Source organism: Streptomyces sp. NPDC088246, from assembly GCF_044741025.1.
Lineage (GTDB): Bacteria > Actinomycetota > Actinomycetes > Streptomycetales > Streptomycetaceae > Streptomyces.
Map to the genome: position 1 here is coordinate 49,994 of NZ_JBIURV010000022.1, position 56,920 is coordinate 106,913.

At 70.1% G+C, this 56,920-nt stretch carries 50 protein-coding genes, 3 tRNA genes and 1 pseudogene (1 of these 54 only partly in view); 29 read left to right on the forward strand and 25 right to left on the reverse strand.

Annotation, left to right across the window (positions count from 1 at the left end; genetic code table 11):
* Positions 1–231: 231 nt before the first annotated feature.
* Positions 232–1,716: an MFS transporter gene (locus ACIPEK_RS27665; RefSeq protein WP_402001234.1), complete on the reverse strand. Its 1,485-nt coding sequence runs from the start codon at positions 1,714–1,716 to the stop codon at positions 232–234.
* A 70-nt stretch (positions 1,717–1,786) separates the two neighbouring features.
* Between ACIPEK_RS27665 and dusB the strand changes: the two genes are divergently transcribed.
* The 4 genes from dusB to ACIPEK_RS27685 all read left to right on the forward strand — a co-directional run bounded on the left by dusB (position 1,787) and on the right by ACIPEK_RS27685 (position 8,319).
* Positions 1,787–2,935 carry a tRNA dihydrouridine synthase DusB gene (gene dusB / locus ACIPEK_RS27670; RefSeq protein ID WP_402001237.1) on the forward strand — a complete coding sequence of 383 codons (1,149 nt, stop codon included), beginning with the start codon at positions 1,787–1,789 and terminating at the stop codon, positions 2,933–2,935.
* 642 nt (positions 2,936–3,577) lie between these two features.
* Positions 3,578–6,325, forward strand: coding sequence for a pyruvate, phosphate dikinase (ppdK, locus tag ACIPEK_RS27675; protein WP_402001240.1), 2,748 nt, complete (start codon positions 3,578–3,580; stop codon positions 6,323–6,325).
* Positions 6,326–6,828: 503 nt separating this feature from the next.
* Positions 6,829–7,803 carry an ArsR/SmtB family transcription factor gene (locus tag ACIPEK_RS27680; RefSeq protein ID WP_402001243.1) on the forward strand — a complete coding sequence of 325 codons (975 nt, stop codon included), beginning with the start codon at positions 6,829–6,831 and terminating at the stop codon, positions 7,801–7,803.
* Between the two features lie 102 nt (positions 7,804–7,905).
* Positions 7,906–8,319 (forward strand): VOC family protein, encoded by a 414-nt coding sequence (locus tag ACIPEK_RS27685; protein WP_402001246.1) that lies wholly within the window; start codon positions 7,906–7,908, stop codon positions 8,317–8,319.
* Between the two features lie 31 nt (positions 8,320–8,350).
* On the opposite strand, the gene ACIPEK_RS27690 is transcribed toward ACIPEK_RS27685, so the two are convergent.
* The gene (locus ACIPEK_RS27690; RefSeq protein WP_402001249.1) at positions 8,351–9,280 is read right to left on the reverse strand and encodes an oxidoreductase; all 930 of its coding nucleotides are present in this window, start codon (positions 9,278–9,280) and stop codon (positions 8,351–8,353) included.
* A gap of 179 nt (positions 9,281–9,459) precedes the next feature.
* On the opposite strand from ACIPEK_RS27690, the gene ACIPEK_RS27695 reads away from it, so the two are divergent.
* Positions 9,460–10,248 carry a sulfite exporter TauE/SafE family protein gene (locus ACIPEK_RS27695; RefSeq protein ID WP_402001252.1) on the forward strand — a complete coding sequence of 263 codons (789 nt, stop codon included), beginning with the start codon at positions 9,460–9,462 and terminating at the stop codon, positions 10,246–10,248.
* Positions 10,249–10,269: 21 nt separating this feature from the next.
* Here the strand turns inward: ACIPEK_RS27695 and ACIPEK_RS27700 are convergent, their stop codons facing one another.
* From ACIPEK_RS27700 to ACIPEK_RS27715, 4 genes are all read right to left on the reverse strand, one after another.
* A complete protein-coding gene (locus ACIPEK_RS27700) occupies positions 10,270–10,893 on the reverse strand; it encodes a class F sortase (protein WP_402001255.1) in 624 nt (207 codons plus the stop codon).
* A gap of 110 nt (positions 10,894–11,003) precedes the next feature.
* Positions 11,004–11,735 carry a hypothetical protein gene (locus tag ACIPEK_RS27705; RefSeq protein ID WP_402001512.1) on the reverse strand — a complete coding sequence of 244 codons (732 nt, stop codon included), beginning with the start codon at positions 11,733–11,735 and terminating at the stop codon, positions 11,004–11,006.
* Positions 11,736–12,120: 385 nt separating this feature from the next.
* Positions 12,121–12,582 carry a DUF5990 family protein gene (locus ACIPEK_RS27710; protein ID WP_402001258.1) on the reverse strand — a complete coding sequence of 154 codons (462 nt, stop codon included), beginning with the start codon at positions 12,580–12,582 and terminating at the stop codon, positions 12,121–12,123.
* 94 nt (positions 12,583–12,676) lie between these two features.
* Positions 12,677–13,477 (reverse strand): aminotransferase class IV family protein, encoded by an 801-nt coding sequence (locus tag ACIPEK_RS27715; protein ID WP_402001261.1) that lies wholly within the window; start codon positions 13,475–13,477, stop codon positions 12,677–12,679.
* An 88-nt stretch (positions 13,478–13,565) separates the two neighbouring features.
* On the opposite strand from ACIPEK_RS27715, the gene ACIPEK_RS27720 reads away from it, so the two are divergent.
* The gene (locus tag ACIPEK_RS27720) at positions 13,566–14,192 is read left to right on the forward strand and encodes an NADPH-dependent FMN reductase (RefSeq protein ID WP_398628656.1); all 627 of its coding nucleotides are present in this window, start codon (positions 13,566–13,568) and stop codon (positions 14,190–14,192) included.
* 87 nt (positions 14,193–14,279) lie between these two features.
* On the opposite strand, the pseudogene ACIPEK_RS27725 reads toward ACIPEK_RS27720, so the two are convergent.
* Positions 14,280–14,687 (reverse strand): annotated as a pseudogene (locus ACIPEK_RS27725) (IS200/IS605 family accessory protein TnpB-related protein); the annotation flags it as partial.
* 166 nt (positions 14,688–14,853) lie between these two features.
* Between ACIPEK_RS27725 and cutA the strand changes: the two are divergent.
* The gene (gene cutA / locus ACIPEK_RS27730; RefSeq protein WP_232837642.1) at positions 14,854–15,192 is read left to right on the forward strand and encodes a divalent-cation tolerance protein CutA; all 339 of its coding nucleotides are present in this window, start codon (positions 14,854–14,856) and stop codon (positions 15,190–15,192) included.
* 29 nt (positions 15,193–15,221) lie between these two features.
* Here cutA and ACIPEK_RS27735 read toward each other — a convergent pair whose 3' ends face one another.
* Entirely contained in the window at positions 15,222–15,935 is a 714-nt protein-coding gene (locus ACIPEK_RS27735) for a vancomycin high temperature exclusion protein (RefSeq protein ID WP_383070242.1), read from the reverse strand.
* Between the two features lie 273 nt (positions 15,936–16,208).
* On the opposite strand from ACIPEK_RS27735, the gene ACIPEK_RS27740 reads away from it, so the two are divergent.
* The 8 genes from ACIPEK_RS27740 to ACIPEK_RS27775 all read left to right on the forward strand — a co-directional run bounded on the left by ACIPEK_RS27740 (position 16,209) and on the right by ACIPEK_RS27775 (position 24,225).
* Positions 16,209–16,421, forward strand: coding sequence for a hypothetical protein (locus ACIPEK_RS27740; RefSeq protein ID WP_322109061.1), 213 nt, complete (start codon positions 16,209–16,211; stop codon positions 16,419–16,421).
* Positions 16,422–16,439: 18 nt separating this feature from the next.
* The gene (locus ACIPEK_RS27745) at positions 16,440–16,562 is read left to right on the forward strand and encodes a DUF6210 family protein (protein ID WP_402001266.1); all 123 of its coding nucleotides are present in this window, start codon (positions 16,440–16,442) and stop codon (positions 16,560–16,562) included.
* A 40-nt stretch (positions 16,563–16,602) separates the two neighbouring features.
* Positions 16,603–17,415, forward strand: a complete 813-nt coding sequence (locus ACIPEK_RS27750) for a Cof-type HAD-IIB family hydrolase (protein ID WP_402001269.1) — start codon at positions 16,603–16,605, stop codon at positions 17,413–17,415.
* Positions 17,416–17,577: 162 nt separating this feature from the next.
* Entirely contained in the window at positions 17,578–17,769 is a 192-nt protein-coding gene (locus ACIPEK_RS27755; RefSeq protein ID WP_402001272.1) for a hypothetical protein, read from the forward strand.
* Positions 17,770–17,853: 84 nt separating this feature from the next.
* The gene (locus ACIPEK_RS27760; RefSeq protein ID WP_402001502.1) at positions 17,854–19,173 is read left to right on the forward strand and encodes a deoxyguanosinetriphosphate triphosphohydrolase; all 1,320 of its coding nucleotides are present in this window, start codon (positions 17,854–17,856) and stop codon (positions 19,171–19,173) included.
* A 182-nt stretch (positions 19,174–19,355) separates the two neighbouring features.
* Positions 19,356–20,615: an NAD(P)/FAD-dependent oxidoreductase gene (locus ACIPEK_RS27765; RefSeq protein ID WP_402001275.1), complete on the forward strand. Its 1,260-nt coding sequence runs from the start codon at positions 19,356–19,358 to the stop codon at positions 20,613–20,615.
* 334 nt (positions 20,616–20,949) lie between these two features.
* Positions 20,950–22,857: a DNA primase gene (gene dnaG / locus ACIPEK_RS27770; protein WP_402001278.1), complete on the forward strand. Its 1,908-nt coding sequence runs from the start codon at positions 20,950–20,952 to the stop codon at positions 22,855–22,857.
* 273 nt (positions 22,858–23,130) lie between these two features.
* Positions 23,131–24,225, forward strand: a complete 1,095-nt coding sequence (locus ACIPEK_RS27775) for an RNA polymerase sigma factor (RefSeq protein WP_402001281.1) — start codon at positions 23,131–23,133, stop codon at positions 24,223–24,225.
* 151 nt (positions 24,226–24,376) lie between these two features.
* On the opposite strand, the gene ACIPEK_RS27780 is transcribed toward ACIPEK_RS27775, so the two are convergent.
* From ACIPEK_RS27780 to ACIPEK_RS27795, 4 genes are all read right to left on the reverse strand, one after another.
* The gene (locus ACIPEK_RS27780; protein ID WP_402001284.1) at positions 24,377–26,308 is read right to left on the reverse strand and encodes an ABC transporter ATP-binding protein; all 1,932 of its coding nucleotides are present in this window, start codon (positions 26,306–26,308) and stop codon (positions 24,377–24,379) included.
* Positions 26,308–28,041: an ABC transporter ATP-binding protein gene (locus ACIPEK_RS27785; RefSeq protein ID WP_402001287.1), complete on the reverse strand. Its 1,734-nt coding sequence runs from the start codon at positions 28,039–28,041 to the stop codon at positions 26,308–26,310. Before ACIPEK_RS27785 ends, ACIPEK_RS27780 begins: the two co-directional genes overlap by 1 nt.
* A gap of 169 nt (positions 28,042–28,210) precedes the next feature.
* Positions 28,211–29,656: an FGGY family carbohydrate kinase gene (locus ACIPEK_RS27790; RefSeq protein ID WP_383070223.1), complete on the reverse strand. Its 1,446-nt coding sequence runs from the start codon at positions 29,654–29,656 to the stop codon at positions 28,211–28,213.
* A 70-nt stretch (positions 29,657–29,726) separates the two neighbouring features.
* Positions 29,727–30,026, reverse strand: coding sequence for a YtxH domain-containing protein (locus ACIPEK_RS27795; RefSeq protein ID WP_402001290.1), 300 nt, complete (start codon positions 30,024–30,026; stop codon positions 29,727–29,729).
* Between the two features lie 181 nt (positions 30,027–30,207).
* On the opposite strand from ACIPEK_RS27795, the gene ACIPEK_RS27800 reads away from it, so the two are divergent.
* The 6 genes from ACIPEK_RS27800 to ACIPEK_RS27825 all read left to right on the forward strand — a co-directional run bounded on the left by ACIPEK_RS27800 (position 30,208) and on the right by ACIPEK_RS27825 (position 34,765).
* A tRNA-Asn gene (locus ACIPEK_RS27800) sits at positions 30,208–30,280 on the forward strand.
* Between the two features lie 5 nt (positions 30,281–30,285).
* Positions 30,286–30,358, forward strand: a tRNA-Asn gene (locus tag ACIPEK_RS27805).
* 234 nt (positions 30,359–30,592) lie between these two features.
* A tRNA-Ile gene (locus ACIPEK_RS27810) sits at positions 30,593–30,666 on the forward strand.
* 499 nt (positions 30,667–31,165) lie between these two features.
* On the forward strand, positions 31,166–31,357 hold the full coding sequence (locus tag ACIPEK_RS27815) for a hypothetical protein (RefSeq protein ID WP_402001293.1): 192 nt from the start codon (positions 31,166–31,168) through the stop codon (positions 31,355–31,357).
* Between the two features lie 130 nt (positions 31,358–31,487).
* Entirely contained in the window at positions 31,488–33,374 is a 1,887-nt protein-coding gene (locus ACIPEK_RS27820) for an ABC transporter ATP-binding protein (RefSeq protein ID WP_402001295.1), read from the forward strand.
* Positions 33,375–33,499: 125 nt separating this feature from the next.
* Positions 33,500–34,765, forward strand: a complete 1,266-nt coding sequence (locus ACIPEK_RS27825) for an MFS transporter (RefSeq protein ID WP_383079772.1) — start codon at positions 33,500–33,502, stop codon at positions 34,763–34,765.
* A 4-nt stretch (positions 34,766–34,769) separates the two neighbouring features.
* Here ACIPEK_RS27825 and ACIPEK_RS27830 read toward each other — a convergent pair whose 3' ends face one another.
* Both ACIPEK_RS27830 and ACIPEK_RS27835 read right to left on the reverse strand, forming a co-directional pair.
* Entirely contained in the window at positions 34,770–36,224 is a 1,455-nt protein-coding gene (locus ACIPEK_RS27830; RefSeq protein WP_402001300.1) for a carboxyl transferase domain-containing protein, read from the reverse strand.
* Entirely contained in the window at positions 36,217–37,680 is a 1,464-nt protein-coding gene (locus ACIPEK_RS27835) for an acyl-CoA synthetase (protein WP_402001303.1), read from the reverse strand. The genes ACIPEK_RS27830 and ACIPEK_RS27835 overlap by 8 nt, the downstream gene beginning before the upstream one ends.
* A gap of 284 nt (positions 37,681–37,964) precedes the next feature.
* On the opposite strand from ACIPEK_RS27835, the gene ACIPEK_RS27840 reads away from it, so the two are divergent.
* Positions 37,965–38,396 carry an Lrp/AsnC family transcriptional regulator gene (locus ACIPEK_RS27840; RefSeq protein WP_093897145.1) on the forward strand — a complete coding sequence of 144 codons (432 nt, stop codon included), beginning with the start codon at positions 37,965–37,967 and terminating at the stop codon, positions 38,394–38,396.
* On the opposite strand, the gene ACIPEK_RS27845 is transcribed toward ACIPEK_RS27840, so the two are convergent.
* The 3 genes from ACIPEK_RS27845 to ACIPEK_RS27855 all read right to left on the reverse strand — a co-directional run bounded on the left by ACIPEK_RS27845 (position 38,374) and on the right by ACIPEK_RS27855 (position 41,775).
* Positions 38,374–40,002, reverse strand: a complete 1,629-nt coding sequence (locus ACIPEK_RS27845) for a GAF domain-containing protein (protein ID WP_402001306.1) — start codon at positions 40,000–40,002, stop codon at positions 38,374–38,376. The two genes, ACIPEK_RS27840 and ACIPEK_RS27845, sit on opposite strands and share 23 nt — an antisense overlap.
* Before the next feature lie 21 nt (positions 40,003–40,023).
* Positions 40,024–41,061 carry a rod shape-determining protein gene (locus tag ACIPEK_RS27850; protein ID WP_402001309.1) on the reverse strand — a complete coding sequence of 346 codons (1,038 nt, stop codon included), beginning with the start codon at positions 41,059–41,061 and terminating at the stop codon, positions 40,024–40,026.
* A 147-nt stretch (positions 41,062–41,208) separates the two neighbouring features.
* On the reverse strand, positions 41,209–41,775 hold the full coding sequence (locus ACIPEK_RS27855) for a hypothetical protein (RefSeq protein WP_402001312.1): 567 nt from the start codon (positions 41,773–41,775) through the stop codon (positions 41,209–41,211).
* Positions 41,776–41,853: 78 nt separating this feature from the next.
* Between ACIPEK_RS27855 and ACIPEK_RS27860 the strand changes: the two genes are divergently transcribed.
* Positions 41,854–42,621 carry a hypothetical protein gene (locus ACIPEK_RS27860; protein ID WP_402001315.1) on the forward strand — a complete coding sequence of 256 codons (768 nt, stop codon included), beginning with the start codon at positions 41,854–41,856 and terminating at the stop codon, positions 42,619–42,621.
* 236 nt (positions 42,622–42,857) lie between these two features.
* On the opposite strand, the gene ACIPEK_RS27865 is transcribed toward ACIPEK_RS27860, so the two are convergent.
* Positions 42,858–43,301 (reverse strand): MarR family winged helix-turn-helix transcriptional regulator, encoded by a 444-nt coding sequence (locus ACIPEK_RS27865; protein ID WP_402001318.1) that lies wholly within the window; start codon positions 43,299–43,301, stop codon positions 42,858–42,860.
* Between the two features lie 154 nt (positions 43,302–43,455).
* Between ACIPEK_RS27865 and ACIPEK_RS27870 the strand changes: the two genes are divergently transcribed.
* The 4 genes from ACIPEK_RS27870 (at position 43,456) to ACIPEK_RS27885 (ending at position 46,521) form a co-directional block, all read left to right on the forward strand.
* A complete protein-coding gene (locus ACIPEK_RS27870; RefSeq protein ID WP_402001321.1) occupies positions 43,456–44,475 on the forward strand; it encodes an NADP-dependent oxidoreductase in 1,020 nt (339 codons plus the stop codon).
* Between the two features lie 89 nt (positions 44,476–44,564).
* Entirely contained in the window at positions 44,565–44,993 is a 429-nt protein-coding gene (locus tag ACIPEK_RS27875; protein ID WP_402001324.1) for an organic hydroperoxide resistance protein, read from the forward strand.
* A 109-nt stretch (positions 44,994–45,102) separates the two neighbouring features.
* Positions 45,103–45,894 carry an EI24 domain-containing protein gene (locus ACIPEK_RS27880; RefSeq protein ID WP_402001327.1) on the forward strand — a complete coding sequence of 264 codons (792 nt, stop codon included), beginning with the start codon at positions 45,103–45,105 and terminating at the stop codon, positions 45,892–45,894.
* Between the two features lie 15 nt (positions 45,895–45,909).
* Positions 45,910–46,521 (forward strand): LysE family transporter, encoded by a 612-nt coding sequence (locus tag ACIPEK_RS27885; protein ID WP_383080570.1) that lies wholly within the window; start codon positions 45,910–45,912, stop codon positions 46,519–46,521.
* Between the two features lie 38 nt (positions 46,522–46,559).
* On the opposite strand, the gene ACIPEK_RS27890 is transcribed toward ACIPEK_RS27885, so the two are convergent.
* Both ACIPEK_RS27890 and ACIPEK_RS27895 read right to left on the reverse strand, forming a co-directional pair.
* Positions 46,560–48,518 carry a flavin monoamine oxidase family protein gene (locus ACIPEK_RS27890; protein ID WP_402001330.1) on the reverse strand — a complete coding sequence of 653 codons (1,959 nt, stop codon included), beginning with the start codon at positions 48,516–48,518 and terminating at the stop codon, positions 46,560–46,562.
* Positions 48,519–48,637: 119 nt separating this feature from the next.
* Complete coding sequence (locus ACIPEK_RS27895) at positions 48,638–49,234, reverse strand: TetR/AcrR family transcriptional regulator (protein ID WP_402001333.1); 597 nt, start codon at positions 49,232–49,234, stop codon at positions 48,638–48,640.
* Between the two features lie 151 nt (positions 49,235–49,385).
* On the opposite strand from ACIPEK_RS27895, the gene ACIPEK_RS27900 reads away from it, so the two are divergent.
* Positions 49,386–51,857 (forward strand): glycoside hydrolase family 3 protein, encoded by a 2,472-nt coding sequence (locus tag ACIPEK_RS27900; RefSeq protein ID WP_402001336.1) that lies wholly within the window; start codon positions 49,386–49,388, stop codon positions 51,855–51,857.
* A 95-nt stretch (positions 51,858–51,952) separates the two neighbouring features.
* Here ACIPEK_RS27900 and ACIPEK_RS27905 read toward each other — a convergent pair whose 3' ends face one another.
* Entirely contained in the window at positions 51,953–52,951 is a 999-nt protein-coding gene (locus ACIPEK_RS27905; RefSeq protein ID WP_402001339.1) for an aldose epimerase family protein, read from the reverse strand.
* An 11-nt stretch (positions 52,952–52,962) separates the two neighbouring features.
* The gene (locus ACIPEK_RS27910) at positions 52,963–53,880 is read right to left on the reverse strand and encodes an SGNH/GDSL hydrolase family protein (RefSeq protein WP_402001342.1); all 918 of its coding nucleotides are present in this window, start codon (positions 53,878–53,880) and stop codon (positions 52,963–52,965) included.
* Between the two features lie 351 nt (positions 53,881–54,231).
* On the opposite strand from ACIPEK_RS27910, the gene ACIPEK_RS27915 reads away from it, so the two are divergent.
* The gene (locus ACIPEK_RS27915) at positions 54,232–54,726 is read left to right on the forward strand and encodes a DUF3145 domain-containing protein (protein ID WP_114244370.1); all 495 of its coding nucleotides are present in this window, start codon (positions 54,232–54,234) and stop codon (positions 54,724–54,726) included.
* 250 nt (positions 54,727–54,976) lie between these two features.
* On the opposite strand, the gene fabF is transcribed toward ACIPEK_RS27915, so the two are convergent.
* The 3 genes from fabF to ACIPEK_RS27930 all read right to left on the reverse strand — a co-directional run.
* A complete protein-coding gene (gene fabF / locus ACIPEK_RS27920) occupies positions 54,977–56,239 on the reverse strand; it encodes a beta-ketoacyl-ACP synthase II (protein ID WP_402001345.1) in 1,263 nt (420 codons plus the stop codon).
* A 77-nt stretch (positions 56,240–56,316) separates the two neighbouring features.
* Positions 56,317–56,565, reverse strand: a complete 249-nt coding sequence (locus ACIPEK_RS27925; RefSeq protein WP_030925892.1) for an acyl carrier protein — start codon at positions 56,563–56,565, stop codon at positions 56,317–56,319.
* Positions 56,566–56,628: 63 nt separating this feature from the next.
* Positions 56,629–56,920, reverse strand: the 3' end of a protein-coding gene (locus ACIPEK_RS27930) for a ketoacyl-ACP synthase III (protein WP_383080548.1). 710 nt of this gene lie beyond the right edge of the window; the window shows 292 of its 1,002 coding nt (coding positions 711–1,002); its start codon lies beyond the right edge, outside the window; it ends in the stop codon at positions 56,629–56,631.

The window sequence follows — 56,920 nt, forward strand, 5'->3', positions numbered from 1 at the left end:
CGCCCCCGGGGGGGGGGGGGGGGGGGTCCTCCCCCCCCCCCCCGGGGGGGGGGGGGGGGGGGGGGGGGCCGCCGGGGGGGGGGGGGGGGGGGGGGGGGGGGGCGGCCCCCCCCCCCCCCCCCCGCGCCGGGCGCATCCCGAACGGTGATGGATGCGCTGGGTTGCCGCCTTCTCATCCCGCTCGGCGGCACGTCCCGTGGGGCGTGGTCCGTGGCGGGTGGGCGGGTTCCCTCAGGCCCTGGAGCTCGCCGACGCCTGATCCCCGGCGGGGACACCCGTCGGCGCCTGCAGCCGCTGCGCGGTACGGCGCGCCGTCTCCAGCGCCCAGTGCCCACTGGTCAGCGCCCCCACCAGCAGGACGCACAGCCCGCACCCGGCGAGGATCCACCAGGCGGGCTTGCTCGCGTCCACGAACGCGACCCCGTACTCGGCGCTGCGCGGCGACCCGGTACCGGCCACGCCCGCGGCCAGCACCGCGCCGATCACGGCGACCCCGAGCGTTCCGCCGATCTGCCGGCTGGTCGAGGCGACCGCCGCCGCCACACCGGCCTGTGAGCGCGGCATCCCGGAGACGGCCGTGTTGGTGATCGGCGCGTTCACCATGCCGAAGCCGAGACCGAACAGCACATAGCCGGTGAACAGCAGGACGTCGTCCGTCTCCGCGTCGAACGCGGCGAACAACAGCCCGCACGCCGTCATGGCCACGCCCGCCACCAGCAGCGACAACCGCGGCCCCCGGCTGCCGACGAGCCGGCCCGACAGGGGTGCGCAGACAAAGGTCAGGGCCGCCATCGGCAGCATGTACAGACCGGCGTGCAGTGCGCTCAGCCCGCGTACGTTCTGCAGATAGAGGGTGTTGAGGAAGAGGAATCCGCTCAGCGCGGCGAAGGCGCAGACCGCTATGACGGTGGCCCCGCTGAACGGGGCGCTGCGGAAGAAGCGCAGATCGATCAGGGGCTCGGCACGCCGCCGCTCGTACAGCAGCAGCCCGATCAGGGAGCACCCGGCGAGCGCGGCGAACAGCAGGATCCGCGGCGAGCCCCAGCCCTCCGAGGGCGCCTCGATGATCGCGTACGTCAGCGAACCGAGCAGCCCGATCACCAGCAGCTGCCCCACCGGGTCGGGGCGGCGCGGCTTCGGGGCGCGGGACTCGGGGACGTACCGCCAGGTGAGCAGCAGCGCGGCGAGACCGACCGGCAGATTGATCCAGAAGATCGACCGCCAGCCGACCGAGTCCACCAGAAGGCCGCCGATCACCGGGCCCGCCGCCATGGAGATGCCGACGACACCGCCCCACACCCCGATGGCGCGGGCCCGCTCGCGCGGGTCGGTGAAGGTGTTGGTGATGATCGACATCGCGACAGGGTTGAGCATCGAGCCGCCCACCGCCTGCACCATCCGGAAGGCCACCAGCGACTCCAGGTTCGGCGCCAGGGAGCAGAGCACCGAACCGAGGGTGAAGAGGACCAGCCCGATCTTGAAGATCTTCCGGCGCCCTATCCGGTCGGCGGTGGAGCCCGAGAGCATCAGCAGCGAGGCGAGGACGAGGGTGTAGGCGTCGATCGTCCACTGCATGCCCGCGACGGTGGCGTGCAGTTCCTTCTGCATGGAGGGCAGGGCGACATTGAGGACGGTGTTGTCGAGACTGACGATCAGCAGACTCATGCAGCAGATCGCCAGCACCAGCTGCCGTCGACGGGGGCTCAGCTCGGGCATACATGGATAGTACGGTTAACTAACGAACTCTGCCGACGTGCCGCTCCGTGCCGTACGCGACAATGGAGCAATGACCACGCTCGCCCCTTCGCTCCCGCTGCTCCGGATCGGCCCCCACGCGGTGCAGCCGCCGGTGGTGCTCGCCCCCATGGCCGGCATCACCAACGCCCCGTTCCGCACCCTGTGCCGGGAGTTCTCCGGCGGCAAGGGGCTGTTCGTCAGCGAGATGATCACCACGCGGGCGCTGGTCGAGCGCAATGAGAAGACCATGCAGCTCATCCACTTCGACGCGAGCGAGACCCCGCGCTCGATCCAGCTGTACGGAGTGGACCCGGTCACGGTCGGCAAGGCCGTCCGCATGATCGTCGACGAGAACCTCGCCGACCACATCGACCTGAACTTCGGCTGCCCGGTCCCCAAGGTGACCCGCAAGGGCGGCGGCTCGGCGCTCCCGTACAAGCGGCCGCTGCTGCGTGCGATCCTCAACCAGGCGGTCTCCAACGCGGGCGATCTGCCGGTCACCATCAAGATGCGCAAGGGCATCGACGACGACCACATCACCTACCTCGACGCGGGCCGGATCGCGGTCGAGGAGGGCGTCACGGCCGTCGCCCTGCACGGCAGGACGGCCGCCCAGCACTACGGCGGCACCGCGGACTGGGAAGCCATCGCCCGCCTCAAGGAGCACGTCCCGGAGATCCCCGTCCTCGGCAACGGCGACATCTGGTGCGCGGACGACGCCCGCCGGATGATGCGCGAGACCGGCTGCGACGGCGTGGTCGTGGGCCGGGGCTGCCTGGGCCGCCCCTGGCTCTTCGGCGACCTGGTGAGCGCGTTCGAGGGTACGGAGACGAGGCGGGCGCCGGCGCTCCGGGAGGTCGCCACCGTCATGCTGAGGCACGCGACGCTGCTGGGGGAGTGGATCGGTGACGAGACGCGTGGCGTGATCGACTTCCGCAAGCATGTCGCCTGGTACCTCAAGGGCTTCTCGGTCGGCTCCGAGATGCGCAAGAAGCTGGCGGTCACCTCGTCGCTGGAGGAGCTGGGCGGTCAGCTGCAGGAGCTGGACCTGGATCAGCCGTGGCCGGACGGCGCGGACGGGCCGCGCGGGCGCACCTCGGGCAACAACCGGGTGGTCCTGCCGGACGGCTGGCTGAAAGACCCGTACGACTGCGCGGGTGTGAGCGCCGACGCGGAGCTGGACACCTCGGGCGGCTGATTGCGCTCCCGGGGCCTGGCGGGGTCCGACGGGGGCTCTCCAGAGCTTCCCCGCCCCCCCGGGGCCCTTCAAGAGGCACGCGGCATCACAGGCACCGCGTGCCTCTTGATTCGTCTCGCTCATCTGAGCGCTATAGCGGGCCGGATTCGGTGATTTTCGGCCAAGGGTGAGCCTTAATGCGCCCGCACGGGGCGCCGTGCGCAGAATCTGCTCACCGTCGGCTGCATCTTGATGATCAAAGGGTGACCATCAGCCGTCTCCCACTCGTCCGGATGGTGACATCTGAGCGCCGATCGTAGAGTGATTCTCGCCACTCTGAGAACCGTATCGCTCAAATGAGCGACAATTTGGGAGCTGCATTTCTCAAATGGTGGCACTGGGTGCCAATAGGCTTCACTTTGATCGATCGACGCTTCCATTGCGCCGTGTGGTCGATTTATGGGATTCCAGTCGCACTGCGTGCTTATTCATTCAAGAAGTGAAGGCGTCCTTCGATCGGGGGATAGGCCATGTCACTTTCGATCTGCTGGCGGACGGGTGGTTGAGGCCTCATGACGCGCAAGTGGACGTACCCAGACACCTTCGATCTGGGTATGTTCCTCGCCGTCAGGGCAGCCACAGCGTCCTCGAGGAGTCGAGACCGTGTCGGAAAACAAAGATCCCCACGTATCCACCCCGGAATCCCGGGAGCCCCAGGGCGAGAAGTTCGTCTATGACTTCACCGAGGGCAACAAGGATCTGAAGGACCTGCTCGGCGGGAAGGGTGCCAACCTCGCCGAGATGACCAATCTCGGGCTCCCCGTCCCTCCGGGCTTCACCATCACCACCGAGGCGTGCAAGGTCTACCTCGACAGTGGCGAGGAGCCGACGAAGCTGCGCGACGAGGTCAGCGCGCATCTCGACGCCCTTGAGGCGCGGATGGGCAAGAAGCTCGGTCAGGCGGACGACCCGCTCCTGGTCTCGGTCCGCTCCGGCGCGAAGTTCTCGATGCCCGGCATGATGGACACGGTCCTCAACATCGGCCTCTCCGACGAGTCCGTGGCCGGTCTCACCGTCCAGGCCGGCGACGAGCGGTTCGCGTGGGACTCCTACCGCCGCCTCATCCAGATGTTCGGCAAGACCGTCCTCGGTGTCGACGGCGACCTCTTCGAGGAGGCGCTGGAGGCGGCGAAGGAGGCCAAGGGCGTCACGGTCGATGTGGATCTCGACGCGGCCGACCTGAAGAAGCTGGTCAAGAGGTTCAAGAAGATCGTCTCGCGGGACGCCGGACGTGACTTCCCGCAGGACCCGCGCGAGCAGATGGATCTGGCCATAAAGGCCGTCTTCGACTCGTGGAACACCGACCGGGCCAAGCTCTACCGCCGCCAGGAGCGCATCCCCGGCGACCTCGGTACGGCCGTCAACATCTGCTCGATGGTCTTCGGCAACCTCGGTCCCGACTCCGGTACGGGTGTCGCGTTCACCCGTGACCCGGCCAGCGGCCACCAGGGCGTCTACGGCGACTACCTGCAGAACGCGCAGGGTGAGGATGTCGTCGCCGGCATCCGCAACACCGTGCCGCTCGCCGAGCTGGAGTCGATCGACAAGAAGTCGTACGACCAGCTGATGCAGATCATGGAAACCCTCGAAACGCACTACAAGGACCTGTGCGACATCGAGTTCACCATCGAGCGCGGCCAGCTGTGGATGCTCCAGACCCGGGTCGGCAAGCGCACCGCCGGTGCCGCCTTCCGGATCGCCACGCAGCTGGTCGACCAGGGGCTCATCGACGAGGCCGAGGCGCTTCAGCGGGTCACCGGGGCGCAGCTGGCGCAGCTGATGTTCCCCCGCTTCGACGAGGACGCCCGGACGCGGCTGCTCGGCCGTGGCATCGCCGCGTCGCCGGGTGCCGCGGTCGGCAAGGCGGTCTTCGACTCGTACACCGCCGTCAAGTGGTCCCGCTCCGGCGAGAAGGTCATCCTGATCCGCCGGGAGACCAACCCCGACGACCTCGACGGCATGATCGCCGCCGAGGGCATCCTGACCTCCCGCGGCGGCAAGACCTCGCACGCCGCCGTCGTCGCCCGCGGCATGGGCAAGACGTGTGTCTGCGGCGCCGAGGAGATCGAGGTCGACACCAAACGGCGTCGGCTGACCGTCGGCGGGACCGTCGTCGAGGAGGGCGACACCGTCTCGGTGGACGGCTCCACCGGCAAGGTGTACCTCGGCGAGGTCCCCGTCGTGCCGTCCCCGGTCGTCGAGTACTTCGAGGGCCGGATGCACGCGGGCGCCGACGACGCCGACGAGCTGGTCGCCGCCGTGCACCGGATCATGGCGTACGCGGACCGGGTGCGCCGGCTGCGGGTGCGGGCCAACGCCGACAACGCCGAGGACGCGCTGCGCGCCCGCCGCTTCGGTGCCCAGGGCATCGGCCTGTGCCGTACCGAGCACATGTTCCTCGGCGAGCGCCGCGAGATGGTCGAGAAGCTGATCCTCGCGGACACCGACGCCGAGCGCGAGACCGCGCTGGACGAGCTGCTTCCGCTCCAGAAGGCCGACTTCATCGAGCTGTTCGAGGCGATGGACGGACTGCCCGTCACCGTACGGCTGCTCGACCCGCCGCTGCACGAGTTCCTGCCCGACATCACCGAGCTCTCGGTACGGGTCGCGCTCGCCGAGTCCCGCAAGGACGCCAACGAGAACGACCTGCGTCTGCTCCAGGCCGTGCACAAGCTGCACGAGCAGAACCCGATGCTCGGTCTGCGCGGGGTCCGTCTCGGTCTCGTCATCCCCGGCCTGTTCGCCATGCAGGTACGGGCGATCGCCGAGGCCGCGGCGATGCGCAAGAACGCCAAGGGCGACCCGCGCGCCGAGATCATGATTCCGCTCGTCGGTACGGTCCAGGAGCTGGAGATCGTCCGCGAGGAGGCCGACCGGGTCATCGCCGAGGTCGAGGCGGCCACCGGCACCGAGCTGAAGCTCACCATCGGCACGATGATCGAGCTGCCCCGCGCCGCGCTGACCGCCGGTCAGATCGCCGAGGCCGCACAGTTCTTCTCCTTCGGCACGAACGACCTGACCCAGACGGTGTGGGGCTTCTCCCGTGACGACGTGGAGGCCTCGTTCTTCACCGCGTACCTGGAGAAGGGCATCTTCGGGGTGTCGCCGTTCGAGACGATCGACAAGGACGGTGTCGGCTCGCTGGTCCGCAGCGCCGTCGCGGCCGGCCGGGCCACCCGCCCGGACCTGAAGCTCGGCGTCTGCGGCGAGCACGGCGGCGACCCGGAGTCGGTGCACTTCTTCCACGAGGTGGGCCTGGACTACGTGTCCTGCTCCCCGTTCCGTATCCCCGTCGCCCGCCTGGAGGCGGGCCGTGCGGCGGCGGACTCGAAGGGCAGCGACAGCCGCTGATCCGACACCACAACCCCCTGACCCCGGAGCTGCCGTCGGCTCACCCGTACCCTCACCGACTCGACGGCAACTCCGGAACTCCCGGAGGCGGCGGCACCCTGTGCGGGGATGCCGCCGTTTCGTTTTGTTCTGGGGAAAATGGTTGTTCGACGTTGTGCCTTTTCTTCGTTCAATACGCAAAGTTCGTTCAATACGCAAAGACATGGGCCGGGAACGGACCGGGGTGCGGCCCACGGATCCCCATCCGTGGGCCGCACCCGGCTTACCCCCGTCGGGTACGGAGCCGCACCGTCGCCGACCGCCGCCGAACGAGCAAAACCCCCCACGGCCTTCACTCGCTCTTCCGGTGGCTCCGGATTCGTACCCGACGTCGTACAGCTTTTCGGGAGGCGGCATGGGGAGGCGAGACGTTTCACCTCTGGCCGAAACCCCGTGGTGACGTGCTGTTACGGATCGCATACCCTTGGGTGGGGGTAATTGCAGGTGCAACAGCTGGGGGCTCGGTGCTGCGTATCCATATGTCCGGAGTGGACCTTTCCAAGGTGCGGATGGCCACTCGGCCGGATGCGCTGTGGGAAACCATTCTGAGTTTCCATCGGCTGAGGGACCGGCGCGGTTCCACGGTGTTCGGGAAATGGCGTACGGAAACCCGGCCCCGGTTGAATGGTGAAGTACGCCTGCTGGCCGCCGTGATTCCACCGCGCGGCTATTTCCCGGACTTCCTGACGCCTTCTCAGGAAAGCAGTGAGCCGTACGGCATCGACGCCGGAATTGAAGCGCTGCGCGACACCCCGCCCCGGCGGATCCGCGCCGAACTCGCCCTGCTGGCCGCCGAACGCCGCGAGGCGGGCCGCACCCCGGACGGGCACGCCGAGTTGCTCGACCGGCTCATCGGCGCCCTGCGCGGTTACCACCGCGCCGCGATCGAACCGTACTGGCCGCACATCCAGGCCAGCGTCGAGGCCGACCGCGCCGTCCGCGGCCGCGCCCTCCTGGACGGCGGGGCACAAGAGCTGCTCGCCTCGCTCCCGCCCATGATCCGCTGGCGGGCCCCCGTGCTGGAGGCGGACTACCCCGTCGACCGCGAACTCCATCTGGACGGGCGGGGGTTATTGCTCCAGCCGTCCTACTTCTGCCGCGTCACCCCGGTCGTCCACCGAGACCCGCAGCTCCCGCCGGTCCTCGTCTACCCGGTCACCCACTCCCGCGCCCCGGTCTTCGCCGAACCGGGGCCCTGGCTCGGCCGGCTCCTCGGCAATACCCGCTCGACGATCCTGAGAGCCATCGGCAACGGCTGCACGACCAGCGAACTCGCCCGCCGGGCAGGAGTCTCCCTCGCCTCGGCGAGCCAGCACGCCTGTGTGCTGCGCGAGGCCGGCCTGATCCACACCCTGCGGCACGGCAGCTCGGTCCTGCACACGCTGACCCCGCTGGGCGGATCGCTGCTCCGGGGCGGCGCGCCGCTCGCCATGTCCTGACGCCGGAGGGCCAAAGTTTTCTTCGCGGGACCGATGAGTTCTGCACAGCCCAGCCGTCTACCTGTCGTAAAGCGTTCGAACAACAGAGAGAGCGAAACGGCCATGCCTCAGATGATCTTCGTGAACCTGCCGGTCAAGGACCTCGAGACGACCAAGAGCTTCTTCGGCAAGCTCGGCTTCTCGTTCAACCCGCAGTTCAGCGACGAGAACACCGCATGCCTCGTCATCAGCGACACCATCTTCGCCATGCTCCTCACGGAGCCCCGCTTCAAGGAGTTCACCAAGAAGGAGATCGCCGACGCCTCGAAGTCCACCGAGGTGATCCTCGCCCTGAGCGCCGAGAGCCGCGAGAAGGTGGACGAGCTGGTCGACACCGCCCTCGCCTCCGGGGGATCACCCGCCAACGAGCCGATCGACTACGGCTTCATGTACGGCCGTTCCTTCCAGGACCCGGACCACCACATCTGGGAGGTCATGTGGATGGATCCCTCCGCCGTCGAGGGCCGGCAGGGCTGAGCCCGTCGATGAGAGGGCGGGGGAGCGGTCCTCAGGACGTCAGCCCCGGATACGCCACCCCCGTGAGCTGCTCGGATGCCACCCAGAGCCGTTCGCTCGCCACATCGTTCAGCGTCCAGCCCGCCCGCCACGCCGGGGCAGGCGCACCGCGCCAGCCCAGCAGCCTCGGCCCGGTGAACGAGTCGGGGCGCACGCCGGGCGCGGTGGCCGCGTACAGGGTGGGCAGCGCACCGGACGACGCGGGCTGGGCGATGATCCGGTTACCGAGCTCGACCACCCGTTCCGCCGCCCTGCGGTTCTCCATCCGGACGCCCGCCGTCTGCAGATTGGTCGCCGCGTAACCAGGGTGCGCTGCGGCGGCCACCACCTCACAACCGGCTGCCGACAGCCGCCGCGCCAGCTCGTGGATGAAGAGCAGATTGGCGGTCTTCGAGCGGCCGTAGGCGATCCAACGGCGGTAGTTCCGCTCGCTGTTGAGATCCCCGATATCGATGTTGGAAAGGGCGTGCATGCCGCTGGAGACGCTCACCACGCGCGCTCCGGGGGTGTCGAGGAGCTTCGGAAGCAGCAGTCCGGTGAGCGCGAAGTGCCCGAGGTGGTTGACGCCGAACTGCCTCTCGAAGCCGTCGGCCGTCTTCCCGTACGGAAGGGCCATCACGCCCGCGTTGTTGATCAGCAGATCGATCCGGTCGGGCGTGTGGGCCGTGGCGAACTTGCGTACGGAATCCAGATCGGCCAGATCGAGCGGTACGAACTCCACGTCCGCGCCGGTCACGGCCGTCCGGATGCGGGACTCGGCCTCCTTGCCGCGCGTCTCGTCACGGCAGGCGAGCAGCACCCGCGCGCCGCGGCGGGCCAGCTCCCGCGCCGTGATCAGTCCGATGCCGCTGTTGGCTCCGGTGACCACGGCCGTACGGCCGTTCTGATCGGGGATGTCGCTCGCGTTCCAGCCCTGGCTCATGGACCAAAGCGTACGACCGCGGCGAGCCGGCCGGACGGGCCGGGCCCGTCCGGATTCCGCCGGGCTCGCGAGGGCCAGGGCGGGCCCGGAAGCCCGGAACCTCAGAGTTGGCTCAACTTTCCCGCGATCCGGCCGAGGAAGTTGGACGGGGCACGTATCGCCTCCTTATCGTCGCGATCATGCCCGACATAGCACTCACCACTCTGGTCGTCCTCTGCCTCGCGGCAGCCGCGGCCGGCTGGATCGACGCAGTGGTCGGCGGTGGCGGACTGCTGCTGCTGCCCGCCCTGCTGCTCGGACTGCCGCACGTCCCGGCCGCGCACGTCCTCGGCACGAACAAGGCGGTCGCGATCGTCGGTACGTCGGGCGCCGCCGTGACGTACGTACGCAAGGCACCGGTGAAGGTCGGGACGGCCCTGCGGATCGGGCTCGCGGCACTGGCCGGATCGATGACCGGTGCGTTCTTCGCCGCCGGGATCAGCAGCGAGGTGCTGCGCCCGGTCATCATGGTTGTGCTGCTGGCAGTCGCGGCGTTCGTGATGCTGCGGCCCTCGTTCGGCAGGGCGACGGACGACGGTACGCGGCACGAGGTCACCCGGGCCCGCACCGTCACCGCGATCGTGCTGGTCGGCGGCGGCATCGGCCTCTACGACGGGCTGTTCGGCCCCGGCACCGGAACGTTCCTGGTGCTGGCGCTGACCGCGGTGCTCCACCTCGATCTGGTGACGGCGTCCGCCACCGCCAAGATCGTCAACGTCTGCACCAACGGCGGGGCGCTGGCGATGTTCGCCTACCAGGGCAGCGTGATGTGGCAACTGGCCGGGCTGATGGCCGTGTTCAACCTGGCGGGTGGGCTGATCGGGGCGCGGATGGCACTGAGGAAGGGCAGCGAGTTCGTCCGCGGGGTACTGCTGGTCGTGGTGCTCTCGCTGGTCGCCAAGTTGGCGTTCGATCAGTGGATGGCATGAACGACGGGTGTCCGGGCGGGTTCACCGCACCTCGGTGAGGTGTGCGTACGCCACCACATTGCCCTGGTATCCCGTCGTTTTCGAGAATCCGCCGCCGCAGGTGATCAGCCGCAGCGAGGCGTAGGGCGAGGCGCCGTACACCCGCTTGTCGGGGAAGTTCTTGCTCTCGTAGACCTCGATCGCGTCGAGTGAGAAGACGGCGGTACGCCCGTCCTGGCGGACCACCTCGACCGTGCTGCCCTTCTGCAGGGCGCCCAGGTTGTAGAAGACCGACGGCCCCTGTGCGTTGTCGACATGACCGGCGACGATCGCGCTGCCCTTGGAGCCGGGTGGAGTGCCGTCCCGGTACCAGCCGACGACGTTACGGTTCCCGGCCGGCGGCACATCGAGACTGCCGTCGGCCCGGAGCCCCAGTCGCATCATCGGCGCGTCCACCCGGATGCTCGGGATCCGGATGCGCACGGGCGCCGAGGGTTTCAGCGGTTCGGCGACCGGAGACCCCGGCTGCAGCTGCGGGCCGCCCGCGAACGCCTGGGCGGCGGTCGGCTGGGGCGGGATCAGCTCGGCACCGGCGCCGTGACGGATCAGCCAGATACCGGCCAGCGCCGCGACGACCAGCAGCCAGCTCTTGGCCTTCTGGGACACGGTCGTCCTCCGAATGACGAAATGGGGACGGTACGGGGGACGGTCCCGTCCCGGTGGCGCGCGGCCACCGGGACGGGACCGGGCGGTACGGAGACGTGAATCCGTCTCCGTCAGCCGGCTCCTTGCGTGCCGCTCGCCCGGCGACGCAGGAGCCAGGCTCCGCCGACGGCGGCCGCGGCGAGTACGCCGGCGCCCGCCGCGATCTGGGTGGTGTCGGGCCGGACGCTGCCGCCGACGCCTGTTCTGACACGCCCGCTGGGGGCATTGGGTCCGGACGAGTTGTCGCGCCCGGACGAGGAGTTGTCGCGTCCGGACGAGTTGTCGCGCCCGGACTGGTTGTCGCGTCCGGACGAGTTGTTGCCTCCGGACTGGTTGTCGCGTCCGGACGAGGAGTTCTCGCGTCCGGACGAGTTGTTGCCTCCGGACTGGTTGTCGCGTCCGGACGAGGAGTTCTCGCGTCCGGACGAGTTGTCGCGCCCCGACTGGTAGTCGCGCCCGGACGACGAGCTGTCGTGCCTTGCCGAGCCCTCGTCCCCGGAAGGGATGCGGAGCCCTGAGAGGGCGTCGAGCCCGCCGACGGAGTCGAGCAACGAGGGGACATTGAGGCCGGAAGGGTTGTTGAGGCCGAAGGGGGCGTTGTTTCCGGACCTGGAGGGGTTGTCCGACCCGCCATCGTCGGTCTGCGCCTCCGGGGCGCCATTGGTCCGCGGTGCGGCAGCCGGGCCGGCCCGCAGCGCGCCGGCATCACCTGCGTACGCGGACGGCCCGGCGGTGAAGAGGCCGAGCGTGGCTATGGTGACCGCGGAAGCGGCGGTCCGGGTCACTGGGCGAGCAGGACGCATGGGGTGTTCCTCCGGCAACTGCGCGAGTGGGTGTGTCCTGACCTCGAGCTAACGGGCGGTCCGCCACCCATGCCTGCTGACATGAAGTCAGCTTTCACCCGAATGGCTCGGCGCGGCATCCTTGCCAATCTGCATGTGTGCAGGTCACGGCGGTGATCGAAGCGAGGGTGGCCGGTCCCGTACCGCCCGGTGCCGATTGGGTGATGCCGCCCAGGAGGAGAGTGGCGCACATCACATGCATGACCTCGGGGGTGTCGGGCACACGTCTGACACCCCCCACGGGACGGTGAACCAGGCCGCCCCAGGCCGCCGCCCCGACCGGGCCCATCCCCCCTGGGCCCGGTCAGGGCGGTTCCGTGCCGTGGCACCCTGCGGTGCGGCGCTCTCAGGCCGGAGCGGCGGCGGACCATTCGACGGTCGGCGGCCGCACCCGGGCGCAGAGCGGCTGCCCCCTGGTGTCGGAGAGGGACAGTCGCGCGGTGAGATGCCCGGAGCGCACGGCGGCTTCGAGCACGGCCGGATCGATGTCGCCCAGCATCAGCTTGGCCCGCCGGAACATGGTGAAGACGCCGTTCTCGTCGACCGTGCCCCAGGACAGGTAGACGAAGCGCCCGCCCAGCCGGTTCTGCACGTAGGGCCCCTTGATCTCGACACCGTCCTCGGCCGGGTCGGCGGTGCAGTCCAAGGTCCACGAGGCCGACGGGGCGTCGCCCGGGTGCAGGTCGAGCAGCTCGCCGGGCCTGTCCTTGCGCTGCACGCCCACGTGGATGTTGTGGGCATCGGGGAAGTCACTGTCCGGCCCACAGGTGAGGCCGGGGAGACACGAGCCTTCGATATGGATCTGCATGCCCCCATGCTCCCTTCCTCCGGTGGGCCTTCGGGCCGCCGTCCTCAGCAGGGCGTGGAGTTCGCCGTGCAAGCAGGTGTGAGGCCAGGAGGCGTCAGATCGTGTCCCACGGCGCACCGTCGTACGCCTGCCCGATCCGTTTCATCAGCTCCTCGTCCACCGTGAACTCGATGTCGTCGATGCGCCGGACCGGCGCGATGCCCTGCGAGTTGGTGATGAACGCCGACCGGAACGCGGCCAGCCCGTCCAGCGCCACCGGGCGCCGTACGGAATCCAGCCCCGCGCCGGGCAGCTCCTGCTCCAGCAGCGCCATGGTGATGCCGAGCAGGGAAGGGGCTTTTGGCCAGATGACCGAAGTGCCGTCCCAGAAACCGATGTTGGTGATCGAACCCTCGGTCACCGCACCGTCCGGCATGGTCAGCAGAGCCTCGTCGAAACCGGCGCGTGCCGCGAGCCTTGCGTAGTATGTCTGGCCGAACTCGCCGGGACGTTTGATGTGCGGCACGGTCCGGGCGTACGGAACGGACATCAGGTCGTGCGGTTCGGCGGACTTCTGCGCCGGCTCGCGCACCGTGACCATCACGGTCGTCCCCGTGCCGCCCGGCGACGAAAATCCGTATACCCGGGTCGAGGCGTCCCGTACCCCGGCACTGTCCAGCGCGTGCCGGATCAGTTCGCGGACCCGCTCTCCGTCGAGACCGCGCCCGAACAGCTCCTGGTTGGCGGAGTCCAGCCGGGCCAGATGCAGGGCGAGGCCGCGCACCTTTCCGTCCCTGACCTGCATGGCCGTGAAATGGCCGTAGTTGAGGAAGGCGGGAATCCGCAGATCCGCCTCGGTGGCCGGGTGCCCGTCGAACTCGGCGTACGGGAAGGGTGCGGGAGGAGGAGTCGTCATGCGATCCACCGTATGCCGCGGCGCGCGACGGCGGCCCCTGACGGACAGGACTTGACCTCAACCATGGTTGACATATGAGCCTCTCCGTATGGACCTCACCGCAACATCCTCATCCACCACATCCACGACCGCTTCCACCGCACCTCTGAAGGTTGCGGTCATCCTCGCCAGCAATCGCGAGGGACGGTTCGCCCCCGTCGTCTCCGACTGGTTTCTCTCGCGCGCCGCCGGTCACCCCGACATCGGGACCGACCTGATCGACATCGCGGAACTCGACCTCCCGATCGCCCTCTCCTACCGGCCCGACGCCGATGCGCAGGCCCAATTGGCGGCCGTTTCGCCCAGGTTGGCGCAGGCCGATGCCTTCGTCGTCATCACCCCCGAGTACAACCACTCGTACCCGGCCCCGCTGAAGAACCTCATCGACTGGCACCACGCCGAGTGGCAGGCCAAACCCGTCGCCTTCGTCTCGTACGGCGGAGTCTCCGGAGGTCTGCGCGCCGTCGAGCATCTGAGGCAGGTCTTCGCCGAGCTGCACAGCGTCGGTATCCGGGAAACGGTGTCGTTCCACAACGCGGGCGCTCTGTTCGACGACGAGGGCAGGCACAAGGACCCGACGGGCTGCGACGCGGCGGCCAAGACGCTGCTCGACCAGCTGGTCTGGTGGGGGCGCGCGCTGCGCGACGCCAAGGCCGTTCATCCCTACGGCGTCTGACCACCAGCCGCTGCGCCGCGCCGCAACGCCCCCGACAATCGACGATGGGAGCAAGGACACTCCGTAACCGACCGTTCCTAACCAGTTGGAGCGGTAGCCGCCCGCGGCCCGCTTCGTTCCCGGCTCACCGATCGGGAGGGACAGGCGGTGCCGCAGCGTCCCGATCCCGGCTTCCAGCGTCTTCATGTGCGCGGCCTGGCAACGGCGGGCCAGCGCCCACTGATCGTGCGTGGCCTTGGTGATCGCACCCGCGATCCGCGACGACGACAGCGGCGTCAGGTCCCGCTTGCGCGACGCCCAGGTATCCTTGCTGTGCTCCAGGCCATCCGCACAGCGGGCCCTGAGATCACGCGAAGCCAGACGCCCCTGATGCTCACCGACCGCGCGCAGAACACTCTCGTCCTGGGGCGTGAGGTGCTTCAGACGGTCCCGGATCGCCACCCCGCAAGGCCCGGGCACTACGAAGGACCCGGCCAACTCCCGCAAACCACCCACCACATCACCCCCTCCCGCCAGGCCGGGCACCTGCCAACCAGTCCAACAAGCAGCAGTCGCCAAGGTCACCCATTCGGCTCCGGAACCTCTGTTCCCACCCCGCGAACCCACCGCCAGGACTCACTCCCGCTCACCACAACTCACTTCAACGCAGAGGAGCCCGAAGGTGACGACGCCGGCATTGCTGACCGTACTGACCACGACGGACAGCGAGGAGAAGGCCCATTCCCTGGCGCAGGGCGCGGTGGAGGCACGGCTTGCCGCCTGCGTACAGATCTCCGCGCCCGTCACCTCGGTCTACCGCTGGCAGAACGCCATCGAGACCACCGAGGAGTGGCAGCTGCTGTTCAAGACCACGGCCGAGCGGTACGACGAACTGGAGGCCCATCTCCTGGCGGCGCACGACTACGAAACACCGGAGATCGTCGCGATCCCGGTGGTACGGGGCAGCGCCCGCTACCTCGACTGGGTCTTTGCCGAGACCGCCCCGGTCATCTCGCTGTAGAGCCGGCACCTGCCCGGGGCCGTCCGCCCTCAGCGCCCGTCCGCCGCCAGGGCCTCTCCGACCCCGGGCTCCTTCGGCCCCAGGAAGTGCGGGTCGGGCCTGAACACGGCATCCAGTGCCGCCTTCCCGGCCGCGAACATCTCCCGCGTCCCGCCGTAGTACCAGGTCGCATCGTGTACGGCGTCGACGCCGACCCCGTACGCATCGATCCCCGCGGTCCGGCACAGCGCGATCGCCCGCCGGATGTGGAACCCCTGGCTCACCAGCACCGCGCGGTCGACGCCGAAGATCTTCTTGGCCCGAACGCACGAGTCCCAGGTGTCGAACCCGGCGAAGTCGCTCACGATCCGCTCGTCCGGCACCCCGTGCGCCCTGAGATACGTGCGCATGGCGTCCGGCTCGTCGTACTCCTTCCGGCTGTTGTCACCGGTCACGAGTACGACCTTGACCTTCCCGTCCCGGTACAGCTCAGCGGCGGCGTTCAGCCGGTTCGCGAGATACGGCGACGGCCTGCCCTCCCAGAGACCGGCCCCGAACACCACGGCGACCTGCTGCGCGGGCGCGTCCGCGGTCGTTCTGACGCGGGCGTCGCCCACGGAGTACATCCAGGTCGCGGGCGCCAGCGCCGCCACACAGGCGACCATCACCCCCTGCGCGAGCCGCCGCTGCCCGCGCCGTGTCCGCGGCCATCGCGGCCGCAACCGCCCGAGCCGCCCCAGCCGTCCCGGCTGCTTCTCCCGCATGGGTGTCCCCCTGTTCGTGCCCTGTGCTGTGCCGTGCTGTCCCACATGATCCGACGAGCGGCGGGGAGAAAGGGTTCTCCATCTCCCGATTTCATTGATTTCGTAACCGTTTCCGATCTGGCCGCAGACACTTCGGGCATGATGTCCGCCATGAACCGACCTGGAACCGGGACAGACGACTGGGTGACCGTCGCCGCGTACGAGAATCTGAAGGGCCGACCGCATCCCGCGGCAGCCGTCCGCGCTTGACTGCGGGACCGGGGCATCGACTGGATGCCGTTCGCCGTCGACGACCTGCACGTCGACCTGGCCTGCGGCCCGGGCCCGGACGGCCACTGGCACGGCTGGATCACCGTCCGAGTCCGGGCTTCGGTGCTGATTCCGCTCGGCCTCCATCCCGACCAGCCGACCTCGCGGCCAGGATTCCCGCCTGCCCCGGCGTGGTGGCACGCGGCAGCCGAACGGGCGGCCCGGAAAGCGCATTGATACCGGCTCTGTGACGGCGTGGACCACCAGCCCCACGAACTGCGCTGGGACGAGAGCCTGTTGGACGAGATGGACGAGGCATGGGTGCCGGTACTCACCCCGGACGGGCCGGGCGTGCTGCTCCGGTGCGACGCGGACTGAGACCGGCGATCGCCCCAAGGACGCCCAGTAGCATCGGGCAATGTTGCTTCCACGGCTGATCGCCTCAGATCTCGACGGCACGCTCCTGCGCAACGACGGCACCCTCTCGCTCCGCACCCTGCGCGCCCTGCGTACGGCCGAGAGCGCCGGTGCGGAGGTCGTCCTCGTCACCGCCCGGCCGCCCAGATTCGTCGACCGCCTCGCCGAGGCCGCCGGCCTCGAGGGCACAGCCGTGTGCAGCAACGGGGCGCTGGTGTACGACATCGGGACGCGCACCGTCGTCTCCTCCCGTGCCCTGCCCCTCGCCACCGCCCGGCGCGTGGCCACCGCGCTCGCCGCCACCGTGCCCGGGGTCGGCTTCGCCCTGGAGACCGGCAACCACGTCCTGTACGAACCCGCCTACCGGCTGCGGCTCTCCGAGGACATCGACGCCGAGCTGCCCGTACCGTCGCTGGCGGATCTGTGGCTGACCGACGTCCCCGTCACCAAGCTGCTCGCCTGGTCGGACCGGCTCGACGCGGACGCCCTGCTGGCCGCGGCCGAGGAAGGGGCGGGCGACGAGGTACAGCTCACCCACTCCGGCGGGCGCGGGCTGCTGGAGATCAGCGCGTCCGGCGTCACCAAGGCCGGCACCCTCTCGATTCTGTGCGCCGGGCGGGGTATCGACGCCACGGAGGTCATCGCCTTCGGCGACATGCCCAACGACCTGACCGTCCTCGGCTGGGCCGGCACCGGCTACGCGATGGGCAACGCCCACCCGAGCGTGCTGGCCGCCATACGGACGCACACGCTCTCCAACGAGGAGGACGGGGTCGCGCACGTCATCGAGGGGCTCTTCGGCGGCGCGGCCTGATACCGATGCCCCGCCCGGCACCGATGCCCCGCCCGGCACCGATGCCCCGCCCGGCACCGATACCCCGCTCTCGGCACGGCCCCGAACGCTCGATACGGCCGCGGAAAGCACCCGTCACCCTCACGCAACGGTGCGGCAACCTCGGTCCTGCACCATCGGTCCATGACGGAGTCGGCACCGGCACATCCCGATGAGTCCCTGCCCCTCGACAGCACGGCGCAACTGTTGACCCGCATTGCCGCACAGCTCGGCACCCAGCTCGGCCTCGTCTCCCCGAACGGAACCCGAAGGGCCGCGCAGGCCCCCGATTCAGGGCCTGTCCGGCGGTTCGCGGCCGGGGTCGCGACGACCTGACAGCGCCTTCCCCGAGCCGCCCGCCGCGCATCCGCCTGAGCCCTCCTGTCGGCCCGGCCGTTTACTGTCGGAACCATGGACGGCATGGACGGTACGCAGGGCACACAGGGAACGCAGGACCACGGCACGGCCCCCTACGGTGCGGCCGACGCCGAGCGCTGGGACACCGAGCCGGACAAACGGCCCGGTCGTACCGCATTCCAGCGTGACCGCGCCCGAGTCCTGCACTCCGCCGCGCTGCGCCGGCTTGCCGGGAAGACCCAGGTCGTCACGCCCGGCACCCGCGGCCACGCCTGGGACGCCAGCCCGCGGACCCGGCTCACCCACTCCCTGGAATGCGCCCAGGTCGGCCGCGAACTCGGGGCGGCGCTCGGCTGTGACCCCGATCTGGTCGAGACGGCCTGCCTCGCCCATGACCTGGGCCACCCGCCGTTCGGACACAACGGGGAGCAGGCGCTGAACGACTTCGCGTCGGACTGCGGAGGCTTCGAGGGCAACGCCCAGTCGCTGCGCCTGCTGACCAGGCTCGAACCGAAGCGGTTCGTGCCCGACACCCGGACCGGCGAGCTGGTCAGCGTCGGACTCAACCTGACCCGTGCCGCTCTGGACGCGGCCACCAAGTACCCGTGGCCGCGTGGCCGGCACCCCTTCGACCCCGGCTCACCGAAATTCGGGGTGTACGAGGACGACCTGCCGGTCTTCGAGTGGGCCCGCCAGGGCGCCCCGAAGGACCGCAAGTGCTTCGAGGCCCAGGTCATGGACTGGTCCGACGACGTCGCGTACTCGGTGCACGACTTCGAGGACGGGCTGCACGCCGGGCACATCGACCCCAACTGTCTCTACGCCGAGGCCGAGCGGAACGAGATCTGGGCGGTCGCCATCGGCCGCTACGTCCCGGCGGACACCGACCCCGAGGAGCTGGCCGAGGCTCTGGACCGGCTCATCGGCCAGGACTGGTGGCCGCACGGCTACGACGGATCCGCCGTCGCCCAGGCCCGGCTGAAGGACGCGACCAGTCAGTTGATCGGCCGGTTCTGTCTCGCCGCCGAGAGCAGCACCCGGCTGGCGTACGGGACGGGCCGCCTCGGCCGGTACGGCGCCGAGCTCGTCGTCCCCCGCGAGGCACGCAACGAATGCGCCGTGCTCAAGGCGGTCGCCGACCGGTACGTCATGCAGCGCGCCGAGCAGGAGGCCATCCGCGCCGACCAGCGGATCGTCATCGCGGAACTGGCTGCCGCGCTGACCGCACGTGCCCCGGAGGGGCTGGAGCCGCAGTTCCGGGCGCTGTTCTGCGCCGCCCACGACGACAGGGCCCGCAAGCGGGTCCTGGTCGACCAGATCGCCGCCCTGACGGACGCCTCCGCACGCTCCCTGCACGCATCGCTCACCGGCCGCCGCCGCTGACCGGAGTCCCGTCCCCGGCCGGTCGTGTCCGCGAGCCGCACGGCGCGGTATCGACCGAGCCGCGCAGACGGGCCTGTGACCACTGGGTGTGACCTGATCGGTGTACACCCTCTTTCGCCATCACGCTGCGTGCGGGACGCTCGCAGTTGGGCCCCGCGCAGCAAGCACCGAGGAGGCATCAAGTGGTCGACGCACATCGGACGTTCGTCATCGTCGGCGGAGGACTGGCAGGAGCGAAGGCAGCCGAGACACTCCGGGCGGAAGGTTTCAGCGGCCGGGTGATCCTTCTCGGCGATGAACGCGAACATCCGTACGAACGACCTCCGCTCTCCAAGGGCTATCTGACCGGCAAGGAGGAACGGGACAGCGTCTTCGTCCACGAGACAGCCTGGTACGCGAGTGCCGACATCGAGCTCCACCTGGGCCAGCCCGTCACCAGCCTCGACCGGGAGGCCCGCTCCGTACAGCTCGGCGACGGCACCGTCGTCCACTACGACAAGCTGCTGCTCGCCACCGGGGCCGAGCCGCGCCGCCTCCCCATTCCGGGTACGGACCTGGCCGGAGTCCACCATTTGCGCCGGCTCGCCCACTCGGACCGGTTGCGCAATGTACTGGCCGCCCTCGGCCGCGACAACGGCCATCTGGTGATCGCCGGGGCCGGCTGGATCGGCCTGGAGGTCGCGGCGGCGGCGCGCGGTTACGGCGCCGAGGTCACCATCGTCGAACCGGAGCCGACGCCACTGCATCACGTCGTCGGGCCCGAACTGGGCCAGATCTTCACCGATCTGCACCGCGACCACGGTGTCCGCTTCCACTTCGGCGTCCGCCTCACCGAGATCATCGGCCAGGACGGCCTGGTCCTCGCGGTCCGCACCGACGACGGCGAGGAGCACCCCGCTCACGACGTGCTCGCCGCGATCGGCGCAGCCCCCCGCACCGCCCTCGCCGAAGCCGCGGGGCTCGACATGGCCGCGCGCAAGGACGGCGGCGGCATCGCCGTCGACGCCTCCCTGCGCACCAGCGACCCGCACATCTTCGCGGCCGGTGACGTCGCCAACGTGGCCCATCCGCTGCTCGGCGCCCGGCTGCGTGTGGAGCACTGGGCGAACGCGCTGAACAGCGGCCCGGCCGCGGCCCGCGCCATGCTCGGCAAGGACGTCAGCTACGACCGGGTGCCGTACTTCTTCTCCGACCAGTACGACCTCGGCCTCGAATACTCGGGCTGGGCGCCGCCGGGCAGCTACGACCAGGTGGTCATCCGCGGCGACGCGGGGAAGCGCGAATTCATCGCCTTCTGGCTGAAGGACCGCCGGGTACTGGCCGGGATGAACGTCAACGTGTGGGACGTCACCGAAACCGTGCAGGAGCTGATCCGGTCCGGCCGACAGATCGACCCGGACGCGCTGGCGGACCCGTCGGTACCGCTGGTCTCCCTGAACTGAGCCGAGCCGGCCGTTCCGCCCGCCGGCCCCGGACGGGACGGCTCAGAGCCTGTCGGGTGACCTCCGACCGGGCGGCCACGCCCTGGCACGCACGCTTCCCGCGTTGTCGTCAGTCACCGACTCCCCCATAGCCGAAGGCATGGGGGGACCCCCTTCGCGTCGACTCCCTCCTCCGCCTCGGAATCGCACGCACCGGACCGCGTCCGCTATCCGACCGGAGGCCACCCGACAGGCTCTCAGCCGTACGGCACCCGCCAGGCGCCCTCGCCGCCGGGTTCCACGGATCACATCGCCGCGCGGCACAGCTGTCGCACCCCACCCGTAGACTTCACCCGTGGCAGGCAGGATCAATGACGACGATGTGAAGGCGGTACGGGACGCGGTCCCGATCGACGCCGTCGTTTCCGAGTATCTCCAGCTGCGCAACGCCGGCGGTGGCAACCTCAAGGGCCTCTGCCCGTTCCACGACGAGAAGTCCCCCTCCTTCCAGGTCAGCCCGAGCAAGGGTCTCTTCCACTGCTTCGGCTGCCAGGAGGGCGGCGACACGATCGCCTTCGTGATGAAGATCGACCATCTCTCGTTCTCCGAGACGGTCGAGCGGCTCGCCGCCAAGGCGGGCATCACACTGCGGTACGAGGAGGGCGGGTACAACCCCTCCCACCAGCGCGGTGAGCGCATCCGGCTGGTGGAGGCGCACAAGGTGGCCGCCCAGTTCTATGTCGAGCAGCTGGACAGCCCCGAGGCCGAGATCGGCCGGAAGTTCCTCGCCGGGCGCGGCTTCGACCAGGCGGCGGCCGCCCATTTCGGCGTCGGCTACAGCCCGGCCGGGTGGGACCACCTCACCCGCTATCTGCGCGGCAAGGGCTTCAGCGACAAGGAACTGATCACCTCCGGCCTCTCCCAGGACGGCAGGCGCGGCCCCATCGACCGATTCCGCGGCCGGCTGATGTGGCCCATCAGCGACACCTCCGGCGATGTCGTCGGCTTCGGCGCCCGCAAGCTGCGCGACGACGACAACGGACCGAAGTACCTCAACACCCCCGAGACCGCGATCTACAAGAAGTCCCAGGTGCTGTACGGCATCGACCTGGCGAAGAAGGACATCGCGAAGGCCAGCCGGGCCGTGGTCGTCGAGGGCTACACCGACGTCATGGCCTGCCATCTCGCCGGGATCACCACCGCCATCGCCACCTGCGGTACGGCCTTCGGCGGCGACCACATCAAGATCCTGCGCCGCCTCCTGATGGACAACGGCAGCGCCCGGGTGATCTTCACCTTCGACGGTGACGCGGCCGGGCAGAAGGCCGCCCTGCGCGCCTTCGAGGACGACCAGAAGTTCGCCGCCGAGACGTACATCGCGATCGCCCCGGACAACATGGACCCGTGCGATCTGCGCCTGGCCAAGGGTGACGAGGCCGTCCGTGACCTGGTCGAACCCCGCACCCCGCTCTTCGAGTTCGCGCTCCGCCAGATCGTCGGCCGATACGACCTGGAGACCCCGGCGGGCCGCGCCGCCGCGCTCGACGAGGCGGCACCGGTCGTCGCCAAGATCAAGACGGGCAGCGTGCAGCGCGAGGTGGCCGTCCAGCTGGCCGGCTTCGTCGGCATCCTGGACCAGGAGTACGTCGTGCACCGGGTCAACCAGCTCGCCCAGTGGGCCCGCGGGCGGGGCGACCGGCGAGGACCGGAGCCCGCCTCCTCCCGTGCCGGTGCGCAGCACCAGCAGATCCAGGCCCCCGCCGCCCCCTCCGGCCCCGCGCTCAACCTCCGCAGCCCGGCGCACCGCACCGAGCGCGAGTTGCTCAAGCTCGCCCTGCAGAAACCCGCCCTCGTCTCACCGGCCTTCGACGCCTACGGGGCCGATGAGTTCACCGCCCCGCCGTACGCCGCGGTCCGGCAGTGCATCGCGGAGGCGGGCGGCGCCGAGATGGGTGTCCCGGAGACCCGCGAGTACCTGGTCCAGGTGCTCGACGCGACCCCCAACGACACGGTGCGCAAGCTGGTCACCGAGCTGGCGGTGGAGGTCTTCCACGGCAAGACCATCGACGAGACCTACGCGGGCATGCAGCTCGTCCAGGTCCGGCTGCGCGCCGTCGACCGCCGGATCGACGACGTACAGGGCAGCCTCGCCCGTCTCGGCAGCAATGTCGCCCCGGACCATCTCGCGGCCGCGCAGAACGAGGTCTGGGTCCTCCAGCAGTACGCCCAGGCCCTGCGCAACAAGGGCGCCGACGCGCTCTGACGCGAGGTTCCGGCGCCGCGCACCGGGAAGGCGCACCGGGTCCGTCCGGTCGCCGCCGCCTCCTCGATCGCCGGACGGGCTCGAAAGACTGCCCGTCCCCGTAACCGCTCGGTCACGGACCGGACTCAGAAAGTCCCCGCACGCCCCTCGTGGCAGCGATGTGTCTTCCCCCACACTGGGGGGCGGTGCCTGAGTCATCGGAGCGCGGCCGGCCCACCGAACGGTGGTCCTCCATCCCCGCGATCCGGCAGCGATCACCTGGAGGTCGCCCCCGTGCAGACCCGGACCCTGACCGAAACCGAGTATGTCTCGGCAATACCCGCGCAGAACCGGGCCGTGCATCATCCGGAGGCCGCGGTGGAGCCGCAGACACCGTCCGATCCACCCGAGGCACTCATGGAGGAGCTGCCCCAGGCGCCCGAAACGCCGGAGCCGCGGGGCCGCCCGGAGACCGCCGGCCCGTCCTCCGATCTCTTCCGCCAGTATCTGCGGGAGATCGGCCGGATTCCGCTGCTCACCGCCGCGGACGAGGTGGAGCTCGCCCGCCGCGTCGAGGCCGGTCTCTTCGCCGAGGAACGGCTCGCGAGCACCCCGGACCCGGACACCCGACTGGCCGTCGATCTCGACCGGTTGGTGGTCATGGGGCGGATGGCGAAGCGCCGTCTCGTCGAGGCCAACCTCCGCCTCGTCGTCTCCGTCGCCAAACGCTATGTCGGCCGCGGGCTGACCATGCTCGATCTGGTCCAGGAGGGAAACCTCGGACTGATCAGGGCGGTCGAGAAGTTCGACTACGCCCGGGGCTACAAGTTCTCGACGTACGCGACCTGGTGGATCCGGCAGGCCATGTCCCGCGCCCTTGCCGACCAGGCGCGGACCATACGGGTCCCGGTCCATGTCGTCGAACTGATCAACCGCGTCGTACGGGTCCAGCGCCGGATGCTCCAGGAGCGCGGCTACGAGCCGACACCCGAGGAGGTGGCCGACCAGCTCGACCTCACCCCGGAACGGGTCGGCGAAGTCCTGCGGCTCGCCCAGGAACCCGTCTCGCTGCACGCCCCGGTCGGCGAGGAGGAGGACGTCGCCCTCGGTGACCTGATCGAGGACGGTGACGCCGCGTCCCCGGTCGAGTCAGCTGCGTTCCTGCTGCTGCGCGAGCATCTGGAAGCGGTGCTCTCCACTCTGAACGAGCGTGAGCGGAAGGTGGTCCAGCTGCGCTACGGGCTGGCCGACGGGCGGCCCCGCACACTTGAGGAGATAGGCAGGATCTTCGGCGTGACACGCGAACGCATCCGCCAGATCGAGTCCAAGACCCTCAACAAGCTGCGGGACCACGCCTTCGCCGACCAGCTTCGCGGCTACCTCGACTGACCCCGCAGGGACGCCGGACCGTACGGCCACGCCCCTGGACCGGCCGGGTCGGCACCTCGCCCGTGAGAGCGGCCCGGCCCGGCCCCGAAGAAAGGAGGGCCCGTACCGCCGGCCGGCGGTACGGGCCCTCCTCATGCGCTGACCGCTTCTTCTAGTCGACCTCGGCGACCGCCTGCGCGAACTGCGCCGAATACAGCCGGGCGTACGCGCCCTCGGCATCCAACAGTTCGTCGTGCGTGCCCTGTTCGACGATCGAGCCGTTCTCCATCACCAGGATGACGTCGGCATCCCGGATGGTGGAGAGCCGGTGCGCGATCACAAAGCTCGTGCGACCGTGCGCCAGGCGCGCCATCGCCTTCTGGATCAGTACCTCGGTACGGGTGTCGACGGAGCTCGTCGCCTCGTCGAGCACCAGGATCACCGGGTCGGACAGGAATGCCCGCGCGATGGTGATCAGCTGCTTCTCGCCCGCGCTGACGCCGGAGCCCTCGTCGTCGAGCACCGTGTCGTAGCCGTCCGGCAGGGTACGGATGAAACGGTCGGCGTGGGCCGCCTTCGCCGCCTCCTCGATCTCCTCCCGGGTGACCTCGCGCGAAGCGCCGTACGCGATGTTCTCCGCGATCGACCCGCCGAAGAGCCAGGTGTCCTGGAGGACCATGCCTATCCCCGACCGCAGGTCGTCGCGCGACATGTTCGCCACGTCGACCCCGTCGAGGGTGATCCGGCCGCCCGTCACCTCGTAGAACCGCATCAGCAGATTGACGAGCGTGGTCTTGCCGGCGCCGGTCGGGCCGACGATCGCGACCGTGTGACCCGGCTCGACGTTCAGCGACAGATCCTCGATGAGCGGCTTCTCCGGGTCGTAGCGGAACGACACCTTCTCCAACGAGACGCTGCCCCGCAGCTCCTCGGGGTGCTCGCCGGTACCCGGCGCGGGGTCGGCGCCCTGCTCCTCGGCGTCCAGCAGCTCGAAGATCCGCTCGGCCGACGCGACGCCCGACTGCACCAGGTTCGCCATCGAGGCGACCTGGGTCAGCGGCATCGAGAACTGCCGCGAGTACTGGATGAAGGCCTGCACATCACCGATCGACAGCGAACCCGACGCGACGCGCAGACCACCGACAACGGCGATCAGCACATAGTTCAGGTTGGAGACGAACATCATCAGCGGCTGCATGATCCCGCTGTTGAACTGCGCCTTGAAACCGGCCTCGTACAGCGCCTCGTTCTGCTCGGCGAAGTCCTTCGCGGACTCCTCCTGCCGGCCGAAGACCTTCACCAGGGTGTGCCCGGTGTACATCTCCTCGATATGGGCGTTGAGCTTGCCGGTCACCTTCCACTGCTGCACGAACTGCGGCTGGGACCGCTTGCCGACCTTCGCGGCCACGACCACCGAGAGCGGCACCGTCACCAACGCGACCAGCGCCAGCAGCGGCGAGACCCAGAACATCATGATCAGTACGCCGACGATGGTGAGCAGGGAATTGATGAGCTGGCCCATCGTCTGCTGCATCGTCTGCGAGATGTTGTCGATGTCGTTCGTCGCCCGGCTGAGCACCTCGCCGCGCTTGGCCCGGTCGAAGTAGGACAGCGGCAGCCGCGACAGCTTCGTCTGGATGTCCTCGCGCAGCCGGAACACGACCCGGTTGATGATCCGGATCGACAGCCGCGTCGCCACCAGCATCAGCAGCCCGGCACCGACGTAGACCGCCAGCGCCACCAGCAGTACGTCGCCCACCGCACCGAAGTCGATGCCGTGGCCGGGTGTGAAGTCCACCCCGGAGAGCATGTCGGCGAGGCCGCTGTTGGTCCTGCGCAGGCCCTCGACGGCCTGTTCCTTGGTCGTTCCCTGCGGCATCTTCCGGCCGATGACCCCGGCGAACACCAGGTCCGTCGCCCTGCCGAGGATCTTCGGCCCGACCACCGACAGGCCGACGCTCAGCACGCAGGCCAGCAGCATCACGTACAGCGGGGTCTTCTCCGTCGCGAAGCGCTTCAGCAGCCGCTTCGATGACCCCTTGAAGTCCATGGACCGGTCGGTCGGCGCCCCGCCCGCCATCATGCGTCCGCCAGGCCCGGCCATTACGCGGCCTCCGCTTCCGTCAGCTGGGAGAGCACGATCTCCCGGTACGTGTCATTGCCGTCCATCAGCTCGTGATGGGTGCCGGAGCCGACGACCCGGCCCTCGTCCAGCACCAGGATCCGGTCGGCGTCACGGATGGTGGACACCCGCTGCGCCACGATCACCACGGTGGCCTCGGCCGTCTCCTGCGAGAGCGCCCCGCGCAGTGCGGCGTCGGTCGCATAGTCGAGCGCGGAGAACGAGTCGTCGAAGAGGTAGATCTCCGGCCGCTGCACCAGCGTCCTGGCGATCGCCAGACGCTGCCGCTGTCCGCCGGAGACATTGGTGCCGCCCTGCGCGATCGGCGCGTGCAGGCCGTGTTCCAGCGCTTCGACGAACTCCTTGGCCTGCGCGACCTCCAGCGCGTGCCACAGCTCCTCATCGGTGGCGTCCGGGTTTCCGTACCGCAGATTCGTCGCGACCGTCCCGGAGAACAGATACGGCTTCTGCGGAACGAGACTCACGGTCTTCGCCAGCAGCGCCGGCTCCAGCGTCCGTACGTCCGTGCCGTCGACCAGCACCTGTCCGTCCGTCACATCGAACAGCCGCGGTACGAGTCCGAGCAGCGTCGACTTGCCGCTGCCCGTCGACCCGATGATCGCGGTGGTCTCGCCGGGACGGGCCACCAGATCCACCGAGCGCAGCACCGGCTCCTCGGCGCCCGGGTAACGGAAGTCCGCGCCACGGACCTCCAGATGACCGTGGGCGCGCAGCTCGCTGACCGGCTTGACCGGCGGAACCACGCTCGACTCGGTCTCCAGGACCTCCTGGATGCGCTCGGCGCAGACCTCGGCGCGCGGCACCATCATGAACATGAAGGTGGCCATCATCACCGACATGACGATCTGCATCAGATAGGCGAGGAACGCGGTCAGCGCGCCGATCTCCATGCCGCCGCTGTCGATGCGATGGGCGCCGAACCAGACCACGGCGATCGAGGACACATTCACGACCGTCATCACGGTCGGGAACATCAGCGCCATCAGCCGGCCCGTGGACAGCGCCACATCGGTCAGCTCGTTGTTGGCGCCGCGGAAACGCTCCTCCTCGTAACGGTCGCGGACGAAGGCGCGGATCACGCGGTTGCCGGTGATCTGCTCGCGCAGCACCCGGTTCACGGTGTCGACCCGCTCCTGCATGGTGCGGAACAGCGGCCGCATCCGCTTGACGATCAGGCTCACCGCGATGCCGAGCACCGGCACCACCGCGAGCAGCACGGCCGAAAGCGGGACGTCCTGGCCGAGCGCCATGATGATGCCGCCGACGCACATGATCGGCGCCGACACCATCAGGGTGAACGTCATCAGCACGAGCATCTGGACCTGCTGGACGTCATTGGTCGTACGTGTGATCAGCGAGGGTGCGCCGAACCGGCCGACCTCACGCGCCGAGAACGACTGCACCCGGTCGAAGATCGACGCCCGGACATCACGGCCGAGGGCGGACGCCGTGCGGGCGCCGTAGTAGACGGCCCCCATGTTGCAGACCACCTGGGCGATGCTGACGGCGATCATGATGCCGCCGAACTCCAGGATGTAGCCCGTGTCCCCCTTGACGACACCGTTGTCGATGATGTCGGCGTTCAGGGTGGGCAGATAGAGGCTGGCGCAGGTCTGCAGGAGTTGGAGGAGGACCAGGAGCAGGATGGGTTTCTTGTACGGACCGAGATAGGCCCGCAGGAGTTTTATGAGCACGCGTGTCTCTCGGAGTCGGCAGAGGTCGGGAGTCGACCCATTTTCCGGTACCCCCGACGGGGACTGCGAACGATTTTATTCAAGACCAGGTCAAAAAAAAGACCGAGTACACATGTGGAAGATCGATCTCCGTCGGGTGTACCCGGTCATGTCACGCAGGGTGGTCGGTTCAGGGCGCGGAGTCGAACGCCCCCGGATGGATCTGGTCGCGCGTGGCCATGTACTGCTGGCGCACCGCCCGGCCGACCGCCAGCTCCTCGCCCGGCTCCAGCACCTGCGCCGCGGCACCCTGCCAGGCCGGGGGAGTGAGTGGATCGGCCGTCCCCTGCGAGACCCCCAGTGCCCAGGCCGCCTGCCGGGCCGCGCCCAGCGCCGCGTACTCGGCGGGCTGCGGCACGACCACCTGCGTGCCGAACAGTGCGGGCGCGAGCCCCTGCACTGCGGGCAGTTCGGCCGCCGCCCCCAGCAGGAACACCCGCCGCACCTCGACACCGCGGCCGCGCAGTACATCGAGCGCGTCGGCCAGCGAGCACAGCATTCCCTCGAACGCCGCCCGCGCCAGATGCTCCGGCTTCATCGACTCGCGCCGCAGCCCGCACAGCGTCCCCGCCGCGTGCGGCAGGTGCGGGGTGCGCTCGCCCTCCAGATACGGCAGGAGTACGAGCCCGGAGGCGCCCGGCGTCGACTTCAGCGCCAGCGCGGACAGCTCCTCCAGCCCCTCGACGCCCAGCATCTCGACGGACCCGCGCAACGCGCGTACCGCATTCGACGTGTGCACCACCGGCAGATGCATCCCGGTCGCGTCCGCGAACGAAGTGATCATCCCGCTCGGATCGGACAGCGCCTCGTGGTGCACCGCCATGACCGAACCCGACGCGCCCAGCGACACCACCGCGTCGCCGGCCCCGACCCCGAGCCCGAACGCCGCCGCCATCGTCTCGCCGGTCCCCGCGGAGATCAGCAGCCCCTCGGGTGTCGTCCCGGCCGCATCGGAGGGGCCGAGCACCTCGGGCAGCGCCGCCTGGTGCCCGAGCGCGAGCTCCACCAGGTCGGGCCGGTAGGCACCACTGCCCGCCGACCAGTAACCGGTGCCGGACGCGGCACCCCGGTCGGTGGTCCGCCGGGTCGGCCGCCCCAGCAGCTGCCACACCAGCCAGTCGTGCGGCTGCAGCACCGAGGCCACGCGCTGTGCCGCCTCCGGCTCGGTGCGTGCCAGCCAGCGCAGCTTCGACACCGGCTGCGTGGCCTGCGGCACCGACCCGACCGCCTCGGCCCAGGACTGCCGCCCGCCGAGCCCGTCGATCAGATCGGCCGCGGCGACCTGCGCCCGTCTGTCATTGCCGAGCAGTGCCGGGCGCACGAGATTGCCCTGGTGGTCCAGCGGCACCAGACCGTGCTGCTGCGCGGAGACACCGATGGCCTGCACACCTTCGAGCAGCCCTCCGGTAGCGGCCTCACCGAGCGAGAGCAGCCACGCCTGCGGGTCGACCTCGGTGGCCTTCGCCTCGACGGGGTGTGCGGCGTACCCCCGGCGCAGCACGGCGCCCGTGTCCGTATCGCAGACGACGATGTGTGTGAAGGCGGAAGAACTGTCCAAGCCGGCGACTATGCCCATGCCGAAGATTCTGCCGCACCGCCGGAGCGTTTCCGTACCGGTGGCGCGGCAGTGGGCGGGCGGCATCCGACTAGGTGTTGGTGGTGCCCCAGTCGTCCTCGCCGTTCTGGCCGCGGTCCCGCAGCGAGCGCACCCGGTCGGCCACCGAGGCGGGCATCTTGTCGCCGACCTTGTCGCTGACCACGTGGTAAGCCTTGCCGGCCAGATCGCGGCCGCTCTGTGCCGCGGACTCGGCGGTATTGCGCACGGCCGGGTTCTGGGCGAACTGACGTGCGGACTTCTTCAGCTGCTCGTAACGCTCGCGCCCGGCCCGGGTGCCGATCACGTATCCGAGGGCCAGTCCGGCGATGAACGTGAGCCGGTACCGCATGGCTGCCACCCTTCCTTGCTCAGTGCGACGTGTGCTGCCCGCCTACCCGCGGGCGCCCGAGATCACCCCGGGCGATACCGATTGGCAAAGCACCCCCCTGCTTGCGCTAATGTATGTGTCGCAGCGAACGCACGCCGCCCGGCAGGAGCCAGGCAGGTAGGGTTCGGTGCAAACGCAGCAATCCCCTGTAGCTCAATTGGCAGAGCAGCCGGCTGTTAACCGGCAGGTTACTGGTTCGAGTCCAGTCGGGGGAGCGCGATCCCCTGTAGCTCAATTGGCAGAGCATTCGGCTGTTAACCGGAGGGTTACTGGTTCGAGTCCAGTCGGGGGAGCGGAACGGAAGAGGGCCCTGAGGGGTCCTTTTTCGCGTGCCTGTCGTCGGCCCTTCGCCGTGATGCGTGTGGGGTGCACGTGACTCTTTCGCGTCTACTTCGCTCCGTTCGGAACCGGGCAGGGAGCGGCGCAGTCTTCATGGTCGTGCGAAGCCGACCATCCGGAGCGGGAGATCGTATGACCGGCTATGCTGCGGCAGACGGCGCGCACACTTGTACGCGCCACGCCGAAAAGGGGCGGTAGCTCAGCCGGTTAGAGCAGCGGACTCATAATCCGTCGGCCGTGGGTTCGAGTCCCACCCGCCCCACTGTTGCTGTTCCGGCAGAAACGTTATGACCTGCGTGTCTGCAGGCGACAGGGCCCCCATGGATTCCGTGGGGGCCCTCACCATAGCTCCGGACCAAGATCAAGTGGCCGCGCCGCGGCCCGGCGCGTCGCCCGCCAGATCTCTCGTGTCGTCAAGGGCCGTGCGGGCAGACTCCATTGTGTGCGGCGCAGCGCGGCTGCGAAGCGTTCGTCAGGTCCGTGCCGCCCGCGGGATCGGCTTGTTCGGGCTCCGTTGAAGAGTATTGCCATGGGCAAAGGTGTCCAGTCGCTGAAGGGCTCTCGCTGAAGGGCTGTCGGCGCCCTGGTTCCGGGGTGTCCGGAGAGTCACCTATGACAACGCTCTGAAGGTTTACGGTATTTCGTGACTTTTATCTGAATTACGGCTTGTACGACTTGTTGGTCGTAGGGGGCAGTCGTAGTGTCGGTAGTGCCGCAGCAAGAACCAGGAGCGGCACAGATACCTTCCAAAGGAGACGAAGATGAACGTACGCAGCATCTTCGACCACAGGGGCGGGGACGACGGTTACGGCGGCTACGGTCGCGGACGCGGCGGACGCGGCGGTTTCGGACGCGGCGGACGCGGTGGACGCGGCGGAGGCGGCGGTTACGGACGCGGCGGACGCGGCGGACGCGGCGGTTATGGCCGTGGCGGCGGTGGCTGGGGCTACTGACCCGACATTCCCGACACCATCCCCGAAACGAGGCAGGCTCGCGCTACGGCGCGGGTCGGCCTCGCGGTTCTGGGGTCCGCGCGCCTATGGAGATGGTCCATAGTCCGAGCACCTCTGTGACGTGACGCCCATGCGCCTTCGCAGCTCACCCCGGCGCCCAGCGCCCTTGGAAGAGACTTCTCAGGACTCGGTGACGGATGTACCGATCCGTACCGATCCCATCAGCATCGCGGTGGCATTCCGGCGCTTCTGGCCACTGACCGGAGGCGACCGGCGCTGGCTCATCCTCATCTTCCTGTGCGTCATCCTGGCCGCCATCGCCGAGACCGTCACGGTCCTGCTCTTCGCCAAACTCACCGACACCGCTCTGCAGACCGGCTCCGTCAGCGCCTTCTGGAAACCTGCCGGCCAGTGGCTCGCCGTGGCCGTCGTCGGTGCCGTGGTGGGATACCTGGGCAGCTCGATCGCGGCCTGGGTCGCCGAACGCTTCGTGATGAGGCTGCGGGCCCGTGTCTTCAGCCACCTCCAGACGCTCCCGCCGCACTTCTACCAACGCAATCGCCGCGGTGACCTGGTGGAGCGGCTGACGGGTGACGTGGATGCCATCGAAGCGCTCGTGGTCTCCGGCATCGTCGGGGCGGCCTCGGCCCTGTTCAGTGCGCTCTTCTACGCGGCCGCCGCCGTGTGGCTGCGCTGGGATCTGGCCCTGGCCACCTTTGTCATGGTGCCGTTCTTCTGGTTCACGACCACCCGCTTCGCCGGTCCCCTGCGCGCCGTGTCCCGGCGCGGCCGCGCGGCGGACGGCGCCATCACGGCAGTGGTCGAGGAGACGTTGGTCAACGTCGTCATGACCCAGGCGTACAACAGGCAGCACGACGAGGAGGAGCGGCTCCTCAGCAAGGCACGTATCCGGCTGAAGACGGCGGTCAAGGCCGTCCGCCTCACCGAGTTCTACGAGCAACTCGTCGAGGTCCTCGAAACGTTGTGCGTCCTGGCGATCATCGGTCTGGGGGCGTGGGAGATCTCCCGGCAGCGGATGACGCTCGGACAGTTGCTGGCCTTCGCCGCCTTCATCGGCTACCTCTATCCGCCGATCCGTTCCCTGGGCCAGCTGGGCCTGACGGCCACCGCCGCGACCGCGGGAGCCGAACGGCTGCTGGAGATCCTCGACGCCGAGCCCGCCGTCACCGAACCGGCCGCCTCCGTGCCCGCCCCGCCCCGAAACCGCGCGACCGGCGAGGTGGAGGCGTGTCAGGTCCTCTTCCACTACCCCGGCAGCAACGAGCCGGTTCTCCGGGATCTCTCGTTCACCGCGAGCCCGGGGGAGCTACTGGTCGTCACCGGCCCCAGCGGCGCGGGCAAGTCGACTCTGGCGGCTCTGCTGCTGAGGTTCTACGACCCGGATGCCGGCAGTATCCGGCTGGACGGCGTGTCCGTGGACCAGCTGCCACTGACCTACCTCCGCCGGAACATCACGCTGCTGCCCCAGGAAACGCTCGTCCTGCACGACACCATCGAGGAGAACATCGGCTGCGGGCGCACCGATGTGAGCCACCGTGACGTCGTGGAAGCCGCGAAGGCGGCCGACGCCCATGGGTTCATCCGCACCTTGCCAGAGGGATATGACACCGTCATTTCCACCGGCACTTCGCGGCTTTCCGGAGGCCAGCTGCAGCGCATCGCCATCGCCCGCGCCATGCTGCGCGACGCGCCCGTCCTCCTCCTCGACGAGCCCACCACCGGACTGGACAGAATGGCCGCACAGCGCATCCTCGCGCCGCTGCGGCGCCTCGCCGAGGGACGCACCACCATCGTGATCACGCACGACCTGGCCCTCGCCGCGGACGCCGACCGCATCCTTGTTCTGGACGAGGGACGTCTGGTGGAGTCGGGCACACATACCCAACTCCTGGGCCGGAGAGGTCTGTACGCCACTCTGTTCGAGCGCCGTGCCCAACAACCACATAACGGCACTGTGTACTCGACTGCCCGCCCGTCAGGAATCCACTGGCGGTAGGCGGGCGGGAGCGGGCGCCGAACTGCGCGGCCGGTCGCGCCTCCTGACGCGGAGGTATGGCCGGGAACAGACTGTGCCCGATGGGGACCGGACCGCCGGGCACACGCCGGTCGTTACCATCCGCTGTGACCGAAACAGCCGAAGAACCCGCACATCGCACACGAATACTCGCCGACCTGACGCCGCTGCGGACCTCCCCCGACTACCGGCGGCTCTGGTTCGGGAACACGGTCTCCTGGATCGGGCAGGGAATGACGGCGCTCGCCGTCTCGCTCCAGGTCTACGACATCACCGGGTCCGCCTTCTCGGTCGGGCTCATCGGGTTCTGTTCGTTCCTGCCGCTGGTCGTCTTCGGGCTGTACGGCGGTGCCGTCGCGGACACCATCGACCGCCGCAAGCTGGGACTGGCCAGCTCCGCGGGGTCTTTCGTCCTCTCCGTCGGGCTGGTGGCCGCCACCGTCGCCGGGGTGGAACAGGTGGGGCTGCTGTACGCGATCGTCGCCCTGCAGGCGGCCTGCTTCGCGCTCAACGCACCGGCCCGCAGCTCGATGATCGCCCGGCTGCTGCCGGCCGAGCAGCTGCCCGCCGCCAACGCGCTCACCTCCATGACCAGCACCACCGGCACGCTGGTCGGGCCGATGCTCGGCGGGATCGTCGTCGGCTGGTGGGGATACCGGGCCGCGTACACCGTCGACGCCGTCACCTTCACCGCCTCGCTGTACGCGATGTGGCGGCTTCCCTCGATGCTTCCGGAGCGGGAGGAGGGCGCGGGCGGCAAACGGGCATCCGTCGCGGACGGGCTGCGCTTCCTGGGGACCAGGCCGAATCTGCGGATGACCTTCTTCACCGACCTGTGCGCCATGGTGCTGGCCCATCCCCGGGCGCTGTTCCCCGTCGTCGCCGTGGTCTGGTACGGCGGTGACGCGAAGACCACCGGGCTGCTGGTCGCCGCTCCCGCGCTGGGGGCGCTGCTCGGCGGGGTGTTCTCCGGGTGGCTGGGACGCGTCCGCCGCCACGGACTCGCCGTGCTCATCGCCGTCGCCTGCTGGGGCACCGCCATCGCGGTCTTCGGGCTGACCCGTCAGCTCTGGCTCGGGCTGATCCTCCTGGCGCTCGCCGGATGCGCGGACAACACCTCGATGGTCTTCCGGAACACCATGCTCCAGGCGGCCGTTCCGGACGAGATGCGAGGACGGCTGCAGGGCGTGTTCATCGTCGTCGTGGCGGGCGGACCGAGGCTCGGGGACTTCGTGGCCGGATCGGTCGCCGATCTGGCCACGCCCGGCGTGGCGGTGACCGGCGGTGGGATCGCGTGTGTCGTCGCCGTGGCACTGCTGGGGCTGCGGTGGCGCGGGTTCGCGCGGTACGACGCGAAGGACCCGCAGCCCTGACGGCTCAGAGCCCCGGCGGCACCGGGCCCACCACGGCGCGGGCGATGCCCAGCTCCACCAGGTCCTGGGGGCGCAGCCGCAGCTGGTCGGCCGTGGTACGCACCTCGTCCGGGGTGCGTTTCAGGATCGCCGCCGCCGATTCCGGGGCGATCACCGAGAAGTAGCTGTCCTGGGTGACATAGGTGTTTCCCGGTGCCGCCAGGGCCAGTGCGCCGCCCGAACCGCCCTCGCCGATCACCAGCGTCGTGACGGGGACCCCGGCCTCGGCTATCGCCGCGAAGGTGTCGGCGATGGCCGCGCCCGCGCCCGCCCGTTCCGCCTCGGCGTCGTTCGCCGCGCCCGGGGTGTCGATCAGGGTGAGTACGGGAACACCGAGCCGGTCGGCCAGCCGGATCACCCGGGCCGCCGTGCGGTAGCCGGCCGGTCGGGTCGCGGTGCCGCACTGGGCGACGTACGCGATCGTCCGGCCGTCGCGCCGCCCGAAACCGCAGCGCAGTCCCGGATCCGTACCACCGCAGCGGTCGCCGCCGAGCGGGAGCCGGTGGTCGAAATACGCGTCCAGATACGCCTCGGCGCGTGGCCGGGAGGGGGAGCGGGCCTGCCGGACCGCGTCCCAGCCGGTCACCGGGAGACCGGTGGCGGACAGGGCGTCCGGCACCGGAGCGGGTCCGGGGGCCGGGGAACCGGGTGCGTGGGGCGCCGCGTCCCAGCCGGTCACCGGGAGACCGGTGGCGGACAGGGCGTCCGGCACCGGAGCGGGGCCGGGGGCCGGGGAACCGGGTGCGTGGAGCGCCTGCAGCCAGCGGGCCACCGTCTCCGGGAGCTCGTCCGGCGGGACGACGGCGTCGATCTGGCCCGCGGCCAGCTGGCCCTCGGCGGTGTACGCGTGGGGGTCCGCGTCCGCGGGCCGCACCCGGGACCCGGCGAACCCCACCTGGGCGCCCGGCAGCGCCAGGATCACATCGGCGCCCGCGCCCAGCGTTGCCCAGCCGCCGCCCGTCGTCGGATCACGCAGGACCGCGAGCTGAGCGGGGCCGGCCGCCCGCAGCCGCGCCGAGGCGCGGGCCACGCGCTGCAGCTGGGTCAGGGCGACCATGCCCTCCTGCATCCGGCTGCCGCCCGTCGCGATGAGCGAGACCAGCGGAAGCCTCCGGGTCCGGGCGGCCTCGTACGCGGCCTCCAGCAGGTCCCCGGTGCGCTGCCCGAGTGAGCCGCCCAGGAATCCGAACTCGAACGAGACCAGGACACAGCTCCGGCCTCCGACGGACGCGAGGCCGTGGACGACGGACTCCTCCTCGCCGGTACGGGCGGCGGCGCGGGCCCGGGAGTCCGCGTACCCGGCCCAGGACAGGGGCCCGTCCCCATCCGTGTCGTGGTCGGCCACGCCGGATTCGACGAACTCCTCGAACTCGGTGGCGACGGCCGCGATCGCCGCCCTCGCCGTCAGCCGGTCAGGCATGGAGCGACCGCTTCATGATCTTGCCCAGGTCGTTGCGGGGCAGTGCGTCCAGGTAGCGGACCGTGCGCGGGCGCTTGTGCGGGGACAGCTGGGTGGCCACATGGTCCGCGAGTTCGTCCTCCGTCGGGGGCGAGGCGGGGTCGTCCGGCACCACCCAGGCGACGATCCGCTCGCCCAGATCCGGGTCCGGCTCACCGGTGACGGCGGCCTCGCGGACACCGGGGTGGTCGAGGAGCGCGTTCTCGATCTCACCGGCGCCGATCTTGTACCCGCCGCTCTTGATCAGATCGGTGGCCTTGCGGCCGACGATCCGTACATAGCCGTCGGTGTCACGGGTGGCCATGTCTCCCGTGCGGAACCAGCCGTCCTCGGTGAGCGCGGCGGCCGTGGCGTCGGGGCGGTTCAGATAGCCGGTGAAGAGGTTCGTACCGCGCACCTGGATCTCGCCGATGGCGTCGGGGTCGGTGAGGACGGTGCCGTCCTCCTCCACCAGGCGGAGCTCGACGCCGCGCAGGGGGGCGCCGACCGTGCCGGGGCGTGGTTCGCCGTCGGCCCGGACGCCCGTGTTCATCAGGGTCTCCGTCATGCCGTACCGCTCGATGACCCGGCGGCCGGTCGCCGCCGCGATCCGCTCGTGGTCGTGGACCGGCAGTGCGGCAGACCCGGACACCAGCAGCCGGGCCCCGGCCAGCGCCTTCGCCAGCTCGGCCGCGCCGGGGGCGGAGCCGTCGAGAGCCTCGGCCAGCCGGTGGTACATCGTCGGTACGCCGAAGAGCATCGTGCCGCCGGACGACAGCTCCCGGGCCACACCGTCGGTGGAGAACCTGCCCAGGTGCCGTACCGATCCGCCACGGCGCAGCGGACCGAGCACGCCCAGGATCAGACCGTGCACATGGAACAGCGGCAGGGCGTGGACGAGCACGTCGTCGCCGGTCCACCGCCAGGCGTCCTCCAGCGCGTCCAGCGACGCGGCGATCGCCCGCCGCGGCAGGATCGCGCCCTTGGGCGGGCCCGTGGTGCCGGAGGTGTAGACGATCAGCGCGGGGGACTCGGGGGAGGGCTCCGGGAGCGCGGCGCCACCGTCCTCGCCGTCCGGGGCCGTGTCGACATCGATACGGCCCAGCGTGTCCAGCACCGGCGGGAGCACGTCGCCCGCCCCGGCCAGCACCACGGTCGGTTCGCTGTCGGCCACGATGTGCGCGAGTTCGCGCGTGCCCGTCTTCGGGTTGAGCGGCACCGCAGGCACCCCGGCCCGCAGCGCGGCCACGACGGCGACCACGGTCTCGGGCGTGGGCGTGGCCCATACGGCGACTCGTCCGGCACCACTGAGACGCGTGGCGAGCGCGGTGGAGGCGGTGGCCAACCGGTCGTACGTCAAGGTGTGTTCGCCGAATCGGGTGGCTTCCCGGGCGGAACCGTCATCCGGCACAAACAGAAGAGGAGTCACCTGCCGCACCCTAGCCCGGCGCCCCTGGGCCCGTCCGGCGACCGGTTCGCCCTCAACCGCCGGACGGGCTCAAAAGATGTCCTCGACCGCCGGACGGACCCGAAGACGCCCCGGCCGGCTCCGAAGAAGCCACCGGCCCGGCGGGACCACCGAGCCCGTCCGGCGTCCGAGGACGGAACCCGTGGCGGTGGGGCGCCCGAACCCGCGTGCGGCCGAGCCTCGCACGGCGAGGCGGAGAGCTCCGGATGCGCCTTGCGAAGTCGTAATCCGGACAAAGCTGCGACAATCGCAGTATGGACCGTCTGGACAGGGAAATCCTCGGCATCCTGCAGGAGGATGCCCGGATCTCGTACCGCGATCTGGGCGTACGGGTCGGACTCAGCGCCAACGCCGCGGCCGACCGGGTGCGCCGGCTGCGGCGCGACGGGGTCATCCGCGGCTTCACCGTGATCATCGACCCGGCCGCCGACACCCGTACGGGCCTTGTCGTCTTCATCGACGTGTCGCTGCGGATGGATACGACGAACGAGGTGTTCGAGCGGGCGGTGCTCGCCCTGCCCGGCATCACCGAAGTGGTGCATGTGACCGGCGGCCACGACTATCTCGTACGGGCCGCCGTCGCCGACACCGCAGCGCTGGACGGACTGCTGCGCAGGCTCAAGCGGGAGGCCGGCGTCGCCCACTCCAACACCCGCGTAGCGCTCAGAGCGGCGCCTGCCAGGTGAAGGTCGGTGAGCGCGAGCCGTCCTCGTTCCGGCCGTCGTCGGCGACCACCAGCCGGACCGCGGCCCGCCCGTCCGGCAGCACGGCCGCCGCATCCACCGCCACCTCGATCGCCGACACCCCGGCCCGCCGGTGCGCGGCCGCGAGGGCACTCCGCAGCGCGGTGAGCAGCCGCCGGTCCACGGGGTCCCGGACCAGTGTGTCGACCGCCCCGTCGAAGTGCACCGATGGCTGGAAGCCGAGGACGGCCGCGGCGCCCCTGGTCTCCCGCAGCACCCGGCCGCGGAACGTGGCGGGGACCTCGGCGGGCGGCTGCTGGAGGGTGAAGATCGCCGTCCGTACCTCCTGAATGGTGGAGTCCAGCTCGTCGGCGGCCTTGCCGAGCAGCTCGTCCGACTCCGGGGCGGCGGCCCTGCGGCGGGTCGACTCCAGCATCATCTCGGTCGCGAACAGCCGCTGGACGACGAGGTCGTGCAGATCGCGGGCGATCCTGTCCCGGTCCTCGTACACCGCGAGCTGTTCCCGGTCGTGCTGGGCGTCCGCCAGGACCAGGGCGAGTGCGGCCTGCGAGGCGAACTGGGAGGCCAGCAGCCGGTCCGCGGCCGTGTACGGGCGGTCGCCGCGCCGCCGGGGCAGGGCCAGGGTGCCGATCAGCCGCCCGCCGCTCTGCAGCGGCAGCATCATGCTGGGGCCGAACCGCGACCGCACATGCGTCGTCATCCGCGGATCGGTCGCCGAATCCTCGATGAACACCGGTTCGCCACCCAGCAGTTGGACCAGCACGGCGGAGCCGGGCTCGATGGTCGTACCGACGATCCCGGCCGGATCGTCGAGCGTGGACGCGGTGACGGCCTCCATCCCGCCCTCCTTGTTCGGCTGGAGGATCACCCCGGCACAGGCGTCGGCGAGGGCTCTGGCCCCCTCGGCGACGGTCATCAGCGCGTCGGCCGCGTTCCCGCCGGTCAAAAGGGTGGTGGTGACGGCGGCCGCCCCCTCGATCCAGCGCTCCCGCTGCCGGGCCGCCTCGTACAGCCGGGCATTGCCGATCGCGATTCCGGCCTGCGAGGCCAGCACCTGCAGCAGCGCCATGTCCGTATCGGTGAAGCGGCCGGTGTGTTTCTCGGTGAGGTAGAGATTGCCGAACACCTGGTTCTGCACCCGGATCGGCGACCCGAGGAAGGAGTGCATCGGCGGGTGGCCGGGCGGCACCCCGCAGGAGCGCGGGTCGGTGGTCAGATCGTCCGAGCGCAGCGGCTGCGGTTCGTCGATGAGGACGCCGAGCATCCCCGAGTGCCCGTCCGGGAAGTGGCCGATGCGCTGCCGCTCGGTGTCGTCGAGGCCCGAGGTGATCAGCTCGCTGATGGTGCCGCGCTCGGCGTCGAGCACGCCGAGCGCACCGTACCGGGCCCCGGTCAGTGCGGTGGCGGCGTCCACGATCTGCTGGAGGGTGGCGCCCAGTTCCAGGTCGGTGCCGACGCTCAGCACCGCTTCCAGGAGCATCGGCAGCCGGGGTGCCTGCGGAGTGCCGGCCGCGGCGGCCGTCTCCTCGGCCGGGGGCCCGGCGGCCGCGTTCGCCGCCGCCGCCGTGTTCGCTGTCTCTTCGGTCATGCGCCGCACCCCGCGCGGTGGTCAGCAGGCGAGCGGGTCGAGAACCAACGGCTCGATCTTCCCGTCCAGCATCGCACCGAGCCCCAGTACGGAACACACGTCGGGCCGCTCGGCGATGTGCACGGGCACACCCGTGGCATTCCGCAGCATCTGTTCGAGACCGGGCAGCTGCGCGCTGCCGCCGACCATCATGATCCCGCAGTCGGCGATGTCGGCCACCAGGTCGGGCGGACAGGCGCGCAGGATCTTGCCGAGGCCGTCGAGCACCGCGGTCAGCGGCGCGTGGATCGCCTGACGCATCGCGGCGGTGTCGACCTGCACCGAGCGGGCCAGGCCGGTCGCCACGTCCCGGCCGTGGATCTCGGTCGTGGCGGGACCGTGCGCGGTCAGACCGTTGCCGCTGAGCGCCACCTGGAGCGGGCGTACGGACTGGCTCGGCAGCATCAGCTCGTGGTGCTGGCGCAGATGCTGGATCACCGCGTGATCGATGGCGTCGCCGCCGACCGGGATGCGTGCGGCGGTCACGATCGAACCGAGCGAGAGCACCGCGATCTGGGTGGTCGCCGCCCCGCACACCATGATCATGGAGGCGGTCGGCTGCTCGACGGGGAGCCCGCAGCCGACGGCCGCCGCGATCAGGGTGTCGACGAGTTCGACCCGCCGGGCGCCCAGCCCGACCAGTGTCTCGACGGTGGCCCGCTGGGCGAGCGGATCGCTGTCGTGCGGGGTGCAGGCGGCGGCCCGCAGCCGGGGCTTGCGGCGCAGCTGGCGGCGGAGCTTCTCGCCGAGCAGCTGGCGGAGCATGCGCTGGGCCATCTCGATGTCGATGACGGTTCCGCCGGTGACCGGGTGGACCACCCGGATGTAGTCGGGGGTGCGGCCCGTCATCTGTTCGGCGAGCGTGCCGACGGCGATGAGTGAGCCGGTACGGGTGTTCATGGCGGCGGCACTCGGCTCGTCGACGACGAGCCCGAGCCCCTTGACGAACACGCGGGTCCGGGCGGCCCCGAGGTCGACGGCGACATGGCAACGGCGCAACTGCTCAAGGCTGACGGTCACGGCAGGTTCTCCCGAGAGCGCTGATGGGGGTACCGGCGGCAGCCGGCTCTCTTCGCATCGTGCGCCGTTCGGAGTCATTGCGCGCGTCGGGATGGGCCGTAGGGGTACAAAGCTGACGAACCGACAGAAAAGTACGGTACGGGGAAGTCAGTCGGGCAGCAGCCGCTGGAACAGCCCCCAGGTGAATTCGGCGACATACGGCTCACCCGTCCCGGGCGCGGTGATCGCGAGCGCCCACCGGGTCGGTGCGCTGCCTTCCATGGGGCGGGCCGGTGCGAAGGCCCGTGCGACTTCGTCCACCGTGCCCGACCAGGGGCGCAGGTCCTCGACCGTACGCAGCTCGGGGCCCGGCGCTCCCGGCGCCCGGACCAGCCATTCGTTCCATACGGCCCCGCCCGGCGCGACCATCACCTCGAACCGCAGATCCGGCCAGAGCGGCACCGGCCACAGCAGCGCGTCGCACTCCAGGTCACCGATGGTGCGGTGTACGGACGACTCGGGCTCGCCGAGCACCGAACGGTAGCGGCGCAGGGCGCCCCGCCCGTGCGGCGCCCGCACCATGGCCTGCCAACGGCGGTTGGCCTCCCGCATCTCGGCGAGCGAGGCGCTCAGCTCCTGACGGGCGTCGTCGACGAGGGCGGGTTGATGGTCGGCCATCCGGCGCAACAGGACGAGCTGGAACTCACGAGGGCCGAAATGCGTGGGCGCGGTCATGGATTCAACGTTTCCACACAGGATCCTCACCTGAGCGGCTATCGAGGTTGTCCTACAGGCATCTAATCTGCGGGCGCCATGGATTACTGCCACCCGTGTCAGCGGCATCTCAACGGTGCCCTGGCCTGTGCCGGATGCGGAACCCCCGCCGAGGCGCTGAGCCACTACGCGACGCCTGCGTTCTCCGGTCACGAACCGGATGCGGAGCGCGAGACGCCCGCACCGTCCCAGCCCGGGGGCCGACGCCGCCGGGGGCGTGGTGCTGTCCAGCCCGCGCGCGGCACGCATGGTTCCCACGGGCCGGAACGGGGGGCCGGGGCGAAGGGGCGTGGCCGGCGTGCGCACCGCCGTCGCGGCCGGACGGCCCTGCTCGTCGTGCTCGGCGTGGTGCTCGCGGCCGGGGCGCTGAGCCTGGCCGAGCTGGCCATCGAGCCGAAGGGCGACGACGGCGCCTCGGACTACGTACGCGAATCGGCATCGCTCACGACCGAGCCGGCCCCTGACCCCTCGGCGAGCGACGCGGTCGAGCCGCCCGGTCCGGTGGGCGGTCCATCCGTGCTCCCGGCCACCGATTCCCATCCGGCCGATGCCACGGGAGCGGGCGGGGCGACCGGCAGCGCCCGCCCCGAGGGTTCCGCCGTGCCGGTACCGGCCTCCACCGCGCCCTCCGCCTCCACGGACCCGTCGGCCGGCCCGGGTGCCACCGAGGTGGCACCCGGCGAACCCTCGGCCTCCGTCCGGCCCGGCGACGGCCCGACGCAGTCGGCAAGCCCGGCGCCGCCCGGGCCCAGCCCGACGCCCTCGCCGACCAAGTCCGGCACGTGCTGGTTGTGGCTCTGCTGGTGAGCGGTTCGCCCGGTCGCGTGACCCCCGGCCGCGCCGCGTCCTCAGAGCCTGTCGGGTGGCCTCCGACCGGGCGGCCACGCCCTGGCACGCACGCTTCCCGCGTTGTCGTCAGTCACCGACTCCCCCCATAGCTGAAGGCATGGGGGGACCCCCTTCGCGTCGACTTCCTCCTCCGCCTTGGAATCGCACGCACCAGACCGCGTCCGCCACCCGATCGGAGGTCACCCGACAGGCTCTCAGGCGCGGCGCGGGCCTGATTCGCCCAGCATCCGCCGCAGCAGATCCCGCAGCAGCGCCCGGTCCCCGTCCGACAGCTCGGCCAGCGGCTCCCGGGCGAAAGTGAGCGAATCGCGCAGCTGCTGCGCCGTTCGTGAACCCTTCTCCGTCGGGGCGGCCAGCTTCACCCGCCGGTCGGCCGGATCCGGCCTGCGCTCCACCAGACCGCGCGTCTCGAGCCGGTCGACGATGCCGGTGATGTTCGACGGCTCGCACTTCAGCTTCTGGGCGATCTTGCGCATGGGCATCGGCTCCAGGGAGAGCAGCCCGAGGACGCGCGCCTGGGCGCCGGTGAGGGAGTGGGCCGCCGCGGCCTCGTCGTACTCCTCGTAGTAGCGCGCCACGACGGTACCGATGAGCTCGACGACTTCGAGGGTCAGAGGGTCTGTACGAGTGGTGGCCATGACACCCAGGATAGCCGGTTACTTGACAAGGTGAAATATTCAGGAGCATGGTTGTTTCACGCAATGAAGCATTTCTGCTTCCCCCGTCGACCCCCACCGGCCCGGGCGAAGCGGCTTCCCCCACCCCGTAAGGCATTGAGGAGACCCCGAGCCCATGTCTGCAGCACTTCCCACGTCCAGCCGTGAATGGCACCTCGTCGCCCGCCCCCACGGCTGGCCGAAGGCCGAGGATTTCGCGCTGCGTGAGGCTCCGGTCACCGCCCCCGGCGAGGGCCGCGTCCTCGTCCGCAATCTGTACTTCTCGGTCGACCCGTACATGCGGGGCCGGATGAACGATGTGAAGTCGTACACCCCGCCCTTCAAGCTCGACCACCCCATGGAAGGCGGAGCGGTCGGCGAGGTCATCGCCTCGAACGCGGAGGGCATCGCGGTCGGCGACCACGTCCTGCACGGCCTGGGCTGGCGCGAGTACGCCGATGTCCCGGCCGAGCACGCCGTGAAGGTCGACGCGTCGCTCGCCCCGCTCTCCGCCTATCTCGGCGTGCTCGGCATGACCGGCCTCACCGCCTACGCCGGCCTCTTCGAGGTCGCTTCCTTCAAGGAGGGCGACGCCGTCTTCGTATCCGGTGCCGCCGGTGCGGTCGGCAGCCAGGTCGGCCAGATGGCGAAGCTCAAGGGCGCCTCGCGGGTCATCGGCTCGGCCGGTTCCGACGAGAAGGTCAAGCTCCTCGTCGAGGAGTACGGCTTCGACGCGGCCTTCAACTACAAGAACGGCCCGGTCGCCGAGCAGCTGCGCGCGGCCGCCCCCGACGGCATCGACGTCTACTTCGACAATGTCGGCGGCGAGCACCTCGAAGCGGCGATCTCCTCGCTCAACGTGCACGGCCGCGTCACCGTCTGCGGAATGATCGCCCAGTACAACGCCACCGAGCCGACCCCCGGCCCGCGCAACCTCGCCCTGGTCATCGGCAAGCGGCTGCGCATCCAGGGCATGCTCGTCGGCGATCACGCCGCGCTCCAGCCGCAGTTCGTCCAGGAGGTCGCCGGCTGGCTGGCCTCGGGCGAGCTGAAGTACCGGGAGACCTTCGTCGAAGGCATCGAGAACGGCTTCGACGCCTTCACGGGTCTGCTGCGTGGCGAGAACACCGGAAAGATGATCGTTTCCCTCGCCTGACAGAGGCTCCGGCGCACCCGTTAGGCTCCTCCACAGGCCGTCGCGATCGTGGGCGCGAGTCGCGGCGCACAGCAGAAGGAATTTCCGGCATGGCCATTCAGGACATCACTGTTGCCTACACCGCCGTCGCCACCGCCGAGAACGGCCGTGACGGCCGCGTCTCGTCCGACGACGGCAACCTCGACGTCATCGTCAACCCGCCCAAGGCCATGGGCGGAAGCGGCGCGGGCACCAACCCGGAGCAGCTCTTCGCGGCCGGCTACAGCGCCTGCTTCCAGGGAGCACTCGGCGTCGTGGCCCGTCAGGAGAAGGCCGACATCGCCGGCTCCACGGTGACCGCCGCGGTCGGCATCGGCAAGACCGCCGAGGGCGGCTTCGGTCTGGAGGTCGCGATCACCGCCACCATTCCGAACGTCGACACCGCAACCGCGCAGTCGCTCATCGAGAAGGCCCACCAGGTGTGCCCTTACTCGAACGCCACGCGCGGCAACATCAAGGTCGAGCTGTCGGTCGCCTGACCGCTCGAAACCGGCCGAGGGCCGCACCCCCGCGGGGGTGCGGCCCTCGGCCGTGCACCGGACACACCGCGGCGGGAAGGGCCCTCGCCCCCACCAGTACGCTGACGCCATGCGTGATCTAGGGGTGGGCTTCGGCTACTTGATAAAAGGACAGCGATGGGTCGGCGGACACGGACGCTGGTTCGGCTTCGGGCTGCTGCCCGGACTCATCACCCTCGTCCTGTATGCGGCGGCGCTCGTCGGTCTCGGCTACGGCGCCGACAACCTGGTGACCTGGGCGACCCCCTTCGCCGACGACTGGTCATCGCCCTGGATCGGCCTGCTCCGTAACACCCTGACCGTGCTGGTCTTCGGCCTCGGCCTCTTCCTCGCCGTGATCACGTTCACCGCCGTGACGCTGCTGGTCGGCCAGCCCTTCTACGAGTCGCTCTCCGAGCAGGTCGACCGTACGGAAGGCGGCGATGTCCCCGAGTCCGGGCTGCCGCTCTGGCAGGAGCTGTGGATATCCGCCCGCGACAGCGTCCGCATCCTGGTGCGGGTGGGGCTGTACGCGGTGCTGCTCTTCGCCCTCGGATTCATTCCGGTCGTCGGCCAGACCGTCGTCCCCGTGATCGGCTTCTGCGTCACCGGCTACTTCCTCGCCGAGGAGCTCACCGCTGTCGCACTCCAGCGCCGCGGCATGGTCCTGAAGGACCGCCTCGTCCTGCTGCGCGGGCGCCGCATGCTGACCCTCGGCTTCGGCGTACCGCTGGGAATAGCCTTCCTCGTCCCGTTCGTCGCCGTGTTCCTGATGCCGGGCGCCGTCGCCGGAGCCACCCTGCTGGCACGGGACCTGGTGGCGTCCGACGAGGACGGGGACGATGACGCGACCCCCGCCCGCTACACCCTCGACAAGGGCTGAGAAGATTCCGCGCCCATGACCGAGATCATCGCTGTCGCCGTCATCACCGTCCTCGCCGTCATCAGTCCGGGCGCGGACTTCGCGATGGTCGTCCGCAACAGCTGTCTCTACGGCCGTACGACCGGGCTGCTGGCCGCCGTCGGAGTCGCCGCGGGCGTGCTCGTCCATGTCACGTACACGATGCTCGGCGTCGGGCTGCTGATCGCGTCCTCGACCGCCCTGTTCACCGCGATCAAACTGGTCGGCGCGGCCTATCTCGTCTACATCGGGGTGCGGACCTTCCTCGCCCGCAGCGATCTCGGCGTCGACCTGGACTCGAAGCCGCAGCTGACCCGGCTCGGGGCCCTGCGCACCGGCTTCCTCACCAATGCGCTCAACCCCAAGACCACGCTCTTCGTCGTGTCGACCTTCACCCAGGTCGTCGGGCCCACAACCGGCCTGTGGCAGCAGGCCGGCTACGGGTTGTTCATGTCCGTCGCCCATCTCGGCTGGTTCGGCCTGGTCGCGCTGTTCTTCTCGAATGCGCGTCTGCGCACCGCGATGCTGAGGTGGCAGAAGGTCCTCAACCGGGGCATCGGATCGGTGCTCGTCGGACTGGGCGTCACCCTGGGCCTGGGAGGGCACTGAAGATCCTGGCCCGCTGAGCGACGCCCGCCGGACACGGGTCAGCTGCTGTGCACCTCCAGCGCGGACCTGACCGCCGACTCCAGGGCCCCCTCGATCCAGGCCGGCTTGATCGAGGTGTGGCAGCCGGCGAAGTGCAGCGGCCCCTCGACCGAGCGCACATCGGCGAACAGCTCGGTGTGCTGGCCCGGCAGCAGCACCGAGGCCTCGCCGTACGCGTACGGATCACGCATCCACGACTGGGTGGCGCCGACGCCCGTGTAGAAGACCTCGATGCGCTGCCCGTACACGTCCTGCACCCCGCCCAGGGCGTGCGGATAGCGCTCGTCGTCGTCCAGCGAGTCCCACTTCAGCGCGTCGTCGGCCCAGCTGTACGAGGCGAGGACGACGCCGCCCGAGCTCCCCTTGACCGGGTGGGACGGCTGGAACATGAAGCGGTTGGGGTTGTCGGTGACCGATCCGCCGCCGATGACATGCGCCGCCTCGGGCTGGTTGCGGGCGGTGGCCCGGTACGCCGCGTAGTGCACGCGCTGGTTGGGCGGGAGATGACCGGGCGGTACGGAGGGGTGGGCGCCCAGCAGTGAACCGTCGGCCGGCGCCCTGCCCAGCCGGTAGGCCTCGTACAGACCGGGCCGGACCTTGTCCAGCTCGCTCTTCCAGTCCTTCTCCTCGAACTCCCACCAGCGGAGGCTGAATTCGAGCAGCACCTTGGTCGCCGCGTCGTAGTGGATCTCGGTGATCGCGCGGCGCTTCCCGTACGAGAGCGCGGGAGCGACGGGGATGTGGCGCAGCCCGGAGAACGGCACGGTGATGACCGCCCGGTCGCCGGTGAACGTCTCGCGCACGAGCGGCTTGCCGTCCCGGCCCTCGGAGACCGTCTCGACCCGGACGCGGTCCGCGCCGTAGCTGATCCTGGTGGCCCGGCGGTCCAGCCGCACGATGTCCTTGACCCGCTTGTACATCGCGTCGGCAAGGGTGGCCGTGCCGTCCGGCAGCTCGAAGAACGCGGTGTCCGGGCTGATCAGGGAGGCCCCGATGAAGCTGTGCACAAAGGCGAGATGGAGCCGGGAGGTGAGGTTCTCGACCGTGCCGATGAGGTCGATGGTGCGCTCGTCGAGCTTGGCCGCCTCGGTCAGGAAGCGGAACATCGACCAGTGTCCGTACCGCTGGATGACCCGCGCCCAGCCCTCGACGAGTTCGCGGCCCTCCTTGCCCTCGAACTCCTTGCGCACGGGTGCGAAGGCCTCCCGCACGATCGTCGCGGCGGTCTTGTTCTCGAACTCCGCGGGGACCCCGAACGAGCGGTTGATCGCCTGCGGCTTCTGTGCGTAGTCGGCCTTGCGCATCCGGATGCCGTTGACATGGATCCAGGTGTGGTTGACCGGCCGGCCCTCGGTGTCGACATCGACCAGGTAGAAGCGGCGGCGCTTCAGGTCGAAACTGTCCATGAGCCCGGTGACGAGCGGGTGGCTGTCGGGGATCCGCATGGCGCCGGCCTCGGCGTACTGCTTCGGGTCGGCGAACGGCGCCTTCGCGTTCTCGTGTCCGCCCTTGCGGAAGGTCTTGATCCGGCCGCCGACGCGGTTGCCGTTGGCCTCGATCACGGTGACCGTGTGCCCTGCGCTGCGGAGCAGATGGGCGGCGGTGAGCCCGGCCGGGCCCGCGCCGACGACCAGCACCTTCTTGGGGGCCTTGCGGCTGCGCGGCAGGCCCTTGGACAGCAGGATGTCGCGGTAGCGGGGGACCAGCGGCTGGTCCTGTTCGTCGCGTACGAGGATGGCGCGGGCGATGGTCAGGCAGGCGTCCCAGTCCGAGCCGGGGGCGGCCGCGGGCGCGAGCGCGGTACCGGATGCGGCGGACGCACCAAGGGCGCCCGGCGCGGCGGCACTTGCGGAGCCCACGGCGGTCGTGGCAAGGGCGGCGGCACCGGCGGCGGCACCTGTGATCACGGTGCGCCGGGAGGGCAGGCCGGAGGAAGGCCCGGCAGGCTTGGAAGTCATGCGCCCCACCCTGAGGCGCCCGGGAGGGTGACCTTTGCCCGGACGCGCGTAGATCGCTCGGAAATCACCCGCAGGTGGGGATTGTCGATCTTGTCGTACAGGCGTCGCTGCAGGTCATGTCATGATCGAGGGTTCTCCGGAGCATCCGATTCCGTCGACCGCAAGAGCGTCAGGAAGTCCTGGAAAGCCGCCGGCATGTCCACCGAATCCGGGTCCAGCAGCCACTGGTACTGAAGCCCGTCCATCATCGCCACCAGCAGCGGCGCCGCGCGCTCCGGACTCAGGCCGCCCGGCAGCCGCTCGCCGTACTCGGCGCGCAGCATCGCCGCCATGCTCGCCCGGACCTGGGTGTAGCGGCGGGTGAAGAACTCCCGCGCGGGATGACCCTCCGTCACGCTCTCGCCGAGCAGCGCCGAGAACGTCTGGACGATGCCGGGCCGCATCGCGTTGTACTCGACGAGCGAGGCCAGCAGATCGATCCGCCACGTGCCGTCGCTCCGGGTGCCGCCGCCCGTGTCCCATTGGTCGCGCTCCTCCAGCACGGCGACGAGCAGCGCCTCCTTGGTCGGGAAGTAGTGCAGGAGCCCCTGCTGGCTGAGGCCGACCCGCTCGGCGACGGCGCTCAGTGTGGCGCCGCGATAGCCGCGCTCGGCGATCACTTCGAAAGTGGCGCGGAGAATCTCCGCCCGCCGCTCCGCGCTTCTGGTCCGCACCATCTCCGGCCCCTTCCGGTGCTCCATCGGTTCCGCCCCGAGGACCGTACGCCATTCCCGTAAATTACAGACCGATAACGAAGCCTACTGCTCTACCGGCAGCGGAGTCAGTATGGAGACATTCAGTGCAGGAATCCGACGAGGAGGTACGGCCGTGGCAGGCGCGTCCACATCCACCAATCCCGATGCGGTTCGTGAGGCCGCTGTCGATGCGGCGCTGGCCGCACTGGGGCTCGACGACAAGACGCGGCTCCTGGCCGGCCAGGACATGTGGTCGCTGCCCGGACTCCCCGCCGTCGGGCTGCGCTCCCTGGTGATGTCCGACGGGCCGATCGGCGTCCGCGGGGTCTCCTGGACCGCCGACGACCCGTCCGTCGCACTGCCCTCGCCCACCGCGCTCGCCGCGACCTGGGACCCGGCCCTGGCCCGCCGGGCCGGCCGGCTGCTGGCCCAGGAGGCCCGCCGCAAGGGGGTGCACGTCCTTCTCGCCCCGACCGTGAACCTCCACCGGTCCCCGCTCGGCGGGCGCCACTTCGAGACGTACAGCGAGGACCCGTACCTCACCGGCGAGATCGGCACCGGCTATGTGCGGGGCGTGCAGGACGGCGGCGTCGGTACGACCGTCAAGCACTTCGTCGCCAACGACGCCGAGACCGACCGCTTCACCGTCGACAACATCGTCGCCCCGCGAACCCTGCGCGAGATCTATCTCGCCCCGTTCGAAAGGATCGTCAAGAACGCCCACCCGTGGGGCATCATGGCCGCGTACAACCAGGTCAACGGCTCCACCATGACCGAGCACCGCTATCTGCAGAACGCGGTGCTGCGCGGCGAATGGGGCTTCGACGGCTACATCGTCTCCGACTGGCTGGCCGCCCGCTCCACCGTCGCCGCCGTCAACGGTGGCCTCGACGTCGCCATGCCGGGCCCCAGGACCGTGTACGGGAAGGCGCTCGCCGACGCCGTACGGGCCGGTGAGGTCGAGGAGTCCGTCGTCGACGGGGCCGTACGCAATGTGCTGCGGCTGGCCGCCCGCGTCGGCATCCTGGACGGCGCCCCGCCCGTCGTCGACGAGGCCGGACGCCCCGACACCGTCGACGGCGACGCCCTGGCCCGCGAGATCGCCCGCCGCTCCTTCGTCCTCGTACGCAATGAACGCGCCGCGCTCCCCATCGACCCGGCCGCCGTCCGCAAGGTCGCGCTCAGCGGGGCGCTCGCCCAGGACGCCCGGGTCCTCGGCGGCGGCTCCGCCCAGGTCTTCCCGCACCACATCGTCTCGCCGCTGGACGGCCTCACCGCCGCCCTCCCCGAGGGCGTCCTCGACTACCGCGTCGGCGCCGACCCGAACGACGATCTCACCCCCGCGGAGAAGGGCTTCGAGCTCAGGGCCGTCTGCTACGACGCCTCCGGCACCGTCATCGGCTCGGCCCCGCTGCACAGCGGCACCGTCCAGTGGATCGGCGACGGCCTCCCCGAGGGCGTGACCCGCGAGACGCTGCACAGCGTCGAGATCACCGGCACCTTCGTCCCGCGCAACGACGGCGAGCACATCTTCGGCACCCGCGGCACCGGGGGGCTCACCCTCACCGTCGCCGGCGAGACCCTGTACGACGAGGTCCACCGGGTCACCGACTCGGACGACCCCGGCGAGGCGTTCTTCGGCAACCCCGTGGAGCGCGGCCGGATCGTCCTCACCGCAGGCGAACCCGTCGAGGTCTCCCTGCGGCTGATCCCCGACACCCTGGACGACGACGAGCCGATCCCCGGCGTCTCGTTCTCCTTCTGCCACCTCGGCCCGCGTCGCGACCCCCAGGAGCTGATCGCCGAGGCCGTCGAGTCGGCCCGCGCCGCGGACACCGCGATCGTCGTCGTCGGCACCACCGAACGCGTCGAGTCCGAGGGCTTCGACCGCACCGACCTGAAGCTCCCCGGCCACCAGGACGACCTCGTCAGGGCCGTCGCCGCCGCCAACCCGAACACCGTCGTGATCGTCAACTCCGGCTCCCCGGTGGAGCTTCCGTGGCGCGACGAGGTCGCCGCGGTCCTGCTCAGCTGGTTCCCCGGCCAGGAGGCCGGTCACGCCCTTGCCGATGTCCTGCTCGGCGCCGAGGAACCGGGTGGCCGCCTCCCCACCACCTGGCCGGTCGCGCTCGCCGACGTCCCGGTCTCCTCCACCACCCCCACCGGCGGCGAACTCCACTACGAGGAGGGCGTCTTCGTCGGCTACCGGGCCTGGGAGAAGGCCGGCACCGCGCCCGCCTACCCCTTCGGCCACGGACTCGGCTACACCACCTGGGAGTACGAGAGCCTGGTGGCCGGCCCCGACACCGCCACCGTCCGCCTCCGCAACACCGGCACCCGGCCCGGAGCCGAGACCGTCCAGCTCTACCTGGCGCCCCAGGAGGACACCGCCGAACGTCCGGTCCGCTGGCTGGCCGGCTTCGTACGGGTCGAGGCGGCCCCCGGCGAGAGTGCCGAGGCAGTGATTCCGCTGGAGCGGCGCGCGTACGAGATCTGGGACGAGACGGCGTACGGCTGGACCCTCGTCCCCGGCACGTACGAGGTGCAGGCGGCCCACTCGCTCGGTGACGTACGCCTGACGACGGCCGTGGACATCAAGGAGTAGCGGCCCCCGGTACAGGAGAGCCCCGGCGCGGTGCCTGACCCCGCTCCGGGGCTCTCCTCATGCCGATTCATGCCGTCAGCGCACCTCAGCCCACCTCAGCGCACCGCAAATCCGTACACCGTCGTCGAGACGTACTCCTCGCCCGGCCGCAGCACCGTGCTCGGGAACTCGGGCCGGTTCGGGGAGTCCGGGAAGTGCTGGGTCTCCAGCGCGATCCCGGCACACGGCCCGAACGGCCGCCCGTCGAAGTGGTCCGCCGTGTACAGCTGCATCCCGGGCTCCGTCGTGGTGACGGTCAGGGCGCGCCCCGACACCGCGTCGTACAGCTCGGCCACCGGGCCCGAGCCGGCACCCTCCAGCACGAAGTTGTGGTCGTAGCCCGCGCCGACCGGCTTCGGCTCACGGAAGTCGAACCGGGTCCCGTCCACCGGCAGGAACTCGCCCGTCGGGAGCGACTCGGCGTCCGCCGGAGTGATCTGCCCGGCCGCGATCCGCAGCACCTGCCCGAGCGCGCTGCCACTGTCGCCGCCCGCGAGATTCCAGTACGTGTGATTCGTCAGGTTCAGCACCGTCGGGGCGTCCGTCGTCGCCCGGTACGCGATCCGCAGCGCCCCGCCCTCGTCCAGGGTGTACGTCGCCGACACCGTCAGACGTCCCGGGAAGCCTTCCTCGCCGCCCTCGGAGACCAGGGAGAGCCGGACACCGTCCGCCACCTCCCGCGCCTGCCACACGCGCTTGTCGAAGCCCCGGGCCCCGCCGTGCACATGGTTGCGTCCCTCATTGCGCGTCACCCGGTGCGTCCGCCCGTCCAGTTCGAAACAGGCACCACCGATCCGGTTCGCGTACCGCCCGACCAGCGCGCCGAAATACGGACCCGCATACGTCTCGTACCCGGCGAGATCCGGCAGCCCGAGCGCCACACCCGCCCGCACCCCGTCCCGGCCGGGCACCTCGACCGACTGCACGATGCCGCCGTACGTCAGGACACGCACTCGTGTACCGTCCCGCTCCAGCGTCCAGCGGTGCACTACGGTGCCGTCCGCGAGGGTGCCGAACTCTTCCGTACGCAGCGCCGTGCTCGAACCTGTGTCCATGATCACAAACCCTACGCCGGGGGCCGGGCCGAGGTGACGTTGCGGTACGCGATCTCCGCCAGCCGCGCCTGCCCGTTCCGCCCCGGATGGAACCAGTCCCACTGGCTGAGCTGCTCGCCGGTGAACCGGTAGTCGAAAACAGCTCCGCCGTCGTAACGGCAGCGCCGATCCTTCGCGCAGACCTTCCGCAGCACGTCGTTGTACGCCACGACCCGCTCCTGCACCGAGGTACGCCGGGCCACGGCGCGCGCGCCCATGTCGTCCGCGTCACCCAGCATCGACTGACAGATCCCCAGCTTCCAGATCTGCTTGCCCAGCGCATTCTCGCGCCCTGTGGACCAGAGCCGCTTGAGATCCGGCACGCTCGACACATACACCTGCGCCTTCGGCGCCCCGGCGCGCAACTGACGCATCGAAGCCTCGAACGACGCCTGGAAATCCGCCACCGGAGTCATGATCCGTGCCGAGTCCCGGCAGGCGTCATTGGCCCCGATCATCACCGTCACCAGATCCGGCTTCTCCTTCGCGGCCAGCGCCATCTGCTCCGGCAACTGCGCGATCCTGGCCCCCGTCTCGGCATGGTTCCAGCTGCGCTCGGCGGCCCCCGACTCACCGAGCAGCCGCACGGCGAGGCTGCGCACCCTGCTGTCCGTGCCGGTCGCCCAGGACACCTCCGGGCAGTCCGCCAGCACGGAACAGGCGTCGAAACCGCGGGTGATGGAGTCACCGACGGCGGCCAGCGACCCCGGTCTGCGGTCCCAGAGCGGGCCCGGCTCGGCGGGCGGCCGCCGCTTTTCGGCCGTCGCCCCCTTCGTCGTCCCGTCCCGGTCGGCGTCGCAGCCGGTCAGAGCGGCCGTACCGAGCAACGAGACGGCCGTCAGGACGGCGGCCACGGTACGCGAACGGTGGCGGGCGGAACGATCCTGCATCCCTTGGCTCCCCTCGGTTATGCCCCCGGCAACACCTTGTGGCACCGGTCGGAAGGCCCGGGCGCCCCGCAGGGTGAAAGCTGAGCGAATGATGGGCCCAGGACCGACGGTACGTCACACCTCGGACGCCGCCGCGCGGTAGCTTTTCCTCGTCGAACCAGCGGCGCTTCCCCTCACCCGGCTCTATTCGGGTGGCTTTCTGTAAATCACATCACGTCACATACTGTCCCTTTTCAGGAGTTTCACCCCGATGCTGTTTACTGATGACAACCTCGGGAACCGGCCGAGAAGAGACGGTACGGGCGCGAGGCCGCTGGGGAAGGCGAACTTCGTCCCACACTGGAGGTCCCGGTGACGACACGTGGAGTTCTGTACGTTCACTCCGCACCGCGCGCGCTCTGCCCCCATGTCGAATGGGCGGTGGCGGGTGTCCTCGGTGTGCGGGTCCAGCTGGACTGGATCAGACAGCCGGCCGCGCCCGGTACCTGGCGGTCCGAGTTCTCCTGGCAGGCCAGGCCCGGCACGGCGTCGAAACTGGCCTCCGCGCTGCGCGGCTGGGATCTGCTGCGCTTCGAGGTGACGGCTGAGCCGAGCCCCACGTCGGAGGGCGAGCGCTACAGCTCCACGCCCGAACTGGGCATCTTCCACGCCGTCACCGGCATGCACGGCGACATCCTGGTGCCCGAGGACCGGTTGCGGGCTGCGCTGGCGCGGTCGGTGCGGGGCGAGACCGACCTGGAGGCCGAGATCGCCAAGCTGCTCGGCAAGCCGTGGGACGACGAGTTGGAGTCCTTCCGCCACGCGGGAGAGGGCGCGCCGGTGCGGTGGCTGCACCAGGTGGTGTGAGCCCGTGACCGGGGGCGCCGCCCCGGACCTCCGTGCCTCAAGCGCCGGCGAGGCTGAAATTCACCCTGCATCCGGCAAATCCAAGCCGAACCCGGCAAAATCAAGCCCCTCCGGCGCTTGAGGCGCGGGGGTCCGGGGGCAGCGCCCCCGAAACGCCCCGCGCCTCAAGCGCCGGATTTCATGGCCGAAGCCCGCCTCCCCACTCGGGGGAGGCGGGCTTCGGCGTGGATACCGGGCCGCGGACCGCAGGTCAGACGCTGCGGAACGCCAGGACCACGTTGTGACCGCCGAAGCCGAACGAGTTGTTGATGGCGGCGATCGACCCCTCGGGCAGCGGCCGGGGCTCGTCGCGCACGATGTCCGCCTCCACCGCCTCGTCGAGGTGCTCCACGTTGATCGTCGGCGGAGCCATCCGGTGGTGCAGCGCCAGGACCGTCGCGACGGTCTCGATGCCGCCCGCGCCACCGAGGAGGTGACCGGTCATCGACTTCGTCGCGGAGATCGCGACGTGGTCGAGGTCGTCGCCCAGAACCTTGCGCAGAGCCTTCAGCTCCGCGACATCGCCCTGCGGCGTCGACGTGGCGTGCGCGTTGAGGTGCACGACCTCGGACGGCTTGAGGTCCGTCTGGTCCAGCAGGTTCTGCATCGCGGCGGCGATGCCACGGCCGGTCGGCTCGGGCTGCGCGATGTGGTGGGCGTCAGCGGACAGACCCTGGCCCAGCACCTCGCAGTAGACCTTGGCGCCACGCGCGGCGGCGTGCTCCGCGGACTCCAGGACGACGATCCCGGCACCCTCGCCGAGGACGAAGCCGTCACGGCCCGTGTCGTACGGACGCGACGCCTTCTCGGGCTCCTCGTTGTGCTTGGACATCGCCATCATGTTGGCGAACGCGGCGATCGGCAGCGGGTGGATCGCCGCCTCGGTGCCACCGGCGAGGACCACATCGGCACGGCCGGTGCGGATCATCTCGACGGCGTACCCGATCGCCTCCGCGCCCGAGGCGCAGGCGGAGACCGGAGTGTGCACACCGGCCTGGGCGTTGATCTCCAGGCCGACGTTGGCGGCCGGGCCGTTGGGCATGAGCATGGGCACGGTGTGCGGGGAGACGCGGCGTACGCCCTTCTCCTTGAGCACGTCGTACTGGTCGAGCAGGGTGATCACGCCGCCGATACCGGAGGCGATGACCGAGCCCAGCCGCTCGGGCTGGACCTTGTCGTCCTCACCGGCCTTGCCGGTGAAGCCGGCGTCCGCCCACGCCTCGCGGGCCGCGATCATTGCGAACTGCGCCGAGCGGTCCAGCTTGCGGGCGAGCGGGCGGGGCAGGACGTCGCCCGGGTCGACGGCCGCGATCGCGGCGATCCGGACGGGCAGTTCGGCGAAACGTTCGCCCTCGAGAGGCTTGACGCCGGAACGACCGGCCATCAGACCTTCCCAGGTCGACGCCGAGTCGCCACCCAGCGGAGTGGTTGCGCCGATACCGGTGACGACCACGGTGCGATTGGTCGAGTTCACTGGAAAATCTTCTCCACGTGTAGAGGGTCGTGAATCAGCGGCGCCACCGCCGGGTGGCGACACAGGAGCCGGCCTGATCAGGCCTGGTGCTTGAGGATGTAGTCGGCAGCGTCGCCGACCGTCTTGAGGTTCTTGACGTCCTCGTCCGGGATCTTGACGTCGAAGCGCTCCTCGGCGGCGACGACGACCTCGACCATGGACAGCGAGTCGACGTCCAGGTCGTCGGTGAAGGACTTGTCCAGCTGGACGTCCTCGACCGGGATACCGGCGATCTCGTTGACGATCTCGGCGAGACCGTTGACGATCTCTTCCTGGGTGGCGGCCATGTTGGCGCTCCTTCGATGTGTTTCTGCAGGGTTCGGACGTCCGGACCGGAAGGTCCGGTGTGCCTAGGGGAGAGTAACGACCGTCGCGGCGTAGACGAGACCCGCCCCGAAGCCGATGACGAGCGCGGTGTCGCCGCTCTTCGCCTGACCGGTCGCCAGAAGCCGCTCCATAGCGAGCGGAATCGAGGCGGCGGAGGTGTTGCCGGTGGTCTCCACGTCACGGGCGACCGTGACGTTCTCCGGCAGCTTCAGGGTCTTCACCATCGAGTCGATGATCCGCATGTTGGCCTGGTGCGGAATGAAGACGTCCAGGTCTTTCGGGGCGATCCCGGCCGCGTCCAGCGCCTGCTGGGCG

Coding starts and splice junctions, on each gene's coding strand:
- ACIPEK_RS27870 (WP_402001321.1), top strand. CDS start 43,456: ATGTCTGCAGCACTTCCCACGTCCAGCCGTGAATGGCACCTCGTCGCC.
- ACIPEK_RS27695 (WP_402001252.1), top strand. CDS start 9,460: ATGCCCGACATAGCACTCACCACTCTGGTCGTCCTCTGCCTCGCGGCA.
- ACIPEK_RS27710 (WP_402001258.1), bottom strand. CDS start 12,582: ATGCAGATCCATATCGAAGGCTCGTGTCTCCCCGGCCTCACCTGTGGG.
- ACIPEK_RS27690 (WP_402001249.1), bottom strand. CDS start 9,280: ATGAGCCAGGGCTGGAACGCGAGCGACATCCCCGATCAGAACGGCCGT.
- ACIPEK_RS27830 (WP_402001300.1), bottom strand. CDS start 36,224: ATGCCTGACCGGCTGACGGCGAGGGCGGCGATCGCGGCCGTCGCCACC.
- ACIPEK_RS27890 (WP_402001330.1), bottom strand. CDS start 48,518: ATGACTTCCAAGCCTGCCGGGCCTTCCTCCGGCCTGCCCTCCCGGCGC.
- ACIPEK_RS27925 (WP_030925892.1), bottom strand. CDS start 56,565: ATGGCCGCCACCCAGGAAGAGATCGTCAACGGTCTCGCCGAGATCGTC.
- ACIPEK_RS27705 (WP_402001512.1), bottom strand. CDS start 11,735: ATGCGTCCTGCTCGCCCAGTGACCCGGACCGCCGCTTCCGCGGTCACC.
- ACIPEK_RS27820 (WP_402001295.1), top strand. CDS start 31,488: ATGCGCCTTCGCAGCTCACCCCGGCGCCCAGCGCCCTTGGAAGAGACT.
- ACIPEK_RS27855 (WP_402001312.1), bottom strand. CDS start 41,775: ATGACCGCGCCCACGCATTTCGGCCCTCGTGAGTTCCAGCTCGTCCTG.
- ACIPEK_RS27880 (WP_402001327.1), top strand. CDS start 45,103: ATGCGTGATCTAGGGGTGGGCTTCGGCTACTTGATAAAAGGACAGCGA.
- ACIPEK_RS27875 (WP_402001324.1), top strand. CDS start 44,565: ATGGCCATTCAGGACATCACTGTTGCCTACACCGCCGTCGCCACCGCC.
- ACIPEK_RS27910 (WP_402001342.1), bottom strand. CDS start 53,880: ATGCAGGATCGTTCCGCCCGCCACCGTTCGCGTACCGTGGCCGCCGTC.
- ACIPEK_RS27845 (WP_402001306.1), bottom strand. CDS start 40,002: ATGACCGAAGAGACAGCGAACACGGCGGCGGCGGCGAACGCGGCCGCC.
- ACIPEK_RS27895 (WP_402001333.1), bottom strand. CDS start 49,234: ATGGTGCGGACCAGAAGCGCGGAGCGGCGGGCGGAGATTCTCCGCGCC.
- ACIPEK_RS27755 (WP_402001272.1), top strand. CDS start 17,578: ATGACGGAGTCGGCACCGGCACATCCCGATGAGTCCCTGCCCCTCGAC.
- ACIPEK_RS27905 (WP_402001339.1), bottom strand. CDS start 52,951: ATGGACACAGGTTCGAGCACGGCGCTGCGTACGGAAGAGTTCGGCACC.
- ACIPEK_RS27840 (WP_093897145.1), top strand. CDS start 37,965: ATGGACCGTCTGGACAGGGAAATCCTCGGCATCCTGCAGGAGGATGCC.
- ACIPEK_RS27780 (WP_402001284.1), bottom strand. CDS start 26,308: ATGGCCGGGCCTGGCGGACGCATGATGGCGGGCGGGGCGCCGACCGAC.
- ACIPEK_RS27860 (WP_402001315.1), top strand. CDS start 41,854: ATGGATTACTGCCACCCGTGTCAGCGGCATCTCAACGGTGCCCTGGCC.
- ACIPEK_RS27665 (WP_402001234.1), bottom strand. CDS start 1,716: ATGCCCGAGCTGAGCCCCCGTCGACGGCAGCTGGTGCTGGCGATCTGC.
- ACIPEK_RS27720 (WP_398628656.1), top strand. CDS start 13,566: ATGGACCTCACCGCAACATCCTCATCCACCACATCCACGACCGCTTCC.
- ACIPEK_RS27735 (WP_383070242.1), bottom strand. CDS start 15,935: ATGCGGGAGAAGCAGCCGGGACGGCTGGGGCGGCTCGGGCGGTTGCGG.
- ACIPEK_RS27750 (WP_402001269.1), top strand. CDS start 16,603: ATGTTGCTTCCACGGCTGATCGCCTCAGATCTCGACGGCACGCTCCTG.
- ACIPEK_RS27865 (WP_402001318.1), bottom strand. CDS start 43,301: ATGGCCACCACTCGTACAGACCCTCTGACCCTCGAAGTCGTCGAGCTC.
- ACIPEK_RS27815 (WP_402001293.1), top strand. CDS start 31,166: ATGAACGTACGCAGCATCTTCGACCACAGGGGCGGGGACGACGGTTAC.
- ACIPEK_RS27760 (WP_402001502.1), top strand. CDS start 17,854: ATGGACGGTACGCAGGGCACACAGGGAACGCAGGACCACGGCACGGCC.
- ACIPEK_RS27795 (WP_402001290.1), bottom strand. CDS start 30,026: ATGCGGTACCGGCTCACGTTCATCGCCGGACTGGCCCTCGGATACGTG.
- ACIPEK_RS27790 (WP_383070223.1), bottom strand. CDS start 29,656: ATGGGCATAGTCGCCGGCTTGGACAGTTCTTCCGCCTTCACACACATC.
- ACIPEK_RS27685 (WP_402001246.1), top strand. CDS start 7,906: ATGCCTCAGATGATCTTCGTGAACCTGCCGGTCAAGGACCTCGAGACG.
- ACIPEK_RS27715 (WP_402001261.1), bottom strand. CDS start 13,477: ATGACGACTCCTCCTCCCGCACCCTTCCCGTACGCCGAGTTCGACGGG.
- dusB (WP_402001237.1), top strand. CDS start 1,787: ATGACCACGCTCGCCCCTTCGCTCCCGCTGCTCCGGATCGGCCCCCAC.
- ACIPEK_RS27740 (WP_322109061.1), top strand. CDS start 16,209: ATGCCGTTCGCCGTCGACGACCTGCACGTCGACCTGGCCTGCGGCCCG.
- ACIPEK_RS27885 (WP_383080570.1), top strand. CDS start 45,910: ATGACCGAGATCATCGCTGTCGCCGTCATCACCGTCCTCGCCGTCATC.